Annotated in this window: 43 protein-coding genes and 2 pseudogenes (1 of these 45 running past the window's edge); 32 read left to right on the top strand and 13 right to left on the bottom strand. The window is 73.1% G+C overall.

What is annotated here, in order from left to right; translation table 11 throughout:
- The 5 genes and pseudogenes from DCW30_RS02670 to DCW30_RS38040 all read left to right on the top strand — a co-directional run.
- Positions 1-743, top strand: partial view of a carbohydrate ABC transporter permease gene (locus tag DCW30_RS02670; RefSeq protein ID WP_076682906.1) — the 3' portion only. Its footprint begins 181 nt before the window's first position; only the last 743 of its 924 coding nucleotides appear in the window; the start codon falls outside the window, past its left edge; the stop codon is at positions 741-743.
- A 61-nt stretch (positions 744-804) separates the two neighbouring features.
- Positions 805-2,070, top strand: coding sequence for a glycoside hydrolase 5 family protein (locus tag DCW30_RS02665; RefSeq protein ID WP_076682904.1), 1,266 nt, complete (start codon positions 805-807; stop codon positions 2,068-2,070).
- Between the two features lie 88 nt (positions 2,071-2,158).
- A complete protein-coding gene (locus DCW30_RS02660; protein WP_076682902.1) occupies positions 2,159-5,176 on the top strand; it encodes an alpha-mannosidase in 3,018 nt (1,005 codons plus the stop codon).
- A 59-nt stretch (positions 5,177-5,235) separates the two neighbouring features.
- A pseudogene (locus DCW30_RS02655) lies at positions 5,236-5,640 on the top strand (fuconate dehydratase); the annotation flags it as partial.
- Between the two features lie 73 nt (positions 5,641-5,713).
- A pseudogene (locus tag DCW30_RS38040) lies at positions 5,714-5,842 on the top strand (amidohydrolase family protein); the annotation flags it as partial.
- 97 nt (positions 5,843-5,939) lie between these two features.
- Here DCW30_RS38040 and DCW30_RS02645 read toward each other — a convergent pair.
- Positions 5,940-7,376: a lipase maturation factor family protein gene (locus tag DCW30_RS02645; protein WP_076682900.1), complete on the bottom strand. Its 1,437-nt coding sequence runs from the start codon at positions 7,374-7,376 to the stop codon at positions 5,940-5,942.
- Positions 7,377-7,919: 543 nt separating this feature from the next.
- Between DCW30_RS02645 and DCW30_RS37860 the strand changes: the two genes are divergently transcribed.
- The 7 genes from DCW30_RS37860 to DCW30_RS02610 all read left to right on the top strand — a co-directional run bounded on the left by DCW30_RS37860 (position 7,920) and on the right by DCW30_RS02610 (position 18,292).
- The gene (locus DCW30_RS37860; protein ID WP_076682898.1) at positions 7,920-10,859 is read left to right on the top strand and encodes a helix-turn-helix transcriptional regulator; all 2,940 of its coding nucleotides are present in this window, start codon (positions 7,920-7,922) and stop codon (positions 10,857-10,859) included.
- Between the two features lie 227 nt (positions 10,860-11,086).
- On the top strand, positions 11,087-11,740 hold the full coding sequence (locus DCW30_RS02635) for a response regulator transcription factor (RefSeq protein WP_062778108.1): 654 nt from the start codon (positions 11,087-11,089) through the stop codon (positions 11,738-11,740).
- Positions 11,741-11,747: 7 nt separating this feature from the next.
- Positions 11,748-12,533, top strand: a complete 786-nt coding sequence (locus tag DCW30_RS02630; RefSeq protein WP_076682896.1) for a histidine kinase dimerization/phospho-acceptor domain-containing protein — start codon at positions 11,748-11,750, stop codon at positions 12,531-12,533.
- Positions 12,534-12,822: 289 nt separating this feature from the next.
- Positions 12,823-13,866, top strand: a complete 1,044-nt coding sequence (gene aroF, locus DCW30_RS02625; RefSeq protein WP_237283522.1) for a 3-deoxy-7-phosphoheptulonate synthase — start codon at positions 12,823-12,825, stop codon at positions 13,864-13,866.
- A 338-nt stretch (positions 13,867-14,204) separates the two neighbouring features.
- Positions 14,205-15,188 (top strand): ParB/RepB/Spo0J family partition protein, encoded by a 984-nt coding sequence (locus DCW30_RS02620; protein WP_076682892.1) that lies wholly within the window; start codon positions 14,205-14,207, stop codon positions 15,186-15,188.
- A 66-nt stretch (positions 15,189-15,254) separates the two neighbouring features.
- Positions 15,255-17,393 carry a SpoIIE family protein phosphatase gene (locus tag DCW30_RS02615; RefSeq protein WP_076682890.1) on the top strand — a complete coding sequence of 713 codons (2,139 nt, stop codon included), beginning with the start codon at positions 15,255-15,257 and terminating at the stop codon, positions 17,391-17,393.
- Positions 17,394-17,431: 38 nt separating this feature from the next.
- Positions 17,432-18,292: an Fpg/Nei family DNA glycosylase gene (locus DCW30_RS02610; protein WP_076682888.1), complete on the top strand. Its 861-nt coding sequence runs from the start codon at positions 17,432-17,434 to the stop codon at positions 18,290-18,292.
- Between the two features lie 137 nt (positions 18,293-18,429).
- Here DCW30_RS02610 and DCW30_RS02605 read toward each other — a convergent pair whose 3' ends face one another.
- The gene (locus tag DCW30_RS02605) at positions 18,430-18,945 is read right to left on the bottom strand and encodes a hypothetical protein (protein WP_062778121.1); all 516 of its coding nucleotides are present in this window, start codon (positions 18,943-18,945) and stop codon (positions 18,430-18,432) included.
- A 290-nt stretch (positions 18,946-19,235) separates the two neighbouring features.
- Here DCW30_RS02605 and DCW30_RS02600 point away from each other — a divergent pair, with 290 nt between their 5' ends.
- The gene (locus tag DCW30_RS02600) at positions 19,236-20,489 is read left to right on the top strand and encodes a CapA family protein (RefSeq protein WP_079249885.1); all 1,254 of its coding nucleotides are present in this window, start codon (positions 19,236-19,238) and stop codon (positions 20,487-20,489) included.
- A gap of 31 nt (positions 20,490-20,520) precedes the next feature.
- Here DCW30_RS02600 and DCW30_RS02595 read toward each other — a convergent pair whose 3' ends face one another.
- Positions 20,521-21,948 (bottom strand): amino acid permease, encoded by a 1,428-nt coding sequence (locus DCW30_RS02595; protein ID WP_076682886.1) that lies wholly within the window; start codon positions 21,946-21,948, stop codon positions 20,521-20,523.
- A gap of 114 nt (positions 21,949-22,062) precedes the next feature.
- Positions 22,063-22,524, bottom strand: a complete 462-nt coding sequence (locus DCW30_RS02590; RefSeq protein WP_062778125.1) for a universal stress protein — start codon at positions 22,522-22,524, stop codon at positions 22,063-22,065.
- A gap of 153 nt (positions 22,525-22,677) precedes the next feature.
- Between DCW30_RS02590 and DCW30_RS02585 the strand changes: the two genes are divergently transcribed.
- Positions 22,678-23,511: a polysaccharide deacetylase family protein gene (locus DCW30_RS02585; RefSeq protein ID WP_076682884.1), complete on the top strand. Its 834-nt coding sequence runs from the start codon at positions 22,678-22,680 to the stop codon at positions 23,509-23,511.
- A gap of 38 nt (positions 23,512-23,549) precedes the next feature.
- On the opposite strand, the gene DCW30_RS02580 is transcribed toward DCW30_RS02585, so the two are convergent.
- Positions 23,550-24,224 carry a class F sortase gene (locus DCW30_RS02580; RefSeq protein WP_076682882.1) on the bottom strand — a complete coding sequence of 225 codons (675 nt, stop codon included), beginning with the start codon at positions 24,222-24,224 and terminating at the stop codon, positions 23,550-23,552.
- 347 nt (positions 24,225-24,571) lie between these two features.
- Between DCW30_RS02580 and DCW30_RS02575 the strand changes: the two genes are divergently transcribed.
- Complete coding sequence (locus DCW30_RS02575) at positions 24,572-25,063, top strand: hypothetical protein (RefSeq protein ID WP_062778132.1); 492 nt, start codon at positions 24,572-24,574, stop codon at positions 25,061-25,063.
- Positions 25,064-25,141: 78 nt separating this feature from the next.
- On the opposite strand, the gene DCW30_RS02570 is transcribed toward DCW30_RS02575, so the two are convergent.
- The 4 genes from DCW30_RS02570 to DCW30_RS02555 form a co-directional block, all read right to left on the bottom strand.
- A complete protein-coding gene (locus DCW30_RS02570) occupies positions 25,142-25,690 on the bottom strand; it encodes a hypothetical protein (protein WP_076682880.1) in 549 nt (182 codons plus the stop codon).
- 277 nt (positions 25,691-25,967) lie between these two features.
- Positions 25,968-26,186, bottom strand: a complete 219-nt coding sequence (locus DCW30_RS02565; RefSeq protein ID WP_076688549.1) for a hypothetical protein — start codon at positions 26,184-26,186, stop codon at positions 25,968-25,970.
- A gap of 79 nt (positions 26,187-26,265) precedes the next feature.
- Complete coding sequence (locus DCW30_RS02560; protein ID WP_076682878.1) at positions 26,266-27,030, bottom strand: bestrophin-like domain; 765 nt, start codon at positions 27,028-27,030, stop codon at positions 26,266-26,268.
- Between the two features lie 15 nt (positions 27,031-27,045).
- On the bottom strand, positions 27,046-27,600 hold the full coding sequence (locus tag DCW30_RS02555; RefSeq protein ID WP_198505342.1) for a hypothetical protein: 555 nt from the start codon (positions 27,598-27,600) through the stop codon (positions 27,046-27,048).
- Positions 27,601-27,891: 291 nt separating this feature from the next.
- Between DCW30_RS02555 and DCW30_RS02550 the strand changes: the two genes are divergently transcribed.
- The 4 genes from DCW30_RS02550 (at position 27,892) to DCW30_RS02535 (ending at position 32,772) form a co-directional block, all read left to right on the top strand.
- Positions 27,892-28,863 carry an SCO0930 family lipoprotein gene (locus DCW30_RS02550; protein WP_076682874.1) on the top strand — a complete coding sequence of 324 codons (972 nt, stop codon included), beginning with the start codon at positions 27,892-27,894 and terminating at the stop codon, positions 28,861-28,863.
- A 199-nt stretch (positions 28,864-29,062) separates the two neighbouring features.
- Complete coding sequence (locus tag DCW30_RS02545) at positions 29,063-29,875, top strand: SAM-dependent methyltransferase (RefSeq protein WP_062781588.1); 813 nt, start codon at positions 29,063-29,065, stop codon at positions 29,873-29,875.
- Positions 29,872-32,007, top strand: a complete 2,136-nt coding sequence (locus DCW30_RS02540; RefSeq protein ID WP_062781591.1) for a putative bifunctional diguanylate cyclase/phosphodiesterase — start codon at positions 29,872-29,874, stop codon at positions 32,005-32,007. Before DCW30_RS02545 ends, DCW30_RS02540 begins: the two co-directional genes overlap by 4 nt.
- 3 nt (positions 32,008-32,010) lie before the next feature.
- The gene (locus DCW30_RS02535) at positions 32,011-32,772 is read left to right on the top strand and encodes a VOC family protein (RefSeq protein ID WP_076682872.1); all 762 of its coding nucleotides are present in this window, start codon (positions 32,011-32,013) and stop codon (positions 32,770-32,772) included.
- Position 32,773: 1 nt separating this feature from the next.
- Here the strand turns inward: DCW30_RS02535 and DCW30_RS02530 are convergent, their stop codons facing one another.
- Positions 32,774-33,649 carry a LysR family transcriptional regulator gene (locus tag DCW30_RS02530; protein WP_062781599.1) on the bottom strand — a complete coding sequence of 292 codons (876 nt, stop codon included), beginning with the start codon at positions 33,647-33,649 and terminating at the stop codon, positions 32,774-32,776.
- A gap of 96 nt (positions 33,650-33,745) precedes the next feature.
- Between DCW30_RS02530 and DCW30_RS02525 the strand changes: the two genes are divergently transcribed.
- The 3 genes from DCW30_RS02525 to DCW30_RS02515 are packed head-to-tail and all read left to right on the top strand — an operon-like array spanning position 33,746 to position 37,158.
- A complete protein-coding gene (locus DCW30_RS02525; RefSeq protein ID WP_076682870.1) occupies positions 33,746-34,453 on the top strand; it encodes a succinate dehydrogenase in 708 nt (235 codons plus the stop codon).
- Between the two features lie 3 nt (positions 34,454-34,456).
- Positions 34,457-36,415, top strand: coding sequence for a fumarate reductase/succinate dehydrogenase flavoprotein subunit (locus DCW30_RS02520; RefSeq protein ID WP_076682868.1), 1,959 nt, complete (start codon positions 34,457-34,459; stop codon positions 36,413-36,415).
- The gene (locus DCW30_RS02515; RefSeq protein WP_076682866.1) at positions 36,412-37,158 is read left to right on the top strand and encodes a succinate dehydrogenase/fumarate reductase iron-sulfur subunit; all 747 of its coding nucleotides are present in this window, start codon (positions 36,412-36,414) and stop codon (positions 37,156-37,158) included. Before DCW30_RS02520 ends, DCW30_RS02515 begins: the two co-directional genes overlap by 4 nt.
- 147 nt (positions 37,159-37,305) lie before the next feature.
- Here the strand turns inward: DCW30_RS02515 and DCW30_RS02510 are convergent, their stop codons facing one another.
- The 3 genes from DCW30_RS02510 to hppD are packed head-to-tail and all read right to left on the bottom strand — an operon-like array spanning position 37,306 to position 41,947.
- Positions 37,306-39,663, bottom strand: coding sequence for an ATP-binding cassette domain-containing protein (locus DCW30_RS02510; RefSeq protein ID WP_076682864.1), 2,358 nt, complete (start codon positions 39,661-39,663; stop codon positions 37,306-37,308).
- A gap of 42 nt (positions 39,664-39,705) precedes the next feature.
- Complete coding sequence (locus DCW30_RS02505; RefSeq protein WP_237283316.1) at positions 39,706-40,863, bottom strand: alpha-hydroxy acid oxidase; 1,158 nt, start codon at positions 40,861-40,863, stop codon at positions 39,706-39,708.
- The gene (gene hppD, locus DCW30_RS02500; protein WP_076682862.1) at positions 40,844-41,947 is read right to left on the bottom strand and encodes a 4-hydroxyphenylpyruvate dioxygenase; all 1,104 of its coding nucleotides are present in this window, start codon (positions 41,945-41,947) and stop codon (positions 40,844-40,846) included. Before hppD ends, DCW30_RS02505 begins: the two co-directional genes overlap by 20 nt.
- A 172-nt stretch (positions 41,948-42,119) precedes the next feature.
- Between hppD and DCW30_RS02495 the strand changes: the two genes are divergently transcribed.
- The 10 genes from DCW30_RS02495 to DCW30_RS02450 all read left to right on the top strand — a co-directional run.
- Positions 42,120-43,289 carry a prephenate dehydrogenase gene (locus DCW30_RS02495; protein WP_079249884.1) on the top strand — a complete coding sequence of 390 codons (1,170 nt, stop codon included), beginning with the start codon at positions 42,120-42,122 and terminating at the stop codon, positions 43,287-43,289.
- A 145-nt stretch (positions 43,290-43,434) separates the two neighbouring features.
- The gene (locus tag DCW30_RS02490; protein ID WP_079249883.1) at positions 43,435-45,840 is read left to right on the top strand and encodes an aminotransferase class I/II-fold pyridoxal phosphate-dependent enzyme; all 2,406 of its coding nucleotides are present in this window, start codon (positions 43,435-43,437) and stop codon (positions 45,838-45,840) included.
- A 120-nt stretch (positions 45,841-45,960) separates the two neighbouring features.
- Positions 45,961-47,109 (top strand): 3,5-dihydroxyphenylacetyl-CoA synthase DpgA, encoded by a 1,149-nt coding sequence (dpgA, locus tag DCW30_RS02485; RefSeq protein ID WP_079250324.1) that lies wholly within the window; start codon positions 45,961-45,963, stop codon positions 47,107-47,109.
- Positions 47,110-47,123: 14 nt separating this feature from the next.
- Complete coding sequence (gene dpgB, locus DCW30_RS02480; protein WP_076682858.1) at positions 47,124-47,795, top strand: enoyl-CoA-hydratase DpgB; 672 nt, start codon at positions 47,124-47,126, stop codon at positions 47,793-47,795.
- 113 nt (positions 47,796-47,908) lie between these two features.
- Entirely contained in the window at positions 47,909-49,174 is a 1,266-nt protein-coding gene (gene dpgC / locus DCW30_RS02475) for a (3,5-dihydroxyphenyl)acetyl-CoA 1,2-dioxygenase DpgC (RefSeq protein ID WP_076688541.1), read from the top strand.
- A gap of 12 nt (positions 49,175-49,186) precedes the next feature.
- Positions 49,187-49,996 carry an alpha/beta fold hydrolase gene (locus DCW30_RS02470; RefSeq protein ID WP_076682856.1) on the top strand — a complete coding sequence of 270 codons (810 nt, stop codon included), beginning with the start codon at positions 49,187-49,189 and terminating at the stop codon, positions 49,994-49,996.
- A 118-nt stretch (positions 49,997-50,114) separates the two neighbouring features.
- Positions 50,115-50,339, top strand: coding sequence for an MbtH family protein (locus DCW30_RS02465; protein ID WP_062781641.1), 225 nt, complete (start codon positions 50,115-50,117; stop codon positions 50,337-50,339).
- 47 nt (positions 50,340-50,386) lie between these two features.
- Positions 50,387-52,552: an ABC transporter ATP-binding protein gene (locus DCW30_RS02460; RefSeq protein ID WP_079250322.1), complete on the top strand. Its 2,166-nt coding sequence runs from the start codon at positions 50,387-50,389 to the stop codon at positions 52,550-52,552.
- A 190-nt stretch (positions 52,553-52,742) separates the two neighbouring features.
- Positions 52,743-54,038 carry a HAMP domain-containing sensor histidine kinase gene (locus tag DCW30_RS02455; protein WP_237283315.1) on the top strand — a complete coding sequence of 432 codons (1,296 nt, stop codon included), beginning with the start codon at positions 52,743-52,745 and terminating at the stop codon, positions 54,036-54,038.
- A gap of 110 nt (positions 54,039-54,148) precedes the next feature.
- A partial coding sequence (locus DCW30_RS02450; RefSeq protein WP_129299876.1) for a non-ribosomal peptide synthetase occupies positions 54,149-57,671 on the top strand: 3,523 nt, incomplete at its 3' end.

Genomic DNA, 57,671 nt, shown 5'->3' with positions numbered 1-57,671 from the left:
AGCTCTCCACCTCGCTGAAGGGCCCGCACGAGGACATCTTCAGCTCACCGCCCACGTTCCTGCCCTCCGACCCGACCTTCCACAACTACGAGCGGGTCGCCGACACCATCCCCGTGTGGGACTACGCGCTCAACTCGCTGAAGGTCGCCGCCGCCAACGTCGTCACCAACTGCGTCGGCGCCACCCTCGCCGGCTACGCCCTGGCGCGGCTGCGCTACCGCGGCCGCAAGGCGGCCACCGTCGTCTTCGTCCTGGCCATGCTGGTGCCCGTCGAGGGCATCATCATCGCCCAGTTCACGACCATGCGGGAGCTGGGCCTGAACAACACCCTCATCGGGGTGCTGCTGCCCGGCTGCGTCTCCGCGCTCAACGTCCTGCTGATGCGCAACGCCTTCCTCAACGTGCCCTACGAGATCGAGGAAGCCGCCTTCGTGGACGGCGCGAACGTCTGGCAGCGGTTCCTGCGGATCTCGCTGCCCGCCGTCAAGGGCACCCTCGCGGTCGTCGCCATCTTCGCCTTCATGGGCGCCTGGGACGACTTCCTCTGGCCGCTGATCGTGCTCAGCGACCCGGAGCGGTTCACGCTCACCATCGGCCTGAACTACCTCCACGGCACCTTCGCCAACGACGAACGCCTCGTCGCCGCGGGCACGGTCATCGCCGTGCTTCCGCTGATCGTGCTCTTCGCCTGCCTCCAGCGGTACTTCTTCCGCGGTGTCGGCGAGGGCGCCGTCAAGGGCTGACCGCCGCCGCTCGCCGGGGCCGCCCCACGCCACACCTCCCCCCCCAAAACCAGGACTCGCCTTGCCTTCCGCACCGCCTTCCGCACCCCCTGCAAGGACGCCGCGATTCGGCGCCAACTACACGCCCTCCCAGGGGTGGTTCCACCACTGGCTCGACTTCGACATCGACGCCGTGCGCGCCGACCTCGACGCGGTGGCCGCCCTCGGCCTCGACCACGTGCGGGTCTTCCCGATCTGGCCGTACTTCCAGCCCAACCGCACCCTGATCCGCCCGCGCGCCGTCGAGCAGCTCGTCCGGCTCGCCGACGCCGCCGCCGAGCGCGGTCTCGACGTCAACGTCGACGGCCTCCAGGGACACCTGTCCAGCTTCGACTTCCTGCCCGCGTGGACGCAGACCTGGCACCGGCGGAACATCTTCACCGACCCCGACGTGGTGGCGGGGCAGGCCGCGTACCTGCGGACGCTCGCCGCCGCGCTCGCCGACCGGCCCAACTTCATCGGCATGACCATCGGCAACGAGGTCAACCAGTTCTCCGCCGGGCCCCACCCCGACCCCGACCGCATCACCCCGGAGCAGGCCGACGCCTGGCTGCGCACCGTCCTCGCCGCCTGCGAGGAGGGCGCCCCCGGCAAGCTGCATCTGCACGCCGAGTACGACGCCGCCTGGTACCAGGACGACCAGCCCTTCACGCCCGCGCAGGCCGCCCGGCTCGGCGCGGTCACCGCCGTGCACTCCTGGGTGTTCAACGGCACGGCACAGCGGCACGGCCGCACGGGCGCGGCCACCCGCACGCACGCGGCGTACCTGATCGAGCTGTCCAAGGCCTGGGCGGACGACCCGCGCCGCCCCGTCTGGCTCCAGGAGGTCGGCGCCCCCGCCCCGCTGATCCCCGCCGAGCACGCCGCCGCCTTCACCGAGGAGACGATCGCCGCAGCACTCGACTGCCAGGACCTGTGGGGCGTGACGTGGTGGTGCTCCCACGACGTGTCGCGCGACCTCGCGGACTTCCCCGAACTGGAGTACAGCCTCGGGCTGCTGACCAACGACGGGCGGGTCAAGCCCGCGGGCTCCGCCATCGCCCGCGTCGCCAAGGAGTGGCGGGGCCGAACGCACGATCCGGCGCCCCGGACCACCGCGGTCGTCGCGGACGACGCCGTGGAGCGGCGGTCCGCGTGCGCGCCCGGGGGAGCGGTGTTCGAGGCGTTCGCTCGCCTGGTGGCGGACGGCGTGCGGCCCGCGGTGGTCCTTGCCGGACGCGTGGCGGACACCGGGTACCTCGCCGCGCGGGGCATCACGTCCGTCGTTCGTCCGGAGGAGGTCCGCTAGGCCGGCACGACCCCCGTAGACCGCGCTTTCGCGCTCGTCCTCGACCACCGGACAGGCCCGACCCTGCCACGCCCCCAGGAGAACCCTCATGCATGACGACCGCACCCTCGTCGAAGCCCGCCTCAAGCGCGTCCTCGACGAGCGCATCAGGCCCGCCGTCCACCCCGCCTCCGTCCCCCTCGACGTCGCCGTCTGGAACGCCCCCGGCGAACCCGTGCCCGTGGCGGAGGGCCTCGCCGCCGAGCCGGTGGCGACCCGGGTGGGGGAGCGGTGGGGCGCGCCCTGGGGGACCAGCTGGTTCCGGGTGACCGGGACCGTGCCGAAGGAGTGGGCGGGGAAGACCGTCGAGGCGATCCTCGACCTCGGCTTCGACGAGAACATGCCGGGCTTCCAGTGCGAGGGCCTGGTGTACCGGCCCGACGGCACCCCGGTGAAGGGGCTGAACCCCCGCAACCAGTGGGTGCGCGTGGCCGCGCCGGCCGAGGGCGGCGAAGAGGTGCGGCTGCACATCGAGGCCGCCTCCAACCCCGTCATCCTCGACTACCACCCCTTCCTGCCGACGCGGTTGGGCGACAAGGAGACCGCCGGCAGCGAACCCCAGTACACGCTGGAGCGCATGGACCTCGCCGTCTTCGACGAGACGGTGTGGCAGCTCGTCATCGACCTCGAAGTCCTCGGCGAGCTGATGCAGGAGCTGCCCGAGGACTCCGGGCGGCGCTACGCCATCGTGCGCGCGGTCGGCAGGGCGCTCGACGCCGTCGACCTCCAGGACGTGAACGGCTCGGCCGCCGCCGCGCGCGCCGCGCTCGAAGATGTGCTCAGCACCCCCGCCGAGCCCTCCGCGCACCGCATCAGCGCCGTCGGCCACGCCCACATCGACTCCGCGTGGCTGTGGCCGCTGCGCGAGACGGTGCGCAAGGTGGCGCGTACGACGTCCAACATGACCGCGCTCATCGAGGACGAGCCCGACTTCGTCTTCGCCATGTCCCAGGCCCAGCAGTGGGCGTGGATCAAGGAGCACCGCCCGGAGGTGTGGGCGAAGGTCAAGAAGGCCGTCGCCGACGGGCGCTTCGTGCCCGCGGGCGGCATGTGGGTGGAGTCGGACACGAACATGCCGGGCTCCGAGGCGATGGCCCGGCAGTTCGTCCACGGCAAGCGGTTCTTCCTCGACGAGTTCGGCGTCGAGAACGACGAGGCGTGGCTGCCCGACACCTTCGGCTTCGCCGCGGGCCTGCCGCAGATCATCAAGGCGGCCGGCTCCAAGTGGCTGCTGACACAGAAGATCTCGTGGTCGCAGACCAACCGCTTCCCGCACCACACCTTCAACTGGGAGGGCATCGACGGGACCCGGATCTTCACCCACTTCCCGCCCGTCGACACCTACAACTGCTCCATGAAGGGCAGTGAGATCGCCCATGCCGCGAAGAACTTCAAGGACAAGGGCGTGGCGCGGCACTCCCTCGCGCCCACCGGCTGGGGCGACGGCGGCGGCGGCACCACCCGCGAGATGATCGCGAAGGCCGCGCGGATGCGGGACCTGGAGGGTTCGGCGACGGTTCGGTGGGAGACGCCTGCGGAGTTCTTCGAGAAGGCCGAGGCCGAGTACCCCAACGCCCCCGTCTGGGTCGGCGAGCTCTACCTCGAACTGCACCGCGCCACCCTCACCAGCCAGGCCGGGACCAAGCAGGGCAACCGCCGCAGCGAGCACCTGCTGCGCGAGGCGGAGCTGTGGGCCGCGACGGCCGCCGTCCGGTGCGAGGAGTTCTCGTACCCCTACGAGCAGTTGGACCGCATCTGGAAGACGGTGCTGCTCCACCAGTTCCACGACATCCTGCCCGGCTCGTCCATCGCCTGGGTGCACCGCGAGGCCCGCGCGACCTACGCCGCGCTCGCACAGGAGCTGACCGGCATCATCGACGGGGCGCAGCGCGCCCTCGCCGGTGAGGGCACCACCGAGCTGGTCTTCAACGCCACGCCGCACAGCCGGGGCGGCGTGCCCGCAGGCGGCGCGGGGCGTGTGACCGTCGACGGCCGGACCGCGATCGCCTCGCGCGCGCAGGGCGGCTTCGTCCTGGACAACGGGCTGCTCCGGGTGGAGATCGACGGCCGGGGCCTGGTCGTCTCCGCCTACGACCTGGTCGCCGACCGGGAGACCGTCGCGCCCGGCGGGGCGGCGAACCTGCCGCAGATCCACGCCGACTTCCCCAACATGTGGGACGCCTGGGACGTCGACGAGTTCTACCGCAACACCGTCACCGACCTCACGGACGCCGACGAGGTGGTGGCCGGTGAGGGCGGCTCGGTGCGGGTGGTGCGCACCTTCGGCGACTCGCGCCTCACCCAGGTGCTCACCCTGGCGCCCGGCGGCCGGCGCCTCGACATCGACACCGAGGTCGACTGGCACGAGACGGAGAAGTTCCTCAAGCTCGCCTTCCCGCTGGACATCCACGCCGAGCGCTACGCGTCGGAGACCCAGTACGGCCACTTCTACCGCGCCACGCACACCAACACGAGCTGGGAGGCCGCCAAGTTCGAGGCGTGCAACCATCGCTTCGTGCACGTGGAGGAGCCGGGCTGGGGCGTCGCCCTGGTCAACGACTCGACGTACGGCCACGACGTGACCCGTACCGTCCGCGCCGAGGACGCGGGGACGACCACCACCGTCCGCGTCTCGCTGCTGCGCGCCCCGCGCTTCCCCGACCCCGAGACCGACCAGGGCGTGCACCGCTTCCGGCACGCCCTGGCGCCGGGTGCGGCGATCGGCGACGCGGTGCGCGAGGGCTACCGGGTCAACCTGCCCGAGCGCTGCCTCACCGGCGGCTCCGAGGTGGCGCCGCTGGTCACCGTCGACAACGACGCGGTGGTCGTCACGGCGGTCAAGCTCGCCGACGACGGCAGCGGTGACGTCGTCGTCCGCTTCCACGAGGCGCACGGGGGCCGGGCCAGGGCCACGCTGACGACGGGCTTCACCGCGGCCTCGGTCTCCGTGACCGACCTCTTGGAGCGTCCGCTCGCCGACACCGCGGCCCCGGAGCTGAGCGGCGGCGCGGTGGCGGTGCGGCTGCGGCCGTTCGAGCTGGTGACGTTGCGGTTCAGCAGGGGCTGAGGCGCACGTCATAGCGCGTGAGGGGCCCCGGCGCCATGGCGCCGGGGCCCCTCACGCGCCAGCCGGGTGTGATGCACATGGCGATCGGCGCGGTCGTCAACGCCGTCTGGGACCTCGCAGCCAAGCGCGCCGGGAAGCCCCTGTGGCAGCTCCTGGCCGACGCCACACCCGAATGGCTCGTCTCCCAGGTCGACTTCCGCTACATCGCCGACGCCCTCACCCCCGAGGCCGCCCTCGCCCTGCTGCGGCAGGGCCGTCGGGGCGCGGCGGCGCGCGAGGCGGTCCTGCGTGAGCGCGGCTTCCCCGGTTACACCACCTCGCCGGGCTGGCTCGGCTACAGCGACGAGAAGCTGACCCGCCTCGCCCGCGCGACCGTCGCCGACGGCTTCACCCAGATCAAGCTGAAGGTCGGCGCCGACCTCGCCGACGACATCCGCCGCTGCCGCACGGCCCGCGAGGCGATGACGGCGGTTTGGCCGTGCCCGCCACGCACCGCAGGGTCTGGGACTTCAGCGCGGACGGCGTAAGCTCTCCGGCATGGTCACCGAGGCCGACCACGCGCAGTGGACGGTGGACGATGTGCGGCCCTACGCGGACACGGTCCTGCACGCCTTCGGGCCCGAGCGCCTGATGTTCGGCTCGGACTGGCCGGTCAGCCTGCTCGCCGCCCCGTACGGCGCGGTGCTCGAAGCGGCGGAGCTGCTGACCGCTCCCTCGACGCCGACGCCCACGCCGAGGTCTTCGCCGGCACGGCCCGCCGCGTCTACGGCCTGCCCGGCGGCTGAGCGGGCGCGGCAAGGCGGGTGGGCGCCAGGAACTCGCGGACGTAGGTACGCTCCCAGCAGGCTCCCGTGGCGCGCAGCTCCCGCCAGGTCGTGTAGCGGTAGCGGTAGAGCCTGGCCCGGATGAACCGCGGCGGCGCGTCCGGCGGGAACGGGGAGCGGCGCAGCAGCCGCAGCGTGTCGCGGTCCCCTTCGAGCAGCCGCTCCACCATCGGCCCGAACCACGCCCGCGCGTACGCGGGGGAGAGCGCGGCGAACCACATCATCCAGTCGAGCCGCAGATGGTACGGGGCGAACTGGCGCGGCCGGCGGCGCACGTCGCCCGGCTTGCCCTTGAACTCGTAGGCCCGCCAGTCGCCGTCCTCGCGCGCCACCGCGTCCGCCGTGCCCTCGACCACGATCTCCTGGCGAACGCGGTTGACGCTGCCGAACGCGCCGTAGGAGTTGACGAGGTGGAGCGGGTCGAAGGAGGTGTTCATGACCTGCCGCCGGGAGACGAGGTTGCGGACCGGACGGTGGCTCAGCGCGAGGAGCAGCGCGGAGACGGCGATGACCGCCACCTCGTACCAGAGCGGGGTGGCGGGGTAGGGCCCGTGGTCCCGCAGCCCCGAGAGGTCGAGGGCGGGGACCGCGAGCACGATGGTGATCCAGTTCAGCCAGGCGAAGTTGCCGGAGAGGACCAGCCAGAGCTGGGTGACGATCATGAGGCTCGCCGCGGCCGTCGCCACCGGCTGCGGGGTGAACAGCAGGAACGGCACGACGAGCTGGGTGACGTGGTTGGCCGCCGCCTCCGCCCGGTGCACCGGCTTCGGCAGATGGTGGAAGAACCAGCTCAGCGGCCCCGGCATCGGCTGCGTCTCGTGGTGGAAGTACAGGCAGGTGAGCCTGCGCCAGCAGGCGTCGCCGCGCATCTTGATCAGCCCGGCGCCGAACTCCACGCGGAACAGCACCCAGCGGAGCAGGAAGAGCACCAGGACGGGCGGGGTGACCTCTTCGTTGCCGAGGAACACCGCGAGGAAGCCCACTTCGAGGAGGAGCGACTCCCAGCCGAAGCCGTACCAGGTCTGTCCCACATTGACGATCGAGACGTAGAGCGCCCATGGCAGCAGCCACAGCAGCATCGCGCCCCACAGCGGCAGCAGGCCGTCGGCGCCCGCGAGGAGCGCCACCGCCGCCGCGCAGCCCGTCCACGCGCAGAGCGCGAAGAACCGGTCGGAGTAGTGCAGCTGGAACAGGCTCGGCGCCCGCTTGAACGGCACCCGCGCGACGTACTTCGGCACCGGCAGCATGCCGCGCTCCCCGATGAGTGCCCGGAACTGCCGAGCGGCCCCGAGGAAGGCCACCAGGTACACCGCGGCCAGAGCGCGCTGGAAGACCAGGCGGCTCAACCCGTACGCGTCAGCCGTGAACCATTGCACGCCTCCATTGTGACGCTGGGTGAGGCCGATCGGCCGTGTGGCGCGCGGTCCGCCACCCGGCGTGCCGCCGGGGCTGACGGAGGGGCTGACGGAGGAAGCGGGGGCGGGTAATCTGCGCCCGCGCGCGGACCGCGCACCGGTCGGCGACCGGTCGGGCCGGTGCACCGGTCGACAACAGGTCAGGCGGCGGAGACCGGATCATGCCGATCGGGCCAATCGGAGCGGTCCCCTCGCGTCGCTGCCGCCACGGCAGCCCCCGCCGTCATTTCCCGCGCCTCGCGACTGCGTTCTATTAATCCGCTGAATTCGTCTTCAGGCGAATGCGGGACGGGCCGCACCTCATGCGGAGTGGGGGCGTCCGATCCTCTTGCGGGTGGCGCGTTCGTTACGGTAATAAGATGGCATTAGGTCAAATAGTGCTGGCAGTTGATTTCCGGATATGGCAGAGTCGACGCAGGGGAGGTCGGTCACGTCGGTAATTGATCCAGCTGGTCGTCCGGTCGCTCGCGGATCAGCCGTCAGGTACGGGGGAGAAGTCGGCTCATGAACTTGGTGGAACGCGGTACGGAACTCTCGATCTTCGAAAGCATGCTCGACTCGTGCGCGAGAGGGTGTGGCGGGGTCCTGCTGGTGAGTGGCGCGGTGGCGAGCGGCAAGACCGCGCTGCTCCGCGCCTTCGGGGAGCGCGCGAGTGCGGCTGGGGCGCTGTATGTGCAGGCCACGGCGTCGGAGGCGGAGTGTGATCAGCCGTTCGGGGTGATGGGGCAGTTGCTGCTCGGCGCCGGTCTGCACGGGTCGGGCGTCCGGCCCGCGGCCCGTCTTTCCAGGGGCAACAGTGACATGAGCATGACTCAGGGGGTGGAGACGGGGGCGCTGGCCGCCGGGGAGCCGAGCGTGGTGCCCGGGCTCTGCGGAGTCGTGCTGGAAAAGGCGAGGGAAAGTGTCGTTGTGCTCGGCATCGACGATGTGCAGCACGCCGACGAACGCTCCCTGGAATGCCTTCTTTACCTCGCCCGCCGACTCGGCTTCAGCCGCATTCTGGTCGTCCTCGCGGAGAACAGCGGCTTCCCGTCCGTCAATACGCGTTTACACGTCGATTTGCTGCGCCTCGCGGGCTGCCGAAATATCAGACTCGCGCCGCTCCAACGGCAAGGAGTGGCGGAAATGATCCACGAGGCGGACGAACCGGGGTGGCGCACGCGCAAACTGGTCTCGCAGATCCACCGGGCGGGCGGGGGCAGTCCCCTGCTCACCCGCGCGCTGATCGAGGACCACAGGGCCGCGGGCGCCACCTCGGCCCGCGCCGACCTGGCGCCGGGCGAGGCCTTCGCGCGCGCCGTCATGACCGCCCTCTACCGCAGCGACACCGCGACGTGCCGGCTCGCCGGGGCGCTGGCCGTGGCGGGCCCCGACGTCTCCCTCGCCGAAGTGGTGGAGGCCCTCGGCGGCACCCGGGAGTCCGCGCACCGCGGCCTGCGGGCGCTGAACGAGGCGGGCCTGCTCGACGCGGGCTGGTTCCGCCACGAGGCCGGGCGCGCCGCGGTGCTCCGCGGCATGGACCCCGCGGACCGCACCCGCCTGGAGGCCCGCTTCGCCCAGGTCCTGCACGAGCACGGCGCGGCGGCGTCCGTCGTCGTCCGGCACCTCATCGCCGCCCGGAAGGCGGACGCGCCCTGGGCGCTGCGCGTTCTCATCGAGGCCGCGGGCCGCGCCCTCGCCGACGACGAGGTCGGCCTCGCCCTCACCTGCCTGCGGGTGGCCCGCGACTCCCGCACCGACGAGCGCCAGGCCCTGGAGATCCGGGCCGCGCTCACCCGGGCGGGCTGGCGCGTCAACCCCGCGGGCGTCGCCCAGCACCTGCCCGAGCTGACCACCGCGGCGTTCGACGGCCGCCTCGACCTCCGGCACGTGGACGAACTCGCCGCGCACCTGCTCTGGTTCGGCCAGGTGGAGCGGGCCCTCGGCGTGCTCCGCACCGCCGAGCGGAACGGCACGAGCCCCTTCGGACGGCCGGGGGCGAGCGGAGCCCCCTACGCACACGACGGCCCGCGCGGCTGGCTGACGTACGCCTATCCGGGGCTCGCCGCGTCCGCCCGGACCCGTGCCACCGGCGCCCCGGGGCGCCGGACGGCCGCCGCACCCCGGCAGCGGACGCCCGAGCACGCCGCCGCCGGGCACGAGACGCCGGAGGAGTCGGCACTCCGTCACGAGCGCGGCCGGGCGCGCGGCCCCCATCAGCGGGCGGCGAGCCTCATGAAGGCGCTCCTCGCCGGAGCGGACGGGAAGGCCGTGGTCCGGGCCGAGCAGATCCTGCAGAGCACGCGCCTGGGCGACCGCACCCTGACCGCGCTCCTGGTGGCGCTCGACGCCCTGGTCCTCGCCGACCGCCTCGACCTGGCCGCCCACTGGTGCGGCATCCTCCGCGAGGAGGCCGCCGCGCGCCGCGCCCCCATGTGGCAGGCGCTCCTCGCCTCGGCAAGGGCCCGCATCGCCCTGCGCACGGGCGCCCTCGCCGCGGCCGAGGAGTCGGCGCGTACGGCCCTCGCCCTGGTGCCCGCCGACGGCTGGGGCGTGGCCGTCGCCTCGCCCCTCGCCACCTCGGTCTGCGCCCTGACCGCCCTGGGCCGCCTCGACGAGGCCGCGTCCCGGCTGAGCGTGCCCGTGCCCGACCCGGCGTTCCAGACCCCCGACGGACTGCTGTACCTGCGGGCCCGCGGCCACCACTACCTCGCCTCCGGACGCCCCTACGCCGCCCTCGACGACTTCCTCACCTGCGGGGACCTCATGACGCGCTGGGAGTACGACCTGCCGGCGCTCGCGCCCTGGCGCACCGACGCCGCCGAGGCCCACCTCCGCCTCGGCGAGTCCGAACGCGCCCGCGCCCTCGCCGAGGAGCAGCTCGCCCTCGTGGGCCGGGGCAGGGGCTGGGCCCGCGCCACCTCCCTGCGCGTCCTCGCGAGCACCCTGAGCGCCGGGCGTCGGCCGCCCCTGCTCGACGAGGCGATGGAGATCCTGCGGGAGCGCGGCCACCGGTTCGACCTCGGCCGGGCGACCGAGGAGTCGGCGCGCGCGCAGCGTGAGCTCGGCAAGAGCGGCCAGGCGCGCGCCCTGGCCCGCAAGGCGCAGCAGCTGGCCGAGGAGTGCGGTGTGCCGGTGCCGAGGGCGACGCGCGCCGCCGACGCGGGGAGCCCGCAGCCCGCCGAACAGCCGTGGGCCCCGGGCAGCCGCCGCCACCCGGACGAACTCAGCAACGCCGAGCTGAGGGTGGCGACCCTCGCCGTCCAGGGGCACACCAACCGCGAGATCGCCGACAAGCTCTTCATCACGATCAGCACCGTCGAGCAGCATCTGACGCGCGCCTACCGCAAGCTCGCCGTCCAGCGGCGCGCGGACCTCGCGGCGAAGCTCGGCCCTCTCGCCGCCCCGGGGGACCGCGACGGGCCCGCGACGCCTGACGTCTGCGACCGGCTGCACGTGGGGTAGGCGGTGGAGAGGCACGGTTCCGTTTCTACGCGGCGTCCGGTCACACGGCGGTCCGAAGATTTTCCGGCGCACAGGCGGGGCCGGATCGGGGCCGTCCGCGGGCCCGGCGCCGGCGGTACGCTCGCGCCGTGACCGGTGCGTGACGCGGGATCGGGCACGGTGGTCCGCGTGATCGGTTCCCGAGGCGGCTGCCCGCCGCCCGTGACGCGCTCGGCGAGGGGTGGACGATGAGGGTCTTGGTGGTCGAGGACCACGCCGAACTCGCGCAGTCGGTCGCGCGGGTGCTGCGCAGGGAGGGCATGGCCGTCGACGTCGTGCACGACGGCTCCGACGCGCTGGAACGCACCTGCGTGGTCGACTACGACGTGGTCGTGCTCGACCGCGACCTGCCCGGTGTCCACGGCGACGAGGTGTGCAGGAGGCTGGCCGAACAGCCCGCCCACGCCCGGGTGCTGATGCTGACCGCGTCCGGCGCCATCGCGCACCGGGTCGAGGGCTTCAGCCTCGGCGCCGACGACTACCTCCCCAAACCCTTCGCCTACGCCGAACTCGTCGCCCGTATCAGGGCGCTCGCCCGGCGCTCGCAGATCGCGCTGCCGCCGGTCCTCGTCCGCGGCGACCTCAGACTCGACCCGGCGCAGCGGGTCGCGTCGCGCGCCGGGGAGCGACTGCCGCTCACGCCCAAGGAGTTCGCCGTCCTGGAGTACCTGCTCGCGGCCCAGGGACGGGTCGTGTCGGCGGAGGAACTCCTCGAACGGGTGTGGGACGAGGCGACCGATCCGTTCACCACCACGGTCAAGGCGACGATCAACCGCCTGCGGCCCAAGCTCGGCGACCCGCCCGTCATCGAGACCATCCCTCGGGGCGGCTACCGGATTTGAGAGGCCCATGCGTCTGCCCCCGTTCGCCGCCCCGGCCGCCGGGGCGAGGCCCCGCCCGGCCAGGCGGCGGGCGAGCGTACGCCTGACCCTGCTGTACGGGACGCTGTTCGCCGCGTGCGGCGCGCTCCTGCTCGCGCTCATCTGCCTGCTCGTCGCCCAGATGCCGGGCGGCGGCATCCTCGTCGGCGACGGGACACTCCCCGGCGTGCACGCGCCCGGCGGGGCGGCGGACCTGACCGGGCCGCTCCACGAGGAGGCGGCCCGCCGGCGCGGGGCCCACCTGCGGCACCTGCTCGTCCGGTCGGTGATCGCGCTCGTCCTCATGGCGGTCGCCTCCGCCGCGCTCGGCCGCCTCGTCGCCGTGCGGGCCCTGAGCCCGGTGCGCACGCTGACCGGCGCCATCCGGCTGGCCTGCGCGGGCGGCAGCGGCGAGCGGCCCGCGGCGCCGCGCCCCCCGGCGGAGCTGACGGGCCTCGCCGACTCCGTCGACGGGCTCCTCGACCGCCTCGACACGGTGCACGACGCGCAGCGGCGCTTCGTCGCCGACGCCGCCCACGGGCTGCGCCCGCCGCTCACGCGGGGCCACGCGCTGATCAAGTCGTCGCTCGTCGACGGCGACGCCACCGCGGAGTCGCTGCGGCGGGACTTCGAACGGCTCCTGGCGATCAGCGAGCAGCAGGCACGGCTCCTGGAATCGCTCCTCGACCTCGCCGGCGGCCGGCCGGGCCCGGACCCCACGGAACCACGGTGCCCCGCGTCCACCACGGCGGCGGACACGTCCTCGACTCCGTGACCGTTGCCGGCGGGGCGGTCGAATACGGCGGCGATGGTGCGCAGTTGGACGACAGGGCCCGACCGCTTTGAGGAGAGACGGGGACGCTTCTACGGTAGGGATCCGGCGAATGCCCCGAACGTGTCACCGCATTGATTTCGCCGCGCTTTCCCCGCTCCATCTTGTGCGCGGACATGTCCACCGGGAATAACCGGACGGGGCGGTTTTCCCACGGGTCGCACGCGCTTGTTCGTGCCCAGAATCCGCCTTTCCGGGCGGTCTCACACACGGGAGGAACCCCTTGGTCGTCGTGATGGCCCCGGAGGCCCTGCAGGAAGACGTGGACGCCGTCGTCGAACTGGTGCGCGCCGCGGGGGGTGACGCGTTCGTGAGCCGCGGCGTGACCCGTACCATCGTCGGTCTCGTGGGCGACGTGGACGCCTTCGCCGCCCTCAACCTGGCCCACCTCCGCGGCGTCCTCGACGTCGTGCGGATCTCGGTCCCGTACAAGCTCGTCAGCCGCGAGCACCACGTCGAGCGGACCGTCGTCACCGTGGGCGGCGTGCCGCTCGGGCCCGGCACCCTGACCGTCATCGCGGGACCCTGCGCCGTGGAGACGCCCGCGCAGACCCTCGCCGCCGCCCGGCTCGCCCAGGCCGCGGGCGCCTCCCTGCTGCGCGGCGGCGCCTTCAAACCGCGCACCTCGCCCTACGCCTACCAGGGGCTCGGGGAGGCGGGGCTGCGCATCCTCGCCGACGTCAGGGACGAGACCGGGCTGCCGCTCGTCACCGAGGTCATCGACCCCGACGGCGTCAGGCTCGTCGCCCCCTACGCGGACATGCTGCAGATCGGCACCCGCAACATGCACAACTTCGCCCTGCTCCAGGCGGTCGGCGAGGCCGGCAGGCCGGTGCTCCTCAAGCGCGGCTTCGGCGCCACGATCGAGGAGTGGCTGATGGCCGCCGAGTACATCGCGCAGCGCGGCAACCTCGACATCGTGCTCTGCGAGCGCGGCATCCGCACCTTCGAGACCGCCACCCGCAACACCCTGGACATCAGCGCCGTCCCGGTCGTCCAGCGCCTCTCCCACCTGCCGGTGATCGTGGACCCCTCGCACTCCGGCGGACGCCGCGACCTCGTCCTGCCGCTCACCCGCGCCGCCCTCGCCGCGGGCGCGGACGGCGTCATGGTCGACGTACACCCGGACCCGGCGACGGCGCTCTGCGACGGCGACCAGGCGCTGACCCGTCCGGAGGCAGCCGAGGTGGCGGAAGCCGTCGCCGGCCTCGCCCCGCTCATGGGGCGCACCCCCGCCCGCCCGGCCGCCGGAGCGCGGGCCGGTAGGGGTGCCTAGGGGTGGCGGAACCTGTGGGACCACTATGAGTGAGGGGTACCGGCTCCGAATACGCGTTGTTAGGCTGAACGCGTTCGGTCAGATGAGTTTCCGATGATTCCGACGGGAAGTCAGGCGCGAAATGCACGCGCCGGCCGACGGCTTTTCTCGTCCGCCGTCGCGCGCCACGCCTTTCGTCGTACGAGCCGGATGAGAACACGTCAGCGGGGCCCGCGTCGCGCTCCATTCATGGCGCCCTTGGTCAAGGGCGGGAGTGTACGCGGATATGACGTGCGCGAATCCGTGCGGGAACACGGAGACCCACGGGGGACATCGCATCAGGGGGAGTCGAATTGGCAATGTCCGAGCACGAAGCGTTCGATCGGATGATGGTCGTCGAGGTGGAGACGGGTTCGCTCGCGGTGGCGGGCTCACCGCGGACGTCCGGAGTGGACCAGGAACACGTGGCGGCGCTGGCGGTCGTGCAGACCCCGCTGCCGCCCATCACCGTGCACCGTCCGACGATGCGGGTCATCGACGGCCTGCACCGGCTGCGCGCCGCCGAGCTGAGGGGAGAGCGCAAGATAGCGGTGAAGTACTTCGACGGGGCCGAGGAGGACGCCTTCGTCCTCGCCGTCGAGTCGAACGTCACGCACGGCCTGCCGCTGTCGACGGCCGACCGCAAGCGCGCCGCCGCCCGCATCATCGCCTCGCACCCGCAGTGGTCGGACCGCATGATCGCCTCGGTGAGCGGCATCGCCGCGGGCACCGTCGCCGACCTCCGCCGCCGCGAATCCGGCAGCGGGGCCGACCAGGGCAGCAGGATCGGCCACGACGGCCGCGTCAGGCCGATCAACGGCGCCGAGGGCCGCAGGATCGCCAGCGAGCTGATCGCGCAGAACCCCACGCTGTCCCTGCGGCAGGTCGCCAGGGTCGCCGCGATCTCGCCGGAGACGGTTCGGGACGTGCGCAACCGCATGATGCGGGGCGAGGACCCGCTGACGCGCCGCGGCAGGCAGGCGCGGGGCGCCGACGGCACGGCGGCCGCCCCACCGAGGCTCGGCCGCGCGCCGTCGGCCGTACTGGCGAAGGATTCCGCGCAGGACCGCGCCGCCGCCGTGAAACGCCTCAAGGCCGACCCGGCGCTGCGCTTCAGCGAGATCGGCCGCACGCTGCTGCGGCTGCTCAGCGTCCACTCCATCAGCGTGGAGGAGTGGGAGCAGATCCTCGACAAGGTCCCGCCGCACTGCCGCGGCGTCGTGGCGTACCTGGCCAAGGAGAGCGCGGAGATGTGGTCGGAGGTGGCGGTGCGGGTGCAGAGCAAGGTCGCCGAGACGGCGTAGCGCGGCGTGTGCGCGCCCGGGCCGTCCCCGCGTGCGCGCGTCCGGGGCCCCGCCTAGCGTGGGGCCATGGACGCGGGCAGCGGTGGGCACGGCCCGGCCGGGCACTGCCGCTGTGGACAGCCGGCCGGGCGGCCGGGCGGCTGCTTCCTCGAGCTGTACGGGCCCGCGCTGCGCATGGGGTGCTTCGACTGGGACCTCGACAAGGGCCTCATGGCCATGGACGCCACCGCCCACGAGGTCTTCGACCTGCGCCCCGACGAGTACGACGGCAGGCCCGAGACGCTCGCCGCCCGCGTCCCCACCGCCGAGGGCAGGCGCCTCGACCAGACCGTCGCGAGCGCCCTGAAGGACGGCAGCGAGACCTACGGCGCCTACTTCCGGGTACGCCACCGCGACGGCGCCCTGTGCTGGACCCACACGCACGGCTGCATCCGCCGCGACGGCGCCGGCCGCCCGCACCGCATCGTGGGCGTCGTCAGGGACGCCACCCGTGAGCTCGGCGACAGCCCGCCAGCCCTGCGGGAGCTGGCCGACGCCGAGGCCGAGCGACGCCGCAGGACCAGCATCGTCGAGGGCACCACGGCGGCCCTGGCGCACGCCCGGACGGTCAGCGACGTCATCGACGTGCTCCGGGACAACCACGGCCTCGCGCACCTGGGTGCCGCCAACCTCGTCATGGGCCTCGTCGAGGCCGGACGCATCCGGCTGGTCGCCGAGGGCCCCGCGGGCAGCTTCGTGCCGGGCACCCGGCTCACCCGCGTCGAGGAGCCGTACCCCATGAGCGAGGTCGTCAGGAACCTTGCCCCCCGCTACATCGAGTCCGCGCGGGACTTCGCCGAGTCCTACCCGGTCCTGTGGCCGCACATCGACCGGCTCGGCATCACCGCCGCCGCCTACCTCCCGCTGATCGCGCAGGCCAAGCCGATCGGTGTACTCGGCCTGCTCTACCGGGACAAGACCGGCTTCACCGCCGAGGAGCGCAACGTTCTCGTCGCGCTCGGCAGCAGCATCGCGCAGAGCCTCCAGCGCGCCATGTTCTACGAGCAGGAGAAGGACCTCGCCCAGGGCCTTCAGCAGGCCATGCTGCCGCGCACCATCCCGGGCGTGCCCGGCGCGGAGATCGCCGTCAGATACCGCTCGGCGGCCGTCGGCCGCGACATCGGCGGTGACTGGTACGACATCATCCCGTTGCCCGGCGGCGCCCGCTCAGGAGGGAGCAGGGTCGGCGCCGTCATCGGCGACGTCCAGGGCCACGACACCCACGCCGCCGCCGTGATGGGCCAGCTCCGCATCGTGCTGCGCGCCTACGCCGCCGAGGGGCACGCCCCGGCCACCGTCATGGCCCGCGCCTCGACGTTCCTGCACGAGCTGGACACCGACCGCTTCGCGACCTGCCTGTACGCGGAGGCCGACCTCACCACCGGCATGGTGCGGTTCGTGCGCGCCGGGCACCTCGACCCGCTGCTCCTGCGCGGCGACGGCTCCTGCCGCAGGCTGCCGGTCGCCGGCGGCCTCCCGCTCGGCCTCTCCGCCGAGTTCGGGCGGCTCGACTACCCCGTCACCACCCTCGAACTCGGCCCCGAACAGACCCTGCTGCTCTGCACCGACGGCCTCGTCGAGGAGCCGGGGCACGACCTGGACGACGGTCTGCGGGCCCTCGCGGGGCTCGTCGCCTCCGGCCCCCGGGACCTGCGGAAGCTCGTCGACCGGCTCTGCGGCATCGTCGACGGCCGGGGCGGGGACGACGACGCCGCGCTGCTCCTGCTGCGCCGCAGGACGCGGGACGCGCCCCTGTCCGGCGGCCGGCTCCAGCAGCACGTCGCGCCCGGGGACCCCGAGGCGCTCACCGAGGCGCGGCGCATGATCAGGGCCGCGGTGCGGGCCTGGGGCGCGGGGGAGCGGGCCGACGAGATCGAGCTGGTCGCCGACGAGATGATCACCAACGCGCTGATGCACACCGAAGGCGCCGCGGTCGTGACCCTGCGCGTCCTGAGCGGCGCCGACCGGCGGCTGCGGGTCGACGTCGAGGACTGTTCGAGCGCCCTGCCGCACCGCAGGGAAGCGGGCGAGGAGGGCGTCTCGGGCCGTGGCCTGCTCCTGGTGGACCGGCTCGCGGACGGCTGGGGCGTGGACGCGCGGGGCAGCGGCAAAAGCGTCTGGTGCGAGTTCGTCATGCCGGCCAGGGACCGAGGGGGACGCCCGTGACCGTGACCGTCGGACACCGTGAGGAGTGAGGGAGAGCCATGCCGGAACTGCCCGAAGTGGAGGCGCTGCGCGGTTTTCTGACGGACGAGTTGGTCGGCCGCCGGATGACGGCCGTCGTGCCCGTCGCGGTCAACGTCCTCAAGACGTACGACCCGCCCCTCCTCGCCCTGGAGGGCCGCACGGTCACGGGTGTGGCGCGGCACGGCAAGTTCCTCGACGTCGACGCCGAAGGGCTGCACCTGGTGACGCATCTGGCCCGCGCGGGCTGGCTGCAGTGGCGCGACCCGCTCCCCGAGGGCCTGCCACGGCCCGGCAAGGGCCCGCTGGCGCTGCGGGTGGCCCTGGACACCCGGCAGGGCTTCGACCTCACGGAGGCGGGCACCCAGAAGCGCCTCGCGGTGTACGTGACGCCGGAGCCTGCGGAGATCGAGGGCATCGCCCGCCTGGGGCCCGACCCGTTCGCCCCGGACTTCGGCGAGGAGCGGTTCGCCGCGCTGCTCGCGGGCGAACGGCGGCAGGTCAAGGGGGCGTTGCGCGACCAGAGCCTCATCGCGGGCATCGGCAACGCGTACAGCGACGAGATCCTGCACGCGGCCCGCATGTCCCCCTTCAAGCTCACGTCGAGCCTCACCGAGGAGGACGTCCATGGACTGTACGGGGCCCTGGTCACCACGCTGACCGGGGCGGTGGAGCGCTCACGGGGCCTGGCGGCCGGCCGGCTCAAGGCGGAGAAGAAGAGCGGCCTGCGCGTGCACGGCCGCACGGGCGAGCCGTGCCCGGTGTGCGGCGACACCATTCGCGAGGTGTCCTTCGCCGACTCCTCGCTGCAGTACTGCCCCACGTGCCAGACGGGCGGGAAACCGCTGGCGGACCGGCGGATGTCGCGCCTGCTGAAGTGAGCGGGCGGCAGGGCTCGCGGCCCGCCGCGCCCGCGGCCGGGTGGCGCCGCGGCGACCGGTCTCCCGGCCCGTCCGTCGCTGCCACGGCTCCGGCGGACGCGCCCGCGGCCGGTACGAGGGCGGCCCGGGAGCGCCGCTCAGAACAGGTGGATCGCCAGGTGTCCCAGCGGCAGGCCGAGCCGCCACGCCGGCGTCCACACCTTCGGCCCGTCCTCCTCGCCCGGCAGCGCCCCGCCGCCCGGCACCGCGTCCAGGTCGGGCGCGAGCAGCTCGGTCTCCTCCAGCCACCGCCAGGCCAGCTCCGCGAGCTCCAGGTCGGGTCCGGGGCCGTCGGCGGCTTCGGCGTCCTCCAGGAGCAGCGCCATCCGCTCCCGCACCCAGTCCAGCCAGAGCTGGTCGTACTCCGTCAGGGAGAGCCAGGTCTCCATCTGCGTGATGACCCGGATGCCGGACAGCTCGCCCCGGTGGTCCGAGAGGAAGACCGTCAGGGCGAGCGCGTCGCGCCCGGCGCGGTACTCGAACGACGTGGGCGGCATGAGATCGCCCGTGCGCAGCAGTTCGTCGGCGATGTACTCGGCGTACAACCACGCCATGGGCACCGCCAGTCCGCCGTCCTGGGGGCCTTCCGTGTTTCCTCTGCTCTCGTGCAGCATCCAGCTCCGCCTTCCTCCGGTCCGTGCGCGTCACCGGCCTCTGGCCCCCACCCCGGAACACGGATGAGGACAGCCGATTACCCGAAGGGGGTGCGGAGCAAGGCGCTTTACGGAGCTTTGACCCGGCCCACGGTTTCACCGCAGGTCGGCGGGGTCGTGTTGTTCGCGTCACAGGGGTCGGCGGTTTGACTCCGTTTCAGGGACTGCGACGGCATTGCTCCTTGATTAATCATTAAGTACGTATGTGGATTTATCTGGCCGGATATCGCCCTATCGACGGAGCCAGATCGATGACGCAGCGCGCAGGCAGTTCACGGGACACTCGTGCCTCGGGCGCCCCAGGGCGCACAGCAGTCAAGGGGCGGATCCGGCGAGCGGCGACCGTGGCGACGGCGGCCCTGGTGGCCGCGGGCTGCTCGGCGCAGCCGGGCGACGGGGCCGCCTGGTGGGTGTCACCGAGCGGCTCCGCCCCGGAAGCGGACCGCCACCCGGCGGCCGGCAGCACGGCCGGGGAGCGCGGCTTCACCCTGGTCGCCTCCGGCGACGTGCTGCCGCACGCCGCGCTCATCCGCCAGGCCGAGGTGGACGCGGGCGGCGACGGCTACGACTTCGCGCCGATGCTGGCGGGCGCCAAACCGGTGGTCTCCAAGGCCGACCTGGCGATCTGCCACATGGAGACGGTGTACGGGGCGAACGGCGACTACACCGGCTATCCCACCTTCAAGTCCCCGCCCCAGGTGGCCCGCGCCCTCAAGACCACCGGGTACGACGCCTGCTCCACCGCCTCCAACCACTCCCTGGACGACGGGGCGGCCGGCATCCGCCGCACGCTCGACGCCCTCGACGAGGCGGGGATCGCGCACGTGGGGACGGCCCGCACCGCCGCCGAGGACAAGGAGCCCGCGTGGCTGCGGGCGGGCGGCGCGAAGGTCGCGCAGCTCGCGTACACGTACGGCACGAACGGCGCTCCGATGCCCAAGGGCAAGCCGTGGTCGGTCGACCTGATCGACCGCGAGAAGATCGTCGCCGACGCGCGGGCGGCCCGTAGGGCGGGCGCGGACGTGGTCGTCGTCAGCATGCACTGGGGCACGGAGTGGCAGGACGCCCCCGACCGGCGCCAGCTCACCCTGGGCGAACGGCTCACGGCCTCCCGCACGGGCACGCGCCCGGACATCGACCTCGTCATCGGCACCCACGCGCACGTCCCCCAGGCCTACGAGAAGGTCAACGGCACCTGGGTCGTCTACGGCATGGGCGACCAGATCGCCAACCTCATGATCAACCACCAAGGCGTCCGCGACCCGCGCGGCAACCAGGGTTCCATCGGCCGCTTCACCTTCGCCCCGCCCGCGGAGCCCGGCGGCCGATGGGTGGTGCGGAAGGCGGAGTTCATCCCGATGTGGTTCGACACCCGCGTCATGCGGGTGGTCAACCTCAACAAGGCCCTGGCCCAGGGGGCGGACGTGTCCGCCGTCCGGGACCGCATCCGCCGGATCGTCCTGAGCAGGGGGGCGGGCGAGAGCGGCCTGGAGATGGGCCAGTAGGCGCCGCCCGCCCGCCGCGGACGACGGCGCGTCACTTCCCGTCGGCGCGCTCCGCCTTCGCCAGCTCCGACTTCCGGTACGAGTAGGCGAAGTAGATCACCAGACCGACCGCGAACCAGACGGCGAAGCGGGCCCAGGTCTGCCACTGCAGGAACGTGATCAGCCAGATGGAGAAGACGACACCGATCGCCGGCACCACCGGCATTCCCGGGCAGCGGAAGGTGCGCGGCAGGTCGGGCTGCCGGTAGCGCAGCACGATCACCGCGACGCACACCACGACGAAGGCCAGCAGGATGCCGATGTTGGTCAGCTCGGCCGCCTCACCGATCGGCAGGAACCCGGCGATGGCGGCCGACGCGAAACCGACGATCCACGTCACCCGCGTCGGCACGTGCCGGGTCGCGTGGGTCTTCGCGAACCACTTGGGCAGCAGCCCGTCGCGGCTCATGGAGAACCACACACGCGTCACGCCCAGCATGAACGTGAACATCACGGTGAGGATGCCGATGATGGCGCCGACGGCGATGACGTCGGCGAGCCCGCCGAGCCCCACCGACTTGAAGGCGCTGGAGAACCCGCTCTCCGGGTCGATGTCCTTGAAGTCCTGCATGCCGGTCAGCACCAGGCACGCCAGGACGTACAGCACCATCGAGACGGCGAGCGAGTAGAGGATCGCCTTCGGCATGTGGCGCTGGGCGTCCTTGGACTCCTCGGCGGCGGTGCTCATCGCGTCGTAGCCGAAGACCGCGAAGAACACGGTCGCCGCGCCCGTGAACGCGCCGCTGACGCCGAAGGGGAAGAACGGCTGGTAGTTCCCGGTGTTCACATGGAAGAAGCCGACGCCGATCACGACCAGCACGACCAGGACCTTCAGGACGACCACGACCATCTCGAAGCGCGCCGCGTTCTTGATCCCGAGCGTGAGCAGATACGCGATGAGCAGACAGAGCAGCGCCGCGAAGAGGTCGACCTTGTGCCCGTCGCCCGTGCCGGGCGCGCCCAGCATCCACGTGGGCAGCTCGGCGCCCATGTCGTTCAGGAGGAAGTTGAAGTAGCCGGAGATGCCGATCGCGACCACCGCCACGATCGCCGTGTACTCCAGGAGCAGATCCCACCCGATGAACCAGCCGGTGATCTCGCCGAGCACCACATAGCCGTACGTGTACGCCGACCCGGCCTTCGGGATGAGCCCTGCGAACTCGGCGTACGAGAACGCCGCCGCCGCGCTCGCGACGCCCGCGATGAGGAACGAGATCAGGACCGCGGGTCCGGCCTTCTCGTTCGCCACGGTGCCCGCCAGCGTGAAGATGCCGGCGCCGATGATGCCGCCGACCCCGATCGCGGTGAGCTGCCAGAGACCGAGCGAGCGGGCGAGCCCGCCGCCCGAGGCCTCCGAGTCGTCGATGTGCTCGATGGGCTTGCGGCGCAGTACGCCCTTGCCCCTCCGGAGTTCCGCCATGAGCTCCACCTCTTCGCGAACGCGACCGGCCGATGGCGGATCATGATGGCCCAGCGGGGCCCCGTACGGAAGACGCCACACCCGCGCGGCTCACGGCACCACGCATGACGCCGTTCACGGCACCACCGTGACGGGCCAGCGCCCCGCCTTCACGAGCCGCACGGCGACGGAGCCGACGATGCGGTGGCCCGCCTGCTCGGAGGCGCCGACGACGACGGCGTCGGCCTTCAGGTCGTCGGCGGCGGTGACGAGACCGCTGTAGGGGTCGCCGCGGAAGGTGTGGAACTCCCACCGGACGGCGAATATGTCCTTCACCCGCTCGGCCGCCTCCCGGATCTCGGTGATGAGCCCCTCGGCGATCTCGTCGGTGGTCTCGGCGATCGGCGCGCCGAGCGCCGCCCCGGCCGCCATCACCGGCTGGACGTAGACGACGGCGAGCAGGGCCCGCTGCCGCCGGGCCAGCCCTCCGGCATACGCGGCGGCGCGCAGGGAGGACGCGGAGCCGTCGACCCCGACGACGATCACCTTGGGCCCGTCGGTGCCGCGTTCGAACTGGTGGGACTGGTCATCACTCACGCCGAGAGGTTAGCGGAGCGGCTGAAAGGCCCTGCGGGCAGCCGTCCCCTTCCGCCGCCCCCGCCCGGTGGCCGCCGCGTCTGATCGGGTGCATTCCGCGGGCGCCCCGTGTTGGTGTGCCGTGCCGGTCATCGGCCGTGCGACGGATAACTCATGAAAGACGATGAGCCGACCCCGGGGCGCAGGCTGCTGCTCCGCGCCGCCGCGGCCCTGGGCCTCGCCGCGACCGCGGGCTGCGCGGACGGTCCCGGGGCCTCCGCGCCCGCCGGCAGCCCCGCCGCCGGCGCACCGGTGGCCCCCCGGGCGCACCGGCCCTACGCGTACCGCCTCCAGCCCTTCGCCGGGAACGGGCCCCCGCGCGCCGGCCGCGCCCTGCCCCGGGTGCGCGAGGCGCCGATCCTGCGGGTGGACGGGCGGCGGCGCTCGATGGTGCTGACGTTCGACGACGGGCCCGACCCCCGCTACACCCCCGGCATCCTGCGCACGCTGCGCGAGCACGACGTGCGCGCCATGTTCTTCGTGTGCGGGGAGATGGCCGCCGACAACAGGGACCTGCTGCGCGAGATGGCCGACGACGGCCACGTGATCGGCAACCACACCTGGACCCACCCCCTGCTGACCCGGCTCGACCGCTCCTCGACGCGCGACGAGATCGAACGCACCTGTGACGTGGTCGAGGACATCGTCGGTGAGTACCCCGCCTGGTTCCGGGCCCCCTACGGCGCCTGGAACCGCAACGTCTTCCAGCTGGGCGCCGAACTCGGCATGGAACCGCTCGCCTGGACCGTCGACACCCTGGACTGGACCGAGCCGGGCGCCAAGGCCATCGTCCGCCGCGTGCGCGCGGGGGCCGCGCCCGGAGTCGTGGTGCTCTCGCACGACGCGGGCGGCGACCGCACCGGCACGGTCGAGGCCCTCCGCGACTACCTGCCGGAACTGCTCGACTCCGGCTACCACCTCACGGTGCCGAACCGCCACCAGGTGTGAGCCGCCACGGGGCGACGCCGAGGCGCCGCCCGCCGGGGTCAGCGCACCTCGACCAGGCGGGCGAACACGACGACGTTGCCGTCGTAGCCGGTCTGCTCGGAGTAACCGCCGCCGCACGTGATGACGCGCAGCTCGGGGGCGCCGCTGTTCCCGTAGACCCGGCTGCCGGGGAAGTTCTCCTTGGAGAACACCTCGATGCCGTAGATCTCGAAGACCGCGGACTTCCTGTCCTCGCGCCTGACCTCGACCCGGTTGCCCTTCTCCAGGGAGCCGAGACCGTAGAAGACGGCGGGTCCCTGCTGGTTGTCGACATGGCCGACGACCACCGCCGTGCCCTTCTCGCCGGGCGCGACGGCACCGGTGAACCAGCCCGCGAGGTTCGGGTCCTCGGGCGGCGGTGCGTCCACCCACCCCTCGGGGTCCAGACCCACCGGCACGATCGGCGCGTCCACCTGGATGCCCTTGATGCGGATCCGGTCGGCGGGGGAGAAGGCCAGCGGGGCGGGGGCGCCGGGCCGCGCCTCGGGGGTGTGGTCCGCCGCCGCGGCGGACGCGGGCTGCGGGGGGCCGACGTCGAACTCCCCCGATCCGTTGCGGATCAGCGCGAGGCCGGTGAGCAGGACAAGCGCCATGACACCCCACGGGGCGCGCTTCTTCTGCCTCTCCTCCTCCTTGAACCTGCGATCGTCGTCGGCGGGCTGGGGCGAAGGCATCTCTGTCCCCTCTCAACGCGGCTGCGCGCCGCGTCCGTTGCGCGTACGAGAACGCTAAGCGCGGGGCGCGCGGCGTGCGAAAGGGCGGGGGCGAACGGGTGGCCCGCGCGGGAGCGGTGCGCCATCCGTGTCGGCCCCGAGCGGAAATCTGTGACGGTCTGTGACCTGCGACGATGCCGGGTCGCGCGGACACGCCCCGGCGTGTCGTCTCACCAGGACGGCCGAGCGCCGACATGCGGGCGGGTACCCGGCGTCCCAGGGTCGGACCGGGAGGCGCTCTCGCCGATCGACCGGGGACGGTATCCCCGGGGCGTCTTCCGCGGAGGATTGCCATGCGTACCTCTCGTATGCGAACAACGCGCGCCCTCGCGGTCGCGGCCGCGGCCGGCGCCGTCGTCGGGCTCGCAGCCCCGGCCGCGTCGGCGTGGGCCGACCCGACCAACATCGTGGCGATGCCCAGTGTGATCCCCAGGGGCGGGCAGCTGACGGTGACGGTCGACGGCTCGTCCTGCCAGCGCGGCGGCAAGGTCACCTCGCGCGCCTTCGCGGACGCCGACCTGCACGCGCTCAAGAACAGCACCACGTCGAGCGCGACCGCCGTCGTGCACCGGAACGCCTCCCCCGGCTCGTACGACATCACGGCCCACTGCGGCGGCAAGACGCTCACCCGCCCGGCCGCGTTCACCGTCATCCACGGCGGCGTGCGCGGCGGCTTCGGCGGCAGCACGCACTCCGGGGCGACCACCACGGACATGGCGATCGGCAGCGCCCTGGTGGGGGCGGCCGTGGTCGGCGGCACGGTGTTCTGGATGCGCCGCCGGGCGGAGAAGAAGATCTGACGGGCCGATCCGGGAAGAGGATCTGGGCGCGAGCCCCCGGGGACCTCAAGACGCCCCGGGGGCGGACGCCGGCGTCCTTCAGGAGCTGTCCTCGCCGGTGCGGCGGCGGGCCTTGTAGTACGCGGCGCCGATCGCGCCGAGGATCAGCGCGGAGCCGAGGGCGATCTCCTGGGCGTCGAGTCCGCCGAGGCTGCCGCCGGTGCCCGCCTTCACGCCCTTGTGGGCCGAGTGCTCGGGGCGGTGGTGCTCCGGCCTGCCCTGGCCGCCGTCCCGGCCGGTGGCGATGGTGAGGTCGGTCTTGCCGATCTCGCCCTTGCAGTCGAACGTCACCTCGTACATGGCGCCGGGCTTGGCGTCCCAGAACACCTGGGCGGTGGTGGACGACTGGCCGCGCGGGATGTGGGCGTCGTCGAAGACGCCGGATGTGATCTTGGTGTCACCGTCGCACCTGTCGACGCCGAGGGTGACCTGGCCCCCCGCGGCGATGGTCGAGGGGGTCACGCGGAAGCCGAACGACGTGATGTCGTTGTTCTCCTCGCCCGTGACGGCCGCCGAGGCGGGCGGGACCGTGAGCGTCAGGAGTGAAGCGGTGAGCAGGGCGGCCGAAGCGACGCGTATCGCGCGCATGGTGATCCTCCGGTGTCTCCGAGGAGCAGCTGCGGACCTTCTTCCGCTGTCGCCTGAAATGCACCTCGATGCCGGAAACGCTAGGTAGGTACCGTGCGGGCCGCGATCGGTGTCGTGCGAACGGGGTAACGGCGACCGCCGACCGGGCGAATGTGCCGGCGCGGCGGCATGGGTGAGCGGCCGGTGTGAGAGGCGCGGCGGCGGTGACCCGCCGGGCCCGCCCCGTGGCGCTGACCCGCAGGCCACGCCCCGTGGCGGTGAGATGAGGTCCGGCAGATCAGTCTCCCGGAGCCGTCCAGCCGTGGCGTCCGCCCCGCCACTCGACGAGATGCGGGTCGTCGAGGGCGACGTCGGCCTCGCCGAGGCCCGCGCGGCACAGGAGTGCGACGAGTTCGCGGTCGCTGCGGGCGAATCCGGCGTCGCCGCCGCGCACGGTGACCCGCCGCCCGCCGTCGGGGGCGGGCGGGTGGACGACGATCGGTGTCTGCCAGGGCATGGCATACAGGATGCGCCGCGGAGGCCCGCGGCGCATCGTCATTCACGGCCACCGTGGCGGCGGGGCGGCCCCGCCCGCTTCAGCCGCCGAGCTGCGCGAGCAGTTCCCGCAGCGGTTCCGCGCCCGCGGCGACGCCCCGGCTGTAGGGGGAGTCGAAGTCCCAGATGAGGAAGAGCAGGAACGCGAAGAGCGCGGAGAAGATGCCGGCGAGGATCAGTTCGCGCGGTGTGCGGCGGATCTGCAGGGCGAAGATCATGCCGATGGTGATGAGCCCGCCGATGACCAGGCCGAACCAGACCACGCCGGGCATGGTCGCGCCCGTGCTGTCCGCGCGGGAACTGCGGGCGTCGTCCGCCGCCGCCACCGCGTCGATGAGCGGCTGGTACGTCTGGGCCTCGAAGTCCGACTTCGGCCGGTAGTCGGTGACGTCCTGCCGTACCTGGCGGAGCAACTGGCGTCCTCGGTCGGTGAGTTCGCCCTTGTCGGCCATGGTGTCCCACTCCTTGGTGACGACATGGCTGACATAGGTGTGGACATCGGCACGAATACGGTCACGGACGTCGTCCGGATAGGCGTCCGCCCGCTCCGAGACCTCGTGCAGCGCCTGGGCCTCCTGGCGTACGTACTCCTGCGCGGCGCCGCGGGCCTCCCAGACGCCCGCGATGGCGAGACCCAGGACGATGGCGTAGACGACGCCGATCATCATGGTCATGTACTCGATGACGTCGGGGGTGTCCGACGCGTCGTAGTCCTCACCGGTCTTGCGGTGCCGCAGGAGCGTCACGATGAGCACGACACCGCATGCGGCCACCATCGCGAGGGTGAGAACAAGCCATTCCGACATGGGGACCTCCGGCGGTCAGCGCGGGCGGAGCGCGGCGGCGGCGAGCACCGCGGGCGCCGTGATGAGCAGGGTGAGCGTGACGATGGACGGGCCGCCGCGGGGCGGCGCCGTGCGCGCTTGGGGTCGATACGAGGGGTAGGCCACCGGCTGCGGCTTTTCCGCCGTTCTGGAAGGAGTCGGCTTCGGCTTCGGCCTCGGCTCGGGCTTCGCTTCGGGGGGCGCGGACGGCGCGGGCGCGGGCGTGCGCGGCGGTGGAGTCGGCGCCGGCGTCGGGGTCGGCGAAGGCGCCGGGGCGGGCGGCGGCTCGGGGGCCTCCGGCCTCGGGGGCGGTGGGGGCGGCGGAGGCGCGGGTGGTGGCGGCGGGGGAGGCGGCGGCTCGGGGCGCGGGGGCGGCTTCGGCCGGTGCGTGGGGCCGGGGTGGCAGTGGTCGCCGTCGCCCGCCACGGCCCAGTTGTCGCCGCCGGCGCCGCCGCCCTGGTCGATCGAGGCGTAGCCGCAGTCGCCCGCCGCGGCCGTGCCGGCGGCCGCGGGGGCGCCGAGCAGCAACGCCAGTGCCAGGAGCGCCAACACGCGGGTCACCAGGGGCCGTAAGCCCCGAAAAGTTCCGTGCACGACGGAGATCATGGGCGGCGGGCGAGCCCGGCGCGCCGTTACCGCCCCGGAATGACCCGAAGGAAGGAGACGTGCCGCCGGGAGGTTTGGCGGCGCGGAACCCGGTTCGCCGCCCCCTCCCGGCGCACCCCTCGACACAAAGAATCTTGCGGCCCCGTTGAACGCCCCCGCGGCCCCCGCCCGTACCTAGGGCCATGCGTGACGTCAACAGGCGCCACGAAAACCCCAGTGGACAGCGGGAGTTCGAAGATGCGGCAACCCACACACCGGGCCAGGCGGAGCGCCTCGCTCGTAGCGACGGCTGCGGCCCTGCTGGCCCTGGCGACGGCGTGCGGACAGGAGAAGGGCGACCAGTCCCCGAACGGCCGGAACGTGGGCAACGAGGCGCCCGCCAAGGACGGTTACAGCGCGGGCGACGACTACGGCGCCGCCAAGGACGAGGCCGCGGCCGAGCCGAAGGCCGCCGGACAACTGGCGGTGTGGGAGAGCAAGAAGCTCGGCCGGGTCGTCACGGACAGCGAGGGCTTCACGCTCTACCGCTTCGACAAGGACAGCGCCCGGCCGCCCAAGTCCACCTGCGACGCGGCCTGCCTCGCGGCGTGGCCGGTCGTCGCCGCCGACGGGGCCAAGGCCGCACCGGGCGTCGACGAGTCGCTGCTCGGCGAGGTCACGGCCGCGGACGGCGCCAAGCAGCTCACCATCGACGGCTGGCCGATGTACCGCTACGCCAAGGACACCAAGCCCGGCGACGCGAAGGGGCAGGGCGTGGGGGGCGCCTGGCACGCCGCGGCCCCCGACGGCGAGAAGGCGTCCGCGCGGGCGGCCGGGCCCGCTCCGGCGGGGACCGCGCCCGCCGACCCCGCGGGCCTGTCGACCCGCGAGGACCCCGAGCTCGGCGAGATCGTCGTCGACAGGAACGGCATGACCGTCTACCGCTTCACCAAGGACTCGGCCTGGCCGATCAAGTCGAACTGCGTGGGCGCCTGCGCCGAGAAGTGGCCCGCCGTGGCTCCCGTGCCCGAGGCCGACGCCGAGGGCGTCCGGAAGAAGGGCTACATGACCTACGACCGCCCGGACGGCGGCAAGCAGCAGACGATCGACTGCTGGCCGCTGTACACCTTCTCCGGCGACAAGAAGCCCGGCGACACCAACGGGCAGGGCGTCGGCGGCGCCTGGTACGCCGCGAGCCCCGACGGCAAGGCGGTGGGAGCCCCCGAGTAGCCCCCCACGGGTCCGGCCGGCCCGTCCCCCTCATCACGAGGCGGGACGGGCCGGTCGCGGTGTGTCGCAGGGCACGTGCCAACGGCAGTGACCGAGAACGGACGGCCAATTTCCGTTTTGACTCGCTCCGTTGGCGGGCGATCAGTAGCCTCACCCTCGAACAACGGATCGCCCGCGTCCCCTACGTCTTGGAGTCTTGATGGAGCGTCCCGCCTGGGCCCCGCCGGGCATCGACATCTCGATGCCGAGCGTGTCCCGCATCTACGACTACTACCTGGGCGGTTCGCACAACTTCGAGGTGGACAGGCAGGCGGCCCGCAAGGCCATGGAGCACATGCCGGGCCTGCCCAAGGTCATGCAGGCGAACAGGGCCTTCATGCGGCGCGCGGTGCGCTACGCCATGGCGCACGGCGTCACCCAGTTCCTCGACATCGGCTCCGGCATCCCGACCTTCGGCAACGTCCACGAGGTCGCGCTGCGGGCCGGCGACGAGGCGCGCGTCATGTACGTCGACCACGACCCGGTGGCCGTCGCCCACAGCAAGGCGGTGCTCGACGGCTGCGACCGGGCCGGGGTCATCACCGCCGACCTGCGCAAACCGCAGGACATCCTGGGCAGTCCCGAAGTCGGCGCGCTGCTCGACCTGGACCGCCCGACGGCGCTTCTGCTCGTCGCCGTCCTGCACTTCGTCGAGGACGCGTACGATCCTTGTGCGGCGGTCGCCGAGCTGCGGGACGGGCTCGCCCCCGGCAGCCTGATCGTCCTCACCCACGCCTCGTACGAAGGGATTCCGGTTCCCCCCGAGCAGGCCGGCCGGACGGTCGGTGTATACAAGGACATCCGCAATCCGCTGATCATGCGCTCGCGCGACGAGATCGCACGGTTCTTCGAGGGATACGACATGGTGGAACCCGGCCTGGTGCCGATGCCGCACTGGCGGCCCGACACCGCGCCCGAGGAGGAGGATCCGTATTCCTTCTCGGGCTTCGCGGGCGTGGGGCGGAAGCGTTGAACGGCGAGCCGGACGGGCCCGAGGGAAGACTGCGCAGGTTCGCGACCATCTGGAGCCGGGCGATCTTCCCCGCCACGGCGACCTCGCTGACGCGGCCGGAGTTCGAACTGCAACTGGTGCCGCTCGCCCGCCGCTTGCGCGACGCCCTCCAGGCCCGGGTCTTCGACGCGGCGGAGGGCCAGGCCGTCGGCGCCGCGCTGGTCGGCACGCACTGCACCGAGCCCGAGGCGCTCAGCCGCACGCTCGACTGCGTCGAGGCCTACCTCGTCCTGTACTGCGGCGGCGACGGGCCCCGCGAGGAGCTGCGGGCCCGCTGCGCGCGCATCCAGCACTCCCTGGCCGCGGGCTTCGCCCAGGCGCTGCGGGAGCGCACCCTCGCCGAGCAGGAGGCGATCTCCCGCGCCGCCCTCAGCGCGCGCAGCGCCGTCGCCGAGGCCCTGCACGCCAGCGAGGCACGCTTCCGCGCGGTCTTCCACGGCGCCGCGATCGGCATCGGCATCGCGGACCTCGACGGCACGGTCCTCGAGGTCAACGACGCGCTGGTCCGCATGTTCGGCGGCCTCGAACAGCATCTGCGCGGGCGCAACGTGGGCGAGTGGACCCACCCCGACGACTCGCCCCACGTATGGCGGCTCTACGAGGAGCTGGTGCGCGGCGAGCGCGAGCACTACCGCGTGGAGAAGGCCTTCTACCGCCCCGACGGCACGGTCCTGTGGACCAACCTGACGGTGTCGCTGCTGCGGGACGCCGACGGTGTGCCGCAGTACCAGCTCGCGCTGATGGAGGACACCACCGAGCGCCGCCTGCTCAATCTGCGCCTGCGGTACGAGGCGACGCACGACGCGCTCACCGGTCTGCCCAACCGCACCCTGTTCTTCGAGCGCCTGGAGAAGGCGCTCTCCGCGGGGCAGGACGCCCGCTTCGGGCTCTGCTACCTCGACCTCGACGGCTTCAAGACCGTCAACGACAGCCTCGGCCACGCGGCGGGCGACCGGCTGCTCGTCGAGGTCGCCGACCGGCTGCAGTCCTGCGCGACCGCGCCCGGCGAGATGGTGGCCCGCCTCGGCGGCGACGAGTTCGTGGCGCTCACCACCGGGCCCGACACCGAGACCGAGGTCGACGAGCTCGCGGGCCGCATCATGAACGCCCTCGCCACCCCGGTCCGCGTCGACGGCCGCGAGCTGACCGTGCGCGGCAGCATCGGCATCGTCGAGGGCCCCGCGGGCGAGCGCGGCGCGGCAGAGGTGCTGCGCAGCGCCGACATCACGATGTACCGCGCGAAGTCCGCGGGCGGCAACCGCTACGAACTCGCCGACCCCGAGGCCGACGCCCGCGCCATCACCCGGCACGGCCTGACCACGGCGCTGCCCGCGGCCCTGGAGCGCGGCGAGTTCTTCATCGAGTACCAGCCGCTCGTGCACCTCGGCGACGGCAGCGTGCGCGGCGCCGAGGCGCTGGTGCGGTGGCTGCACCCGCAGCACGGCATCATCGGCCCCGACCGGTTCATCCCGCTCGCCGAGCACACCGGCCTCATCGTGCCGCTCGGCCGCTGGGTCCTCGAGGAGTCGGTGCGCCAGGCCAGGACGTGGGAGGCCCGGCACAGCGGCGCCGGGCCGCTGCGGGTCAACGTGAACCTCTCGCCCATGCAGCTCACCCACCCGAACCTGGTCTCCGACACGGTCGACATCCTGGAGCGCGAGGGCCTCGCGCCGGGCGCGCTCTGCCTGGAGGTCACCGAGTCCGCGTTGATAGGGGCCGACGACGACCTGCTGAAGCCGCTGCGCAGGCTCGCCGAGATGGGCGTGGACATCGCGCTCGACGACTTCGGCACGGGCTACTCCAACCTCGCCAACCTGCGCCGGCTGCCGGTGAGCGTCCTCAAGCTGGACCGTTCCTTCACGCAGGGCATGCAGCACTTCCCCGCCGACCCCGTCGACCTGAAGATCGTCGAGGGCATCGTGGCGCTGGCCCACAGCCTGGACCTCGCGGTCACGGTGGAGGGCGTCGAGACGGGGCACCAGGCCGACCAGCTCCGCGAGCTGGGCTGCGACACGGCCCAGGGCTGGTACTACGCCCGTCCCGGCCCGCCGGACCGCCTGCACCAGCTGGCGCTCCTCGACGCGACGGGCTGAGCCGTGATCCGTTGGGCGTACGCCTTCATCGACCGGCCGCGCGCGGCGTTCCCCCGCGCGTGCGCCTTCTGGACCGCGGTCACCGGCACCCGTCCGTCCGCGCCCCGCGGACCGGGCGGCGAGTTCGTGACGCTGCTGCCGCACGGTCCCGCCGACGCGTCGCTGAAGGCGCAGGCCGTGGCGGCGGGCCCCGGCGGCGCGCACCTCGACCTGGCGGTGGACGACCTCGCCGCCGCGGCCGATGAGGCCCGGCGGCTCGGCGCCGTCCCGGTCCACGCGGAGCCCGGTCTCGACGTGCTCCGCTCACCGGGCGGCCAGTCGTTCTGCCTCGTGGCCTGGGCGGGCGAGTCCTTTCTTCCGGCGCCGAACGCCGCGCCGGACGGCACCCTCAGCCTCCTGGACCAGGTGTGCCTGGACGTGCCCCCGGAGGCGTACGACAGGGAGGTCGCGTTCTGGGCGGCCCTCACGGCCTGGCGGCAGGTCCCGGGCACCCGCCCGGAGTTCCTCGACCTGGAGCCGCCCGCGCACGTGCCGGTCCGGCTGCTCCTCCAGCGACTGGACACCCCGGGCCCCGCGGGCGCCCACCTCGACCTGTCCTGCGGGGACCCGGACGCGGTGCGCGCCTGGCACGAGAGCCACGGCGCGACGTTCGTGTCACGCGGCACGCACTGGCTGGTGATGCGGGACCCGGCGGGCGGCGTCTACTGCCTGACGGGGCGTGACCCGGTGACGGGACGGCTGCGGCAACGCGCCGGGGGCGGCTGACTCAGCGATCGAGGAGCATCCGCTGCAGTTCCCGTGCCGCGCGGGGCGGGGCGACGTCGCTGCGGTGGGCCAGGGCGATGGTGCGGTGCAGGCCCGGGCCCGCCAGGGGCGTCATCCGCAGGTCGGCGCCGGAGCGCTCGGCGACCATGCGGGGCACGACCGCCAGGCCGAGGCCCGCGCGGACGAAGCCGAGGACCGCGTCCATCTCGCCGCCCTCCACCGCGAACTCCGGCTCGAAGCCCTCCGCGCGGCAGGCGGCGACGGTGAGTTCCCGCAGGTCGTAGCCGTGGCGGAACATCACGAGGCGCTCGCCCTGGAGGTCGGCGATCCGCACTCTCCTGCCCAGGCCGCGTTCGCGGGGTGACGAGACCACCACCAGGTCCTCGCGCAGCAGCTCCACCGTGGTCAGCGCGGGCGACGGCGAGGGCAGCGGCAGGACCACGAGGGCGAGGTCCAGGGCGCCGCGCGCCAGTTCGCGGACCAGGTCGTGGGAGCCGCTCTCCTCGACGAGCAGCTGGATGCCGGGGTGGCGGTCGCGGAAGGCGCGCAGCACTTCGGGAAGCAGGCCCGTGCACACGCTCGGCGTCGCGCCCAGGCGGATGCGGCCGCGGCGGAGCTGCGCGAGTTCCTGCACCTCGATGCGGGCGGTGTCGGCGTCGGCGAGGATGCGGCGGGCCAGCGGCAGCAGGGCCTCGCCGGCGTCGGTGAGCGCGATGTTGCCGCGGGCCCGGCTGAACAGCTCCGCGCCCAGCTCCTTCTCCAGGGCCCTGATCTGCTGGGAGAGCGACGGCTGCGCGACGTGGACCCGCTCGGCGGCGCGTGTGAAGTGCCGGGTCTCGGAGACCGCGACGAAATACTGGAGCTGCTGGAACTGCATACACGGCACGATACGTGCGTCGATAGCTTTGGGCTATCAACATCAGCCGAGCCATGTCTTGGACCGATCAGGGACCACGGCCGTACGGTCCCTGACATGGCTCTGGCAACGCGGACGGACAAACGGCCGTCCATGACCCGTACGCTCTGGGACTCCACCATCGGCAAGAAGACCGTGATGGCGGTGAGCGGTCTGATCATGCTGCTCTATCTCTTCGCGCACATGTTCGCGAACCTGAAGATCTTCTTCGGGCCCGAGGAGATCAACCGCTACGCGCACTGGCTGCGCACGCTCGGCGAGCCCTTCCTGCACTACGAGTGGACGCTCTGGCTGGTCCGCGTGGTCCTCGTCGCCGCCGTCGTCGCCCACGCCACGTCCGCCTACCAGCTCAGCCGCCGCGACATCAGGGCCCGCCCCACCTCGTACGTCCACAAGAGGCGCGGCGCCACCTTCGCCACCCGCACCATGCGCTGGGGCGGAGTCATCCTCGGCCTCTTCATCGTCTGGCACATCCTCGACCTGACGACCGGCACGGTGCACCCCGGCGGCTACGAGCACCTGCGCCCGTACCAGAACGTGATCGACACCTTCTCCACCTGGTACGGCAACGTCATCTACCTCGTCGCCGTGACCGCCCTCGGCTTCCACGTCCGACACGGACTGTGGAGCGCCGCACAGACCCTGGGCGTCGGCACCGCGACCCGCGACCGCGTCCTCAAGCCCCTCGCGACGGGCCTCGCCCTCGTGCTGACCGCGGGCTTCGTCTCCGTACCCGTCGCCGTCATGACCGGACTGGTGAGCTGACCCATGAATCACTCCAGCGCATACGCCGACTACACCACCGGCGAACCGCTCGCCGACGCCAAGGCCCCCGACGGGCCCATCGCGGACCGCTGGGACACCCGCCGCTTCCAGGCGAAGCTGGTCAACCCCGCCAACCGCCGCAAGCACACCGTCATCGTGGTCGGCACCGGCCTGGCCGGCGGCTCCGCCGGGGCCACCCTCGCCGAACAGGGCTACCACGTCGTGCAGTTCTGCTACCAGGACTCACCGCGCCGCGCCCACTCCATCGCCGCGCAGGGCGGCATCAACGCCGCGAAGAACTACCGCAACGACGGCGACTCCGTCCACCGCCTCTTCTACGACACCGTCAAGGGCGGCGACTTCCGCGCCCGCGAGTCCAACGTGCACCGCCTCGCGCAGATCTCCGTCGAGATCATCGACCAGTGCGTCGCGCAGGGCGTGCCGTTCGCCCGCGAGTACGGCGGGCTCCTCGACACCCGCTCCTTCGGCGGCGTGCAGGTGTCCCGCACCTTCTACGCCCGCGGCCAGACCGGACAGCAGCTCCTCCTCGGCGCGTACCAGGCGCTCAGCCGCCAGATCGCCGCCGGGAACGTCGAGATGCACCCCCGCACGGAGATGCTCGACCTCGTCGTGGTCGACGGGCGGGCACGCGGCATCGTCGCCCGCGACCTGATCACCGGCAGGATCGACACCTACTTCGCGGACGCGGTGGTCCTCGCCTCCGGCGGCTACGGCAACGTCTTCTACCTGTCGACGAACGCCATGAACTCCAACGCCACCGCCGTCTGGCGCGCTCACCGGCGCGGCGCGTACTTCGCCAACCCCTGCTTCACCCAGATCCACCCCACCTGCATCCCGCGCACCGGCGACCACCAGTCCAAGCTCACCCTGATGAGCGAGTCCCTGCGCAACGACGGCCGCATCTGGGTGCCCAGGGCCAAGGGCGACGACCGCCCGCCGAACAAGATCCCCGAGGACGAGCGCGACTACTACCTGGAGCGGATCTACCCCTCCTTCGGCAACCTCGTGCCCCGCGACATCGCCTCGCGCGCGGCGAAGAACGTGTGCGACGAGGGGCGCGGGGTCGGCCCCGGCGGCCAGGGCGTCTACCTCGACTTCGCCGACGCCATCCGGCGGATGGGCAGGAAGGCGGTCGAGGAGAAGTACGGCAACCTCTTCGAGATGTACGAGCGGATCACCGCGGAGAACCCCTACGAGGTGCCCATGCGGATCTACCCCGCCGTGCACTACACGATGGGCGGCCTCTGGGTCGACTACGACCTCCAGACCACCGTCCCCGGCCTCTTCGCCGTCGGCGAGGCCAACTTCTCCGACCACGGCGCCAACCGGCTCGGCGCGAGCGCGCTCATGCAGGGCCTCGCCGACGGCTACTTCGTGCTCCCCTCCACCATCAACGACTACCTCGCACGCCACCCGCACCAGGACGAGGTCAGCGCCGAGCACCCCGCCGTGCAGGAGGTGGTGGCCGAGACCGAGGACCGCCTCAACCTGCTCCTGTCCGTCGACGGCGACCGCACGCCCGACTCCTTCCACCGCGAACTCGGCGAGGTCATGTGGGAGTTCTGCGGCATGGCCCGTACGGAGACGGGGCTGCGCAAGGCCCTGGAGCGCATCCCGCAGATCCGCGAGGAGTTCTGGCGCCGCATCAAGGTCCCCGGCGCCGGCGAGGAGTTCAACCAGTCCCTGGAGAAGGCCAACCGCGTCGTCGACTACCTCGAACTCGCCGAGCTGATGTGCCTCGACGCCCTGCACCGCGCCGAGTCCTGCGGCGGCCACTTCCGCGAGGAGTCCCAGACCCCCGACGGCGAGGCCGCCCGCGTCGACGAGGAGTTCTCCTACGCCGCCGCCTGGGAGTTCACCACCACCGGCGGGGCCCCCGTCCTGCACAAGGAAGACCTCGTCTTCGAGTACGTCCACCCCACTCAGCGGAGCTACGCATGAAGCTCACCCTGCGCGTCTGGCGCCAGAAGAACGCCGCCGCCGACGGCGCGATGTCCACCTACGAGGTGGACGGCATCTCAAGGGACATGTCCTTCCTGGAGATGCTGGACACCCTCAACGAAGAACTCATCGTCAAGGGCGAGGACCCCGTCGCCTTCGACCACGACTGCCGCGAGGGCATCTGCGGCGCCTGCTCGCTCGTCATCAACGGCGACGCCCACGGCCCCGAGCGCACCACCACCTGCCAGCTCCACATGCGGTCCTTCGAGGACGGCGACACCATCGACATCGAGCCGTGGCGCGCCTCCGCCTTCCCGGTCGTCAAGGACCTGGTGGTGGACCGCTCGGCCTTCGACCGGATCATCCAGTCCGGCGGCTACATCAGCGCCCCCACGGGCTCCGCGCCCGAGGCCCATGCCGCGCCCGTGCCGAAGCCGGACGCCGACTCCGCCTTCGAGCACGCCGAGTGCATCGGCTGCGGGGCCTGCGTCGCCGCCTGCCCCAACGGCTCGGCCATGCTGTTCACCTCGGCCAAGGTCAACCACCTCAACGTGCTGCCGCAGGGTGCGCCCGAGCGGGAGACACGGGTCCTGGACATGGTGGCGCAGATGGACGAGGAGGGCTTCGGCGGCTGCACGCTCACCGGCGAGTGCGCCACGGCCTGCCCGAAGGGCATTCCGCTGCCGTCCATCTCGGCGATGAACAAGGAGTGGCTGCGGGCGACCCGGAAGGTCGGCCGCTGAGCCCTCGTCGTCCGGCGCGGGGTGGTCCGTGGCTTGTCGCGCCGTGCGCCCGCGCCCCTTTCGGGCGCGCGGCTCGCAGAGCGCTCCCTGCGGCTCGCGGACCGTCTGCGGGCCGCGGGGCCGCGGGAAGCCCACCGCGTCCGGTGATCACCTCTGGGTCTGTCCCAGGGCCCGCGCCAGATACGGCGCGGTGCGGCCGCCCCCGGCGCGGGCCACCTCGGCCGGGGGACCCTGCGCCACGATCTCCCCGCCCCGGTCGCCGCCGCCGGGGCCGAGGTCGATCACCCAGTCCGCGCCCGCCACGACCGCCATGTCGTGCTCGACCACGACCACCGAGTTCCCGGCGTCGACCAGCTCGTGCAGCCGGCGGGTGAGGAGTTCCACGTCGGCCGGGTGCAGCCCCGTCGTCGGCTCGTCGAGGAGGTACAGGGTGTGGCCGCGCCGGGCCCTCTGCAGCTCGCTCGCCAGCTTGATGCGCTGGGCCTCGCCGCCCGACAGCTCCGTGGCGGGCTGGCCGAGCCGCAGATAGCCGAGCCCCACGTCCAGGAGCGTGCGCAGGCTGCGGACCACGGCGGGCGTGCCGGTGTCCGCGAAGAAGTCCGCCGCGGCCGCCACGGTGAGGTCGAGCACCTGGGCGATGTTCTTCCCGTGGTACGTGACGTCGAGGGTCGCCGGGTTGTAGCGGGCGCCCCCGCAGTCCGGGCACGGCGCGTAGGTGCTCGGCAGGAAGAGCAGTTCGACGCTGACGAAGCCCTCGCCCTGGCAGGTCTCGCACCGCCCGCCCGCGACGTTGAAGGAGAACCGGCCGACGCCGTACCCCCGCTCCCGCGCCTCATCCGTGGCCGCGAACACCTTGCGCACGACGTCGAAGAGGCCCGTGTAGGTGGCGAGGTTGGAGCGTGGCGTGCGGCCGATGGGCCGCTGGTCGACCCGGACGAGGCGGCCGACGCCGTCGAGCTCCTCGGTGATCTCCCCGACGAGGGTGGACTTGCCCGAGCCCGAGACACCCGTGACCGCCGTGAAGGCGCCGAGCGGGAACTCCGCCGTCACCGCCCGCAGATTGTGCCGGGTGACCGGGCCGACCTTCAGCCGGCGCGCGGCGGCCCGCACTTCGCGTGCCGGCGCGGGGGCGTCGTCGAAGAGGAAGCGTGCCGTCGCCGACTCCGTGACGGCTTCGAGGTCCGCCACCGGGCCGCTGTGCAGCACCCGGCCGCCGTGCTCGCCGGCCCGCGGCCCGACGTCCACGAGCCAGTCCGCGTGGCGCATGACGTCGAGGTGGTGCTCCACGACGAAGACGGAGTTGCCCGCGTCCTTCAGCCGGTCGAGGACGTCGAGCAGGGCCTCGGTGTCCGCCGGGTGCAGGCCCGCGGAGGGCTCGTCCAGGACGTACACGACGCCGAAGAGGCCGGAGCGCAGCTGGGTCGCCAGGCGGAGTCGCTGGAGTTCGCCCGCCGACAGGGTGGGGGTGGCGCGGTCCGGGCTGAGGTAGCCGAGACCCAGCTCGGTGATGGTCGCGATGCGGGCGAGCAGGTCCCCGGTGAGGACGCGGGCCGCCTCGGTGGCGTCGGCAGCGCCCGCGAGGACGTCCGCCAGCTCGGAGAGCGGGAGCGCGGCCAGCTCGGCGATGGTGCGGCCCGCGAAGGTGACGGCGAGCGCCTCCCGGCGCAGCCTGCTGCCGCCGCAGAGCGGGCAGGGGGTGCTCGCGAGGAAGCGCTCGGCCTTGGCGCGCAGCGTCTGGCTCTTGGAGTCCGCGAAGGTCTTCATGACATAGCGGCGGGCGCTCATGTACGTGCCCTGGTACGGGCGTTGGATGCGCCCCGCGTCACGCACCGGGTGCACGGTCACCACGGGCTGCTCGTCGGTGAACAGGATCCACTCGCGGTCGGCCGCGGGCAGCTCGCGCCACGGGCAGTCGACGTCGTACCCCAGGGCGTCGAGGACGTCCCGCAGGTTCTTGCCCTGCCAGGCGCCCGGCCAGGCGGCGATGGCGCCCTCGCGGATGGAGAGCGAGGCGTCCGGCACGAGCAGTTCCTCGCTGGTGCGGTGCACACGGCCGAGCCCGTGGCACTCCGGGCACGCGCCGGCCGCCGTGTTCGGCGAGAACGCGTCGGAGTCCAGCCGCTCGGCGCCCGCGGGGTAGTCGCCCGCGCGGGAGAACAGCATCCGCAGCGAGTTGGACAGGGTGGTGACCGTGCCCACGGAGGAGCGCGACGTCGGCGCCGCACGCCGCTGCTGGAGCGAGACCGCGGGCGGCAGCCCGGTGATCTCACCGACCTTCGGAGCGCCCACCTGGTGGATGAGCCGGCGGGCGTACGGGGCGACCGATTCGAAGTAGCGCCGCTGGGCCTCGGCGTAGATCGTCCCGAAGGCGAGCGAGGACTTCCCCGAGCCGGAGACCCCGGTGAACACCGCGAGGACGTCGCGCGGCACGTCCACGTCGACGCCCCGCAGATTGTGCTCCCGGGCGCCCCGGACGCGTACGAACGGATCGTGAGGGCTGTGCATGGGCGGTGCTCCGTACGCGGCTCGGGGACAAACCCCACGATTCTAGGGTGAGGGCGTCCGCGCGAGTCGGGGGGCCCGGCCGTCGAGGACCGTCCGCAGCCGTGCCGCCGCAGGGACGTCCGCGCAGCCCGCGAGGCCCAGCGCGTCGCTAAACTCCAGGGCCAGCAGGCCGAGGACCCGCCGCACCCCCTCCTCGCCCGCCATCGCCAGGCCCCACAGCGCGGGACGGCCGAGCAGGACGCCGCGGGCGCCGAGCGCCAGCGCCCTGAGCACGTCCGTGCCGGTGCGGACGCCGCTGTCGAGCAGGACCTCGCAGCGGCCCGCCAGAGCCGCCACGACCTCCGGCAGCGCGACGGCGCTCGGCACCGCGCCGTCCAGCTGACGGCCCCCGTGGTTGGAGACCACCACCGCGTCCACCCCGCACTCGGCGGCGCGCACCGCGTCTTCGGCCGCCAGGACGCCCTTCAAGACCAGCGGCAGCCGCGTCACCGCCCGCAGCTCCGCCACCGACGACCAGGTCAGCGCCGCGGAGAACGACGCCTCGGTATGGGCGGCCAGCGCGGACGCGGCGACCGCGAGGGGCCGGTGCGCCGCCGTGGGGCCCGGGGCGAGATGGGCGGCGCGCACGTGGTCCGGGAGCGCGAAGCGGTTGCGCACGTCCCGCAGCCTGCGGCCCATCCACGGCACGTCGACCGTGAGGACGACCGCCCGCGCCCCCGCGTCCTCGGCCCTGCGCACCAGGTCGAGGGCGCGCCCCGGCTCCCGCAGCCAGTACAGCTGGAACCAGACGTCCGCGCCCGTCGCGACGAGCCGCTCGACCGGCACGCTGCTGAGGGTGCTCACGGTGAACGGCACGCCCGCCGCCCGCGCCGCCCGCGCGGCGGCCAGTTCGCCCTCGGGGTGCAGCAGACACTGGTAGGCGACGGGCGCGAGGGCCACCGGCAGCCGGCTCGGGCAGCCGAGCAGGGACGTCTCCGTCACGCACCGCGAGACGTCCCGCAGGACGCGCGGGACGAGCAGGACCCGGTCCAGCGCCGCTCGGTTGGCGTCGAGCGTCACCTCGGCGCCGCTGCCCCCGCCCACGAAGTCCCTGACGTCCGCGGGCAGGACGGCGGCGGCGGCGCGCTCCACGTCGGCCAGGCAGTGCACACCGGGGTCGGGCAGCGGGCCGGACGTCGGTTCAGCGCTGGTGGAAGCCACGCTGCTTGGTCCGCTCCAGCTCCACGGCCTCGTACAGCGCCTTGATGTTCGCGCTGCCGAAGGTCTCGGCGCCGCGCCGCTCGATGATCTCGAAGAACAGCGTGCCCCGCGGGTGGGTCGAGGCAGTGAAGATCTGGAAGAGCTGCCCGTCGTGGTCCTCGGCGGCCAGCACGTTGGTCGCCCGCAGGTCCTCCAGACGCTCCGCGCTCAGCCCGACCCGCCGGCCGAGCAGGTCGTAGTACGAGGACGGGGTGCGCAGGAAGCCGACGCCGCGCGCGCCCAGGTCCCGCACCGAGGCCACCGCGTCGCGCGCGGAGAACGCCAGGTGCTGCACACCGGCGCCCTGATGGCTCTTGAGGAACTCGTCGATCTGCCCGCTCGCGGCCGACGTGTCCGGCTCGATGAGCGTCAGCGTCACGGTGCCCGACGCGCTCTGCACGGCCGTCGACTCCATCGCCTGGGCGCCGACGACGATCCGCTCCTGGAAGATGTCGCGGAAGCCGAGGGCCCGGCAGTAGTAGTCGACCATCGGGCCGAGGTCGCCCGCGTTCAGGCACACCGCGACGTGGTCGAGCTCGCACAGGCCCGCGTCACGGGCCGGTCCGCCGGGCGCGGGCGGCACGGGGACGTAGCCGACGGGCAGCCCCGGGCCCTCCCCGGGAGCGCGCTGGACGAGGGTGTGCACGACGTCCCCGAAGCCGCGGACCGCCGCCGTGACGGCGGGGCCGCCGCCCGCGTGCCGTTCGGGCTCGCGGTGCGCGAGGGCGCCCCGCGCCAGCGCCGCGTGGAAGGCCGCCTCGGGGTCGGCGGTGCGCAGCGCGATGTCGGCGACGCCGTCGCCGTGCCCCATCACGTACGCCGAAGCGGGGTGCTGGTCCGAGGTCGCCTGGGTGAGGACGAGGACGATGCGTCCCTGGCGCAGCGCGACGCCGCGGTGGTCCGCGAAGGTGCCCGTGCCGACCACGCTGAAGCCGTACCCGTCGACCCAGGACGACCGCGCCGCCTCCAGATCCTCGACGTACATCTCGACGTGGTCGATCGAGAGATCAGCCAGCGGATTCGCCGCCGCAGACAAAGAGCTCATGAATGTCTCCAGATCCGGAGAGAAATGAGTTTTGGGGACTCTACGATCCGGACCTCATGTCCGACCACAAAGACAATGGACGACCGGCTTTGCCCGACGGAACCGGCCGGAATAAAGTGGGCGGCCTTTCGGTTTATGGGCGATGTACTTTTCGAACGGGTGATGTTCAGTGATGCGCACCATGACCGTCATCGGCACCGGACTCATCGGCACGTCCGTGGCGCTCGCCGTCAGCGGACGAGGCGTGACGGTGTTCCTCTCCGACCGCGATCCGGCCGCCGCACGGACGGCCGCCGCCCTGGGCGCCGGCCTGGCGCGCGCCCCCGGCGAACCCGTCGACCTCGCCGTGATCGCCGTCCCGCCCAGCCAGGTCGGCGCCGTCCTCACCGACGCCCAGGAGCGCGGCGTCGCCCGCGCCTACACCGACGTGGCGAGCGTGAAGGCCGGGCCCGAGCGGGCCGCGCTGCGCCGCGCCCCCGACCCCGCCCGCTACATCGGCGGCCACCCCCTGGCGGGCCGCGAGCGGTCCGGGCCCCTCGCCGCGCGGGCCGAGCTGTTCAGGGACCGCAACTGGGTGCTCACACCGTCCCGGCTGACCTCGGACGAAGCCTTCGAACGGGCCCTGGAGCTGGTCGCGCTCTGCGGCGCCCACCCGGTCGTGATGCACAGCCGGGACCACGACGCGGCCGTGGCCGTCACCTCCCACGTGCCGCATCTGATGGCCAGCCTCATGGCGGCCCGGCTGGGGGAGGGGCCCGCGGGACTCGCGCGGGTCGCCGGGCAGGGGCTGCGCGACGCCACCCGGATCGCGGCCGGCGACTCCCGGCTCTGGGGCGACATCCTCCAGGCCAACGCCCCGGCCGTGGCGGGCGTCCTGAAGGACCTGCACGCGGACCTGTCGCGTCTGGTGCCGGCGCTGGACGCGCTCGCCCGGGGCGGCGCGGCGGAGCGGGACCTCGGCATGCGGACCCTGGTGGACCTGCTCGAACGCGGCATCTCCGGGCTCGCGGGCATCCCGGCCGCGGGGCACGGCCGAACCGCGGACGCCGCCTCCCCGGAGCGGCACGGCGTGCTGGTGAGGGTCGCGGAGCGCCCCGGCGAGCTGGCGCGGCTCATCGCCGCCGTGACCGACCTGGGCGGGAGCGCGGAGGACGCCGCCGCCGGCCTGTCCGGCGGCGGCCCGGGGCTCACCGTGCGGTTCGCCGCGCCGGCCGGGACCGCCGGCCGGCTGGTGACCGCGCTCGCCGCGGACGGCTGGGACGCCGTACGGGAGGACGACGGCGGGCGTCCGGCACGCGAGGGAAGGGAGGGGCGCAAGGACACCAGAATTCCCACCGCCTGACGCCGCACGGGTGTCCGGTCGCGTCCGGTCATGTCCAAGTGTGCGGAACACGCGGTTGGACGACGTTGGTGGACCGTCGGGATTCGTGTGAGTCTGAGCGTCAGCCGCTGCATTTCCGATAGCCGCCGAAGCCTGGGGGAAATCCATGGCGGAACAGAACGCCGACAATTCCGAGCCTTTCGCGCACGAAAGCGCACAGGGCGCGGATTTCCCGCCCGAGAAGTCGCAGGGCGCGCCATCGGCCGATGACCGCGTATCCGCGGCGAACCGCGAGGCCTTCGGACTCATCGGCCTGCGCCAGGGCGCCGGGGGCGACCGGACGCGGGGGACGCGGGCCCGCCGGGCGGGGCGGGCGAGCGGCGCGCGGCCCGAGACCACCGTGAAGATCCTCGACCGCGGCTGGGCGGCGCCGCTGGTGGTCGGCCCGCTCGACGCCCCGGCGCGCCCCGGCGGCGAACTCGCCGTCGTCCAGGCCGCGGCGGCGGCCGGGCTCCCCGCCGTGGTGAGCGCCTTCGCGGAGCGGAGCCTCGCCGAACTCGCCTCGGCCGCTGATGTCCCGCCGTGGCTGCGGACCTACGCGTTCCGGGACCGGGACACCGCACGCCACCTGATCGCACGGGCCGAGGACGCCGGGGTCGGGGCGCTGCTCCTCGCGCTCGGCGACCGCTCCCGCGTCCGGGCCCGGCGCGTCGCCGCCCCCGCCGACCTCGGGGTGCGCGGCCCCTTCGACGACGTCCGCACCCTGCTGCGGGACCGGGCCGACCGGGCCGACGTGGTGTGGCTGCGCGCGGCCACCGCCCTGCCGCTGCTCGTGGCGGGCGTCGACGACGCCCCCGACGCGCGGCGGGCGCTCGACGCCGGTGCCGACGGCGTCGTGGTCACCGCCCTCGACGCGCTCCCGGAGGTCGCCGAGGCCGTGGCGGGCCGCTGCCCCGTCCTGCTGAGCGGCGGCGTCCGCCGGGGCGCGGACGTCCTCGCCGCGATCGCCTCCGGCGCCGACGCCGTCTTCGCGGGCCGCCCGGTGCTGGACGGGCTGCGGGCGGGCGGACGCGCCGGGGTGTCGGAAGCGCTGGACGGCCTCGTCGGGGAGTTCGCCGACGCCATGGCGTTCACCGCCACCGCCACGGTCACCGACATCGGCCCCGAGGTGATCCGCACCGGCCCCCGCCGCGCGGACCGACTGCCGGACCGACTGCCGGACCGACTGCCGGACCGACTGCCGGACCGACTGCCGGACCGACCGCCGGGCCGGGCGGCGCGGCCGCTGCGCAAGAGCGAGCTGCACGCCAGCGTGTCCGACCCGGTCCTGGACACGATGACGTTCCTCAACGAGATCACCTCCCGCTACCCCGAGGCGATCTCCTTCGCGCCCGGCCGCCCGTACGACGGCTTCTTCGACAGCGAGCAGATCTTCGGCCACCTGCGCCGCTACCTGGACCACCTGGCGGAGCAGGGCAGTTCACCGCGCCAGGTGCGCACCGCCATGTACCAGTACGGGCCCACCGCGGGGCAGATCCGCGAGATCATTGCCGACTCGCTGCGGGCCGACGAGAACATCGACGTACCCGCCGAGTCCATCGTGGTGACGGTCGGCGCGCAGGAGGCGATGCTCCTCGTGCTGCGCGCCCTCATCTCCGGCCCCGACGACGTCCTGCTCGTCTCCAGCCCCTGCTACGTGGGCATCACCGGCGCCGCCCGCCTCCTCGACGTCGCGGTGACCCCCGTCGACGAGCGGGACGACGGGTTCTCGTGCGCCGACCTCGAAGCGGCGATCAGGAGCGAGCGGGCCCGCGGGCGCCGCCCCCGCGCCTTCTACGTCGTACCCGACCACTCCAATCCGTCGGGCGCCACCCTGGGCCCCCGGGCCCGCTCCGAACTCCTCGAACTCGCGGGCCGCCACGGCATCCTCGTCCTGGAGGACAGCCCCTACCGGCTCGTCAGCCCGGGGCGGCGCCACCCCGCCCTGAAGTCGATGGACCAGGGGCACACGGTCGTGCACATCGGCTCGTTCTCCAAGACGGTGTTCCCCGGCGCCCGGGTGGGCTTCGTCGTCGCCGACCAGCCCGTCGTGGACGACTCGGGCCGCACCGGACTCCTCGCGGACGAACTCGCGAAGATCAAGAGCATGGTGACGGTCAACACCTCGTCGCTCAGCCAGGCCGCCGTCGCGGGCGCGCTCCTCGCGGCGGACGGGCGCGTCTCGGAGCTGAACACGGCGGCCGCCGCCTACTACGGCGACGCCATGGCGGCGACGCTCAGGGAACTGGACCGGCACCTGCCGGCAAAGCGGCGCGCGGCCCTCGAAGTGCACTGGAACGAACCCACCGGCGGCTTCTTCCTCACCCTGCGCGTGCCGTTCCGCACGGACAACGCGGCGCTGATCAGGTCGGCGCAGGACTTCGGCGTCATCTGGACGCCGATGTCGTACTTCCACCCCGGCGGCGGCGGACCGCACGGCATCCGCCTCTCCACCAGCTACCTGACGCCCGCTCAGATCACCGAGGGCACGGCCAGGCTCGCCCGCTTCATCGAGGCGCAGAGCGGGCACTGACGCGCCCACGACCGCGCGGACAGCGCGACCCACCGGCAGAAGGGACAGCACCGTGACCGGCACCGGCACCATGCGAGAACAGCATCGCGGCAAGCCACGGATGTGGGGGTGGACCTTCCGATGACCGTAGACGTGGCACCGCCCGCGACCCAGGACGGCCGCGACGGCCTACGGGCCCCGGAGGTCCAAGGGAGCGTGCCCCTGACGGCCCCCCGGCTGACCGGCGTCGGCACGGCGGTGAGCGCCACCTCCTACACCCAGCGGGAAGTGCTCGACGCCTTCCAGATCACCGACCCGCGCGTCCGCTCGGTCTTCCTCAACAGCGCGATCGAACGCCGCAACCTCACGCTGCCCGCCGAGGACGCCCGCGGAGTGCGCGCCCCCGAGTCCCAGGGCGACCTGCTGGACAAGCACAAGGCGCTGGCCCTGGACATGGGCGGCGAGGCCCTGCGCGCCTGCCTCAAGGACGCCGGAGCCGACCTCGCCGACCTGCGCCACCTCTGCTGCGTCACCTCCACCGGCTTCCTCACGCCCGGCCTCAGCGCCCTGCTGATCAAGGACCTCGGCATCGACCGGCACTGCGGCAGGGCCGACATCGTCGGCATGGGCTGCAACGCGGGCCTCAACGCCCTCGCCGTGGAGGCCGGCTGGGCGGCGGCCCACCCCGGCGAACTCGCCGTGGTGCTCTGCGTGGAGGCCTGCTCGGCGGCGTACGCGATGGACTCCACCATGCGCACGGCGGTCGTCAACAGCCTCTTCGGCGACGGCGCCGCGGCCGTCGCGCTCCGCGCCGAGCCGGGCGGCGCGCCCCGCGCCGACGGACGGGAGAGCCCGGCCGTCCTGAAGTTCGCCAGCTGCGTCATCCCCGACGCCGTGGACGCGATGCGCTACGACTGGGACCGCGACCTGGGCAGGTTCAGCTTCTTCCTGGACCCGCAGATCCCCTACGTCGTCGGCGCGCACGCCGAGACGGTCGTCGACCGCCTCCTGGCGGGAACCGGCCTGCGCGGGAGCGACATCAGGCACTGGCTGGTGCACTCGGGCGGCAAGAAGGTGATCGACGCCGTCGTGGTCAACCTCGGGCTGACCCGCCACGACGTACGGCACACCGTCGGCGTGCTGCGCGACCACGGGAACGTCTCCAGCGGCTCGTTCCTGTTCTCCTACGAACGCCTCCTGGCAGAGGGCGTCACCCGGCCCGGCGAGCACGGGGTGCTCATGACCATGGGCCCGGGTTCCACGATCGAAACGGCGCTCATCCGATGGTGAGGACGTACGGGACCATGAAACCGCACCGCGCACTGGAGCTCGACGGCGGCGAACCCCTCTCGGCCACGACGGTCGAGGCCGTCACCGGCCTCTGCGACCGGGCCGAGGACCAGGACGCCCCCGGCGTCGCGGCCCTCCACGTCAGCGGCGCACCCACGGGCGACTGGACCGGCGGCCTGGACGTCACGCTCGTCACCAAGTGGGAGCGCGCCCTGCGCCGCCTGGAACGGCTGCCCACGGCCACGGCCGCCGCGGCCCGCGGCGACTGCGGCGGCACCGCGCTCGACGCGTTCCTCGCCGCCGATCTGCGCGTGGCGGCCCCGGACACCCGCCTGATCGTGCCGCGCGACGCGACGGCGACCTGGCCCGGCATGGCCGGCTACCGCCTGGTCCAGCTCGCAGGCGGCGCACGGGTCCGCAAGGCGGTCCTGTTCGGCCGCCCCATCGACGCCGCCGAGGCGCTGTCCCTCGGCCTCGTCGACGAACTGGCCGACGACCCGGAGGCCGCGGTGGCGGCCGCCGCCGGACCGCTCGGCGCCCTCTCCGGCAAAGAGGTCGCCATCCGGCGGCAGTTGCTGTTCGACGCCGCCACGACCAGCTTCGAGGACGCGCTCGGCGCCCACCTCGCGGCCTGCGACCGCGCGCTGCGGCAAGGGGCCGGGACGCCGGAGGTGACGGCCCCGTGACCACCCGCCTGCCGGGGCGGCCCGCGCAGCCCGCCGCTCCCGGGCACCGGGACCCCGATGTCCGTGCGGCCTGGGCGGCGCTCTCCGCCGCGGCCGTCGCCCGCGTCGACGAGCTGACGGCGGCCCTGCCCGAGCCGCCCGCGCGCGACGCCGGACAGCGGGCCGAGATCGACGCGGCCAAGGACGCGGCCCGCGCACTGCGGGCCGCGTTCCTCGACACGTACGCCGACGCCGTGTACGACCGGCTGACCCGGGGCCGCGCCCTCTCCCCCCGGATCGGGGAACTCCTCGACGCCGCCGCCACCGAACTGCCGGGCCTGGTGCCCGACGCGGCACGGCTCGCGGCCGAGCGGAGCAGGCCGCAGGCCGCCAAGGAGGGGCACGAGATCGACCAGGGCGTCTTCCTGCGGGCGGTGCTCCGCTCACCGGTCGCGGGCCCGCACCTCCTCGACGCCATGCTCCGGCCGACGCCCCGCGCCCTGGCACTCCAGGAGGAGTTCACGCGCACCGGCGTCGTGCGGATGGAGTCCGTGCACCTCGAACGGCGCGACGACGGCGTGGCACGGCTGACCCTGTGCCGCGAGGACCGCCTCAACGCCGAGGACGCCCGCCAGGTCGACGACATGGAGACCGCCGTCGACCTCGCCCTGCTCGACCCCGCCGTACGGGTCGGCCTCCTGCGCGGCGGCGAGATGAGCCATCCGCGGTACCGCGGCCGGCGCGTGTTCAGCGCGGGCATCGACCTCAAGGCCCTCAGCTCCGGGGACATCCCGCTGGCCGGCTTCCTGCTCCGGCGCGAACTGGGCTACCTCCACAAGCTCGTGCGGGGCGTGCGCGCCGACGGTCCCGGCCACTGGCACACCCCCTACGTGGACAAGCCGTGGCTCGCCGCCGTCGACGGCTTCGCCATCGGGGGCGGCACCCAGGTCCTGCTGGTCTGCGACCACGTGCTCGCGGCCGCCGACGCCTACCTCAGCCTCCCCGCCGCCAAGGAGGGCATCATCCCCGGCGTCGCCAACTTCCGCTTCACCCGGCACGTGGGGCCGCGCGCCGCCCGGCAGGTCATCCTCGGGGGCCGCAGGATCAGGGCGAGCGAACCCGACGCGCGACTGCTCGTCGACGAGGTCGTGGAACCCGAGGAGATGGACGCCGCCGTCGAACGCGCCCTGGCACGGCTCGACGGCGACGCGGTCCTTGCCAACCGCCGGATGCTGAACCTCGCCGAGGAGCCGCCGGACGCGTTCCGCGCGTACATGGCGGAGTTCGCGCTGCAACAGGCCCTCCGCATCTACGGCCAGGACGTCATCGACAAGGTGGGACGGTTCGGCGCCGACCGGCCGGGGCCGCCCGGGGACGACGCCACGGCCGGCCACGGATGAGGGGACACCGCGATGCCGATCGCCCGCCTCGACGGGGTCAGGCTCCACTACGACACGTACGGCGCCGGCGAGCCGGTCGTCATGGTGACCGGCACCGGCGCGCCGGGCCGCATGTGGCGCACCCACCAGGTGCCCGCCCTGACGGCGGCGGGGCACCGCGTCGTCACGCTCGACAACCGGGGCATCCCGCCCAGCGACCCGTGCGCCGACGGCTTCACCCTCGCCGACATGGCGGCGGACGTCGCCGCCCTGATCGAGAGCCTGGGCGAGGGCGCCTGCCGCGTCGTCGGCTACTCGCTGGGCGCCATCGCCGTCCAGGAACTGCTCCTGGCCCGCCCCGAACTCATACGCGCCGCCGTTCTGATGGCGACCAGCGGACGCACGGACGCCCTGACCGCCGCCATGACGGCGGCCGATCTGGAGCTCGTCGAGGGCGCCGGCAAGCTGCCGCCCCGCTTCGCCGCCTATGTGCGGGCCCTGCAGAACCTCTCGCCGCGCACGCTGAACGACGAGGAGCGGCTGCGGGACTGGCTCGCCGTGTTCGAGATGACCGCCGTCGACCGGTCCGAGATCCGCGGCCAGCTCGGGCTCCAGCTCATCCCGGACCGGCTCGCGGCCTACCGGCTCATCGACGTCCCGTGTCTGGTCATCGGGTTCCAGGACGACCTCGTCGTCCGCCCGCACCTCTCCCGCGAGGTCGCGGACGCCCTTCCCAACAGCACCTATGCCGAGCTCCCCGGATGCGGCCACTACGGCTATCTGGAGAGGCCCGCCGCCGTGAATGCGGCGATCACGGACTTCTTCGCCGCAGCCGGTCCCTGAATTCGCGGACCGTGACGTCTTTTCCGCATTGTTCAGCGGCAATTGGACGGCCTTGTCGGCCCACTTGCCCCCCCGATAGCGTGAAAGTCATCTGCCGACGGAAATGATCGGAGTGGTCATGCCCAACCCGTTCGACGACGAAAACGGCACCTTCCTGGTTCTCGTCAACGACGAGAACCAGCACTCGCTCTGGCCCTCCTTCGCCGAAGTCCCTCCGGGCTGGAAGACCGTGTTCGGCGAGGACACGCGCAAGGCCTGCCTCCTCTACATCGAGGAGAACTGGACGGACATCCGGCCCAAGAGCCTCATCGAGGAGATGGACAAGTACCAAGCCGCCGGTTAGGCGCGCCCGGACCGAAACGACAACGAAAACGGGAGGTTTTCGTGGCCATGATCGGTGGCCCGGGGCCGGTAATCATGAGCGGGATGGGGCCGGACGAGTCGGTTACCAAACAGCGAATCAAACCCGGCACGGCGAAGCGCGTCATCCCCTACACGAAACCGTATCGCCTCAACATCGTCATGCTCCTGGTCATCACCGCGCTCAACGCGGGGAACGTGGTGGCCACGCCCATTCTTTTCATGTACCTGATCGACAACGGCATCGTCGAGCGGGACACCTCACTGGTCGTGTGGATCTCCGCGGCCGTCGCCGGCATCGCACTGCTGAGCACCGTCCTCGGCTTCGCCGAGGCCTGGTACTCGGGGCGGATCAGCGAAGGTCTCATCTACGACCTCCGCACCAAGATCTTCGATCACGTACAGCGGCAGCCCCTGGCGTTCTTCACCCGCGCGCAGACCGGGTCGCTGGTCAGCAGGCTCAACACCGACGTCGTGGGCGCCCAGCAGGCCGTGACCACCCTGCTCTCCACGGTGGCCTCGGCGGGACTGACGCTGGTCCTCGTCCTGATCACCATGTTCTATCTGTCCTGGGTCGTCACACTGATCTCCCTGGTGATCATTCCGCTGTTCATCCTGCCGGGAAAGCTCGTCGGCGGGCGGCTCCAGCGGATCATGCGTGAGCACATGCAGGTCAACGCCGAGGTCGGCTCGTTCATGAGCGAGCGCTTCAACGTGACCGGCGCGCTCCTCGCCAAGCTGTACGGCCGCCCGGCGAGCGAGACCGGCGTGTTCTCCGGACTGGCCGCCAAGGGCCGCGACCTCGGCGTCATGACCGCCGTCTACGGCAAGATGCTGTTCCTGACGATGATGCTGGTGGGCTCGCTGGCCACCGCGCTCGTCTACGGTCTCGGCGGCAGCCTCGTCATCGAGGGCACCTTCCAGATCGGCACCCTGGTGGCGCTCGCCACCCTGCTCACCCGGCTGATGGGGCCCATCAACCAGCTCGCCGGCGCGCAGACGAGCGTGCTGACCGCACTCGTCAGCTTCGACCGCCTCTTCGAGATCCTCGACCTCGAACCGCTGATCTCCGAGAAGCCGGACGCCGTGCCCCTGCCCGCCACCAGCGCCGCAGGGACGGCACCGGAAATCGAGTTCGACGGGGTGTCGTTCCGCTACCCGAGGGCCGCCGACGTCTCGCTCGCCTCCCTGGAGTCCATCGCCCTGCCCATGCAGGAACGCGCGCAGAACACCTGGACCCTGAGCGACCTGACCTTCACCGCGCCCGCGGGCAAACTCACCGCGCTCGTCGGCCCGTCCGGCGCGGGCAAGACCACGATCACCCACCTGGTGCCGCGGCTCTACGACCCGGTCGAGGGCGCCATCAGGATCGGCGGCAGCGACATCCGCGACGTGACGCTGAAGTCGCTGAACGACACCGTCGGCATGGTCACGCAGGACGCGCACCTCTTCCACGCGACGATCCGCGACAACCTGACCTACGCGCGGCCCGACGCCACCGAACAGGACCTGGTGGAGGCGTGCAAGGCGGCGCAGATCTGGGACCTGATCGAGAGCCTGCCGGACGGCTTCGACACCGTGGTCGGCGACCGCGGATACCGGTTCTCCGGAGGCGAGAAGCAGCGCGTGGCCATGGCCAGGCTGCTGCTCAAGGCCCCGCCCATCGTCGTCCTCGACGAGGCGACCGCGCACCTGGACTCCGAGTCCGAGGCGGCTCTGCAAAGGGCCCTGAAAACCGCTCTCAAGGGGCGCACCTCGCTGGTGATCGCCCACCGCCTGTCCACGATCCGCGACGCCGACCAGATCCTGGTCATCGACCAGGGCAGGGTGCGGGAACGCGGCGCCCACGAGGAGCTGATGGCACTCGACGGGCTCTACGCGGAGCTGTACCGCACGCAGTTCTCCCGCCAGCCGTCGGACAACGGCGCGGCCCCGGCGCGCGGGTCCGAGAACGGCGCGGCGCCCGTGCCCGAACCGGTCGGCGGCCCTCCGGGCGGCCCGCCCGGCACCATGTTCACGGCCGGCCCGGGAAGCCCCGGCGGTCCGGGCGGACCGGGCATGTTCATCGCCCCGGGCGGCCCCGGCGGCCCCGGCCCGGTCCGGCACGGGCCCGGCCTCCAAGGCCCTGGTCCACATGGCCCCGGACCGCACGGCCCGGGGCCTGGCCAGGGAGGACCACCCCCCGGCCACGGGTGAGCGGGCTCCCGTACGGGACCGGAGGACCGCCCGGCATCCGCGGCGCGCACGACGGCGTCGCGGATGCCGGGCGTCCGGGCCGGTTCCCAGGAGTCGGCGGGAGTCGCGCGGAGGCGGGCCCCGGGCCCGCCCGCCGGGGGTAGCCTGACAAGCGTCTGTGTGCCGCGACGCGCCAAGCGGGGGTGGGCCAATGAAGGTGCTGCGCGAGGCGGCCGCACGCGCCGGGAGTTCCGGAGGGACGGTCGCCGGACGCTTCCCGGCCCTGACGCGCCTGATGCCCCGCCGGGTCCGCGTGCGGCTGACCCTCCTGTACGGGGGGCTGTTCGTCCTCTCCGGCGCCGTCCTGCTGACCATCACGTACATCCTGGTCAACCGCTCGAACGGCATGTTCGTCTTCAGCCGCGACCCGTCGGGCCCCTCCGGCGCCCGCATGTACACGGGCGACGGCACGTCCACCGTCCTCGACCGCTTCGCGGAGGCGCAGCGCCGGCAGGCACAGCGGCAGCACGCGCTGGAGATGAACCGCCTGCTGATCGAGTCGGGCATAGCGCTGGCGATCATGTCGGTCATCGCGATCGGCCTCGGCTGGTTCGTCGCGGGACGGGTGCTGCGGCCGCTGCGCACGATGACCTCCACCATCCAGCGGATCTCCGCGGACAACGTGCACGAACGGCTGGCCGTCGAGGGCCCCGCCGATGAGCTGAAGGACCTCGCGGACACGGTCGACGGACTGCTCGGCCGACTGGAGGGGGCGCTCGACTCCCACAAACGCTTCGTCGCCAACGCCGCACACGAACTGCGTACGCCGCTGACCGTCGAACACGCGCTCCTCGAAGAGTCGTTGATAGACCGCGACGCCACCGTCGAGTCGTTCCGGTCCAACTTCGAGCGGCTGCTCGTGCTGAGCGAACAGCAGGCGCGGCTCCTGGAGTCCCTGCTGACCCTGTCGAGCAGCGAACGCGGCCTCGACCACCGCGAACCCATCGACCTGGCGGAACTGGCCGGGGAAGCGGTGCTCGGCTGCCGCGGGCGGGCGGAGCGGCACGGGCTGCGCGTGGACAGCGCGACCGGGCACGCGGCCACCTACGGCGACAGCGCGCTGGTCGAACGTCTGATCGTCAACCTCCTGGACAACGCCATCGGTTACAACGTGCCGGACGGCTGGGTGAAGGTCGTCACCCGCGTCGAGGGCGAGCACGCCGTCGTACGGGTCGCCAACTCCGGCAAGGTGGTCCCGCCGGAGCGGGTGGGCCGCCTCTTCGAGCCGTTCCAGCGGCTCGACCGCACCGCGGGCGACGGACACCACGGCCTCGGCCTCTCGATCGTGCGCTCCATCGCCGCCGCCCACGGCGCGACCGTGACGGCGCACGCCCGGTCCGTGGGCGGCCTCGTCGTCGAGGTGTCCTTCCCGCTGCGGACGGCCGCCCGCCCGTCGGCCCGGCACCACAACGGCACGCCCCGCCTGCCCCAGGCCGCCTCCGGCTGACCCGCCGACGGCCGGCGCCGGCCCCCGACGCCTGACGGGCCCGCGGCCGTCACCGTGGACGGTCGCCTCGATTCCCCTCCCGCCATAGCATCGAATTCACCGCGCTTTTGATGCGCCCGCCCCGTGTCCAAGTGCGCGGAGCGCACAGTTGGACGGCCCGGGACCGCCATCGGCCGACGCGTTTCGCGCGGCGAGGGGGAATGATGAACGGCACAGCTGGTCGCACTCTGCCCTTACTCGATTCCCAGGAAGGAATCTGGCTGGCGCAGCGTGTCGAGGGTTCCGGCGCGATGTACGGCGTCGGCCAGTACATCGACATAGCGGGCCCGATGGACGCGCACGTATGCGAGCGGGCATTACGTCATGTGGTCGCCGAAACGGAGACCCTGCACGCGCGCTTCACCGAGGACGGCGACAAGGCCGTGCAATTCCTCGCCCCCGACGCATTACCTTCCCCGCTGCTCCTTTCCGTGGACCTCAGCGCCGACGACGATCCCGGAACGGCCGCCGAGGAATGGATGCGCGCGGAACTGCGCCAGGAGAACGGCCCGCGTTCCGGCCGCCCCTTCTCCTTCGTCCTCTTCCGGCTCGCCACCGACCGGCACATCTGGTTCCAGCGCTACGACCATCTGCTGATGGACGTCTTCGGCTGCTCCCTCGTCTCCCGCCGCTTCGCGGACGTCTACACGGCGCTGCTGCGCGGGCGGTCCCCGGAACCGGCGGGCCACGCCCCGCTCGCCGAGCTGCTCGCGGAGGAGTCGGCGTACCGCGCCTCCGAGCGGTACGCCGACGACCGGCGGTACTGGCTCGACCGCTTCGCCGACCGCCCGGACCTCGCCGCCATCCCCGGACACGGCCCGGCCGCAGGGTCCCAAAGCGGTCGCGAAGGCGGGCAGGAGGTGCTGCGCGAGACGGGTCACCTGCCGCCGTCGGCCGTGGCGGCGCTGCGCGCGGCGGCCGTCCGCGCCGGGGTGAGCTGGCCGAGGCTCGTCGTCGCGGCGTTCGCGGCCTTCACCGGACGCATGACCGGGGCGGACGAAGCCGTCCTGAGCCTCCCGGTCACCGGCCGCGCGAGCGACCGGGCACGGCGCACCCCCTGCACCATGGCCAACCTGCTCCCCGTACGGCTGCCCGCGACCGCCGGCGCGAGCCTGCTCGACCTGGCGCGCGCGGCGGGGCACGAGATCGGCGACGTCCTCGCCCACCAGGGCTACCGAGGGGAGCGGCTGCGCCGCGAACTCGGCTGGCCGACGGGCGACCGCTGGCACTTCGGCCCCTCCGTCAACGTCCTGCCGACGGCCGGCGAGAGCCTGTGGTTCGGCGAGCACCGGGGCGCCGTCGGCGACCTGTCGACCCGGCGCGTCGAGGACTTCGGCGTGCTGGTGAGCGGCTGGTCCGAGGACGAGGGCATGCCGGTCGTCCTCGAGGCCAACCCCGCGCTGTACGACCGGGCCTGGCTTCGGGCCGCGCACCGGTCGTTCCTGACCTTCCTGGAGAAGGCGGTGTCCGACCCGTCGACGCCGGTGGGCCGGATCGACACGGTGGACACGGCCGAACGCGACGCCATGGTGAAGGACGGGAACGCCACCGAGCAGCCGGTGGCCGCGGCAACGGTGCCCGCCCTCCTCGCCCGCCACCTCCCCTGGTCGCTGGACGCGGTGGCGATCACCGACGGCGAACAGGACATGACCTACGGGGAGTTGGACGCCGCGGCGGGCCGCCTCGCGTCGTACCTGGCGGGCGTCGGCGTGCGCCGCGGGGACCGGGTCGCCGTGGTGATGGAGCGCTCCGCGGAACTGATCGTCACGCTCCTCGCGGTGTGGCGGGCGGGAGCGGCGTTCGTGCCGGTGGACGTGGAGTACCCAGCGGAGCGGGTGGCGTTCCTGCTGGCCGACTCGGCCCCGGCGGCGGTGGTGTGCACCGCGGCCCACCGCGACGCGCTGCCCGCGGGCCCCGCGAAGGCACCGGTGGTGCTCGACGACCCCGGCGTACGGGAAGCCGTCGCCGCCTGCCGGATCGACGGCCCCGCGACCCCGGTCCCGCTGGGCGCGCACGACCTGGCGTACGTGATGTACACCTCGGGCTCGTCGGGCGTGCCGAAGGGCGTGGCGGTGCCGCACGGGGGCGTGGCGGCGCTGGTGGGCTCCCACGCGGGGTGGCGGGTGGGGGCGGGCGACGCGGTGCTCATGCACGCGCCGCACGCCTTCGACGTGGCGCTGTTCGAGGTGTGGGTGCCGCTGGCCGCGGGTGGCCGGGTGGTGATCGCCGGGCCCGGAGTGGTCGACGCGGCTCGCGTCCGCGCGGCGGTCGCGGACGGGGTGACGGCGCTGCACGTCACGGCGGGGATGTTCCGGGTGCTTGCGGAGGGGTCCCCGGAGTGCTTCACGGGCCTCACCGAGGTCCTGACGGGCGGCGACGTGGTGCCGCCGGGTGCGGTGGCGCGCGTACGGGAGGCGTGCCCGCGGGTGGCGGTGCGGCACCTCTACGGCCCGACGGAGGCCACGCTCTGCGCGACCTGGCACGTGCTGCCGGCGGGCGCGGCGAGCGGCCCCGCACTGCCGATCGGCCGCCCCCTGCCCCACCGTCGGGTGTACGTCCTCGACGCCGCGCTCCGGCCCGCCCCGGCCGGCGTGGTGGGTGAGCTGTATCTGGCGGGAGCAGGTCTCGCGCGGGGCTACCCGGGCCGCCCGGAGCCGACGGCGGAGCGGTTCGTGGCGTGCCCGTTCGGCGCGGGTGAGCGGATGTACCGCACAGGGGACCTGGTGCGGTGGACGCCCGAGGGCGAGCTGCTGTTCATGGGCCGCGCGGACGATCAGGTCAAGGTCCGCGGCTTCCGGGTGGAGCCGGGCGAGGTCGAGTCGGTCCTCGCCGCACACGAAGCGGTGGCACAGGCCGTCGTGGTGGCCCGCGAGGACGGCGGCGCCGGCGGCGGCAAGCGGCTGATCGGCTACGTCGTACCCGACGCGGAGCACGCAGCGGACCCCGGGCGGCTCCGTGAGCACGTGGCCGGACTGCTCCCGGAGTACATGGTCCCGGCGGCGGTGGTCGTCCTGGACGCGCTGCCGCTCACGGTGAACGGCAAGCTGGACCGCGCCGCCCTGCCCTCACCCGACTTCACGGGTGGCGCGGAGGGCGGCCGAGGCCCCGCGACACCGCTGGAGGACGTGCTGTGCGGTCTGTTCGGCGAAGTCCTCGGCCTGGGGCGGGTCGGCGCCGATGTGTCGTTCTTCCGGCTGGGCGGTGACTCCCTCCTGGGAATGCGGCTGATCGCGCGGGTGCGGGCGGTGCTCGATGTGGAGGTGGGGATCGGGGAGTTGTTCGGTGCGCCGACGGTGGCGGGGTTGGCGGGGTTGATCGAGGGTGGTCATGGCTCCGGTGGGGGGCGTGTGGTGTTGCGGCCGTGGGTGCGGCCGGATGTGGTGCCGTTGTCGTTCGCGCAGCAGCGGATGTGGTTCTTGAACCGGATGGAGGAGGCGGTGCCGGGGGCGTCGGCGGCGTACAACCTGCCGTTGGCGCTGCGGATCTCGGGTGCGTTGGATGTGGCGGCTCTGGAGTTGGCGCTGGGTGACGTGGCCGACCGGCACGAGAGTCTGCGCACGGTCTTCCCCGACCACGACGGCGTCCCCTACCAGC

Source organism: Streptomyces alfalfae (assembly GCF_004127445.1).
GTDB lineage: Bacteria > Actinomycetota > Actinomycetes > Streptomycetales > Streptomycetaceae > Streptomyces > Streptomyces alfalfae.
This window is presented reverse-complemented; position numbering and strand designations above follow the sequence as displayed.

Coding starts and splice junctions, on each gene's coding strand:
- DCW30_RS37860 (WP_076682898.1), top strand. CDS start 7,920: ATGAACTTGGTGGAACGCGGTACGGAACTCTCGATCTTCGAAAGCATG.
- DCW30_RS02490 (WP_079249883.1), top strand. CDS start 43,435: ATGGCGGAACAGAACGCCGACAATTCCGAGCCTTTCGCGCACGAAAGC.
- DCW30_RS02510 (WP_076682864.1), bottom strand. CDS start 39,663: ATGCACAGCCCTCACGATCCGTTCGTACGCGTCCGGGGCGCCCGGGAG.
- DCW30_RS02630 (WP_076682896.1), top strand. CDS start 11,748: ATGCGTCTGCCCCCGTTCGCCGCCCCGGCCGCCGGGGCGAGGCCCCGC.
- hppD (WP_076682862.1), bottom strand. CDS start 41,947: ATGAGCTCTTTGTCTGCGGCGGCGAATCCGCTGGCTGATCTCTCGATC.
- DCW30_RS02600 (WP_079249885.1), top strand. CDS start 19,236: ATGACGCAGCGCGCAGGCAGTTCACGGGACACTCGTGCCTCGGGCGCC.
- dpgB (WP_076682858.1), top strand. CDS start 47,124: ATGAAACCGCACCGCGCACTGGAGCTCGACGGCGGCGAACCCCTCTCG.
- DCW30_RS02585 (WP_076682884.1), top strand. CDS start 22,678: ATGAAAGACGATGAGCCGACCCCGGGGCGCAGGCTGCTGCTCCGCGCC.
- DCW30_RS02560 (WP_076682878.1), bottom strand. CDS start 27,030: ATGTCGGAATGGCTTGTTCTCACCCTCGCGATGGTGGCCGCATGCGGT.
- DCW30_RS02515 (WP_076682866.1), top strand. CDS start 36,412: ATGAAGCTCACCCTGCGCGTCTGGCGCCAGAAGAACGCCGCCGCCGAC.
- DCW30_RS02570 (WP_076682880.1), bottom strand. CDS start 25,690: ATGCGCGCGATACGCGTCGCTTCGGCCGCCCTGCTCACCGCTTCACTC.
- DCW30_RS02470 (WP_076682856.1), top strand. CDS start 49,187: ATGCCGATCGCCCGCCTCGACGGGGTCAGGCTCCACTACGACACGTAC.
- DCW30_RS02455 (WP_237283315.1), top strand. CDS start 52,743: ATGAAGGTGCTGCGCGAGGCGGCCGCACGCGCCGGGAGTTCCGGAGGG.
- DCW30_RS02465 (WP_062781641.1), top strand. CDS start 50,115: ATGCCCAACCCGTTCGACGACGAAAACGGCACCTTCCTGGTTCTCGTC.
- dpgA (WP_079250324.1), top strand. CDS start 45,961: ATGACCGTAGACGTGGCACCGCCCGCGACCCAGGACGGCCGCGACGGC.
- DCW30_RS02660 (WP_076682902.1), top strand. CDS start 2,159: ATGCATGACGACCGCACCCTCGTCGAAGCCCGCCTCAAGCGCGTCCTC.
- DCW30_RS02595 (WP_076682886.1), bottom strand. CDS start 21,948: ATGGCGGAACTCCGGAGGGGCAAGGGCGTACTGCGCCGCAAGCCCATC.
- DCW30_RS02495 (WP_079249884.1), top strand. CDS start 42,120: ATGCGCACCATGACCGTCATCGGCACCGGACTCATCGGCACGTCCGTG.
- DCW30_RS02525 (WP_076682870.1), top strand. CDS start 33,746: ATGGCTCTGGCAACGCGGACGGACAAACGGCCGTCCATGACCCGTACG.
- DCW30_RS02520 (WP_076682868.1), top strand. CDS start 34,457: ATGAATCACTCCAGCGCATACGCCGACTACACCACCGGCGAACCGCTC.
- DCW30_RS02635 (WP_062778108.1), top strand. CDS start 11,087: ATGAGGGTCTTGGTGGTCGAGGACCACGCCGAACTCGCGCAGTCGGTC.
- DCW30_RS02620 (WP_076682892.1), top strand. CDS start 14,205: ATGTCCGAGCACGAAGCGTTCGATCGGATGATGGTCGTCGAGGTGGAG.
- DCW30_RS02460 (WP_079250322.1), top strand. CDS start 50,387: ATGATCGGTGGCCCGGGGCCGGTAATCATGAGCGGGATGGGGCCGGAC.
- DCW30_RS02530 (WP_062781599.1), bottom strand. CDS start 33,649: ATGCAGTTCCAGCAGCTCCAGTATTTCGTCGCGGTCTCCGAGACCCGG.
- DCW30_RS02575 (WP_062778132.1), top strand. CDS start 24,572: ATGCGAACAACGCGCGCCCTCGCGGTCGCGGCCGCGGCCGGCGCCGTC.
- DCW30_RS02550 (WP_076682874.1), top strand. CDS start 27,892: ATGCGGCAACCCACACACCGGGCCAGGCGGAGCGCCTCGCTCGTAGCG.
- DCW30_RS02580 (WP_076682882.1), bottom strand. CDS start 24,224: ATGCCTTCGCCCCAGCCCGCCGACGACGATCGCAGGTTCAAGGAGGAG.
- DCW30_RS02545 (WP_062781588.1), top strand. CDS start 29,063: ATGGAGCGTCCCGCCTGGGCCCCGCCGGGCATCGACATCTCGATGCCG.
- DCW30_RS02615 (WP_076682890.1), top strand. CDS start 15,255: ATGGACGCGGGCAGCGGTGGGCACGGCCCGGCCGGGCACTGCCGCTGT.
- DCW30_RS02605 (WP_062778121.1), bottom strand. CDS start 18,945: ATGCTGCACGAGAGCAGAGGAAACACGGAAGGCCCCCAGGACGGCGGA.
- DCW30_RS02565 (WP_076688549.1), bottom strand. CDS start 26,186: ATGCCCTGGCAGACACCGATCGTCGTCCACCCGCCCGCCCCCGACGGC.
- DCW30_RS02610 (WP_076682888.1), top strand. CDS start 17,432: ATGCCGGAACTGCCCGAAGTGGAGGCGCTGCGCGGTTTTCTGACGGAC.